The following is a 56,308-nucleotide window of genomic DNA, read 5'->3' on the forward strand; positions in this document are numbered from 1 at the left end:
GATCTGGGTATCGACATGGCGCCGCATATGCCGACCGACCCCAACAACGCCACGAACACGTTCCTTTATAACTACGAGTTCTGGGCTGACTATCGTGACGACATCGACGCCAAGTTCCAGGCGTGGCTGGCCAAATAAGGCCCCGTTGCAACGATTGATGGGTGGGCCCGGTCACCGGGCCCATCCCCCGCCCTGCCGGGGTGGCACGCCGAAAGGCGATGACGCCGATCCGCGCAGGACAAACGCCCCGACCACCATATCCGGGGCAGGGAACTTGAACGCCGCGCGGCCGACAGCGTCATCAACGTGGCGGAGGGCACAGACATGAGCGATCTCAAGAGCACCGGTCCACAGGCGGCCGCCGCACCCCCCCCCGCAGGCGAACCGGGCGGCCCGGTTCTGGCCGCTGACGGTACGCCGCTCAAACGCAGCCTCAACCGCGCCCTCAGACGGCAGAAGTTACGCGCATTGATGCTGATCGCGCCGCTGCTGCTGTTTGTGCTGCTGACCTTTATCGCGCCGATCGCCGACATGTTGTTCCGCTCGGTCGAGAACCAGATCGTCTCTGAAACGCTGCCTGAAACTGTCGTGGTGCTGCACAGCTGGGATAGCGAGAGCGGCGAAGCGCCCGCCGAACCGGTGTTTGACGCCTTCTATGTCGATCTGTTCCTCGCGCAGGAACAAAAACTGCACACCCGGCTCGGCTCCCGCCTGAACTATGAAAAGACCGGCATGTCCTCGCTGTTCCGCAAATCGGGACGCCGCGTGGGCAAGTTCGACACCGATATCTATACTGATCAGCTCATCGCGCTGGACCCAAGCTGGAAAGACCCGGCCACATGGGTCGCGATGATGGCGGACAGCGGCGACCGCGCCGCGCTGCCCTTCACCGCCCGGACCTGGGATCGCTGGGTCGCCTATCTTGCGACCGAAGGCGACGACCCCGCCAAGACCAAGATCGAGGATGTCCTCTTTACCACCCTCTATCTCGATCTGCGCGCAACCAATGGCAGCGGTGCCAGCGACGCCCGCATCACCCAGGCGGCGCAGGCCGCCGCCGGGTTCGAAACCGTCAGCCTGCGCGATCAATTCGCCGATGCCGACAAGAACTGGATGGACCCGGAGGTCTGGGGCACGATCAAGGCGTTCTCGCCGCGCTATACCCCCGGCTATTTCCTCAATTCCGTGGATATGCAGAAAACCCCGCATGGCATCGAAACCCGGCCCGAGAACCAGCAGATCTATATGATGCTGTTCAAGCGGACCATCTTCATGTCGCTGGTGATTACGCTGTCCTGCGTGATGCTGGGCTATCCGGTGGCGTGGATTCTGGCCAACCTGCCGACGCGCACCGCCAACCTGTTGATGATCCTTGTGCTGCTGCCGTTCTGGACCTCGCTCTTGGTACGGACCTCGGCGTGGAAGGTGATGCTGCAACAGCAGGGCGTGATCAACGACACGCTGGTCTGGCTGGGGATCGTCGACGATGCCGACCGGCTGGTGATGATCAACAACCAGTTCGGCACTATCGTGGCGATGACACATATCCTGCTGCCGTTCATGATCCTGCCGCTGTATTCGGTGATGCAGACGATCCAGCCAACCTATCTGCGCGCGGCGAAATCGCTGGGCGCGACCAATTGGACGGCGTTCTGGCGGGTCTATTTCCCGCAAAGCGTGCCGGGGATTGGCGCGGGCTCGATCCTCGTCTTCATCCTGTCGATCGGCTATTACATCACCCCCGAGATCGTTGGCGGCACCACCGGGACATTCATCTCGAACCGGATCGCCTATCACATCTCGTCCTCGCTCAACTGGGGGCTTGGCGCCGCGCTTGGCGCGATCCTGCTCGCCGCCGTGATGCTGCTGTACTGGGCCTATGACAAGGTCGTCGGCATCGACAACGTGAAGCTGGGATAGGGCCATGAACACCGCGAAACATAACCGTCCTCGCCCCGCCGTATCGATCGGCACCTTTGGAAAGGGAGACTGAGACGTGGCTGCACTGACCCCGATTTCCCGTACACCCGTCACCTTTTACGTGCCAGTGGTCGCCGCCGCCGGGGCCTTTGCCGGGCTCTTTGTCGGCACGGCCCAAGGCAGCGGCCTGCTTGGCATCATCGCCGGTGCGGCGCTGATGGCGGTGCTGGCGCTGGCCATGACCCGGGTGATCGAAAACGAAAAGACGATGCGCTGGGCGATCGCCGCGCTCTTTCTGGCCGGCGGCTACCTGTTGGGGGGGATCCCCGGTGCCGTCATGGGCGGCGCTTTCGGCTGGTTCTTCGGCTGGTTCACCTATTGGCTGTACGAGGGCCGCTACCGGGCCAAGCTGCCGCCCTATCTGACCCAGGGACAGGTGCTGTGGCATTTCGCGTTTCGGGTGATCTGCGGCGCGATCCTCGTGTTCCTGATCACCCCGATTCTGGTGGTGATGCCGCTCAGCTTCAACTCCCAGAACTTCTTTACCTTTACGCCCGAAATGCTGCGGTTCGACCCGGCCGGCTATTCGCTCCGGCACTACCGCGATTTCTTCACCAGCGACGACTGGCAACAGGCGCTGCGCAACTCGGTTATGATCGCGCCGGTGGCAACGCTGCTGTCGGTCAGCTTCGGCACGCTGGCCGCGATCGGGCTCAGTTCGGAACATGTGCCGTTCCGCCGTTTGATCATGGCGATCCTGATTTCGCCGATGATCGTGCCGCTGATCATCTCGGCGGCGGGGATGTATTTCTTCTATTCCCGCATCGGGTTGCAGGGCACGTATTTCGGTGTTGTCTTGGCCCATGCCGCGCTGGGCATCCCCTTTGTCATCATCACCGTGACCGCCACGCTGGTGGGCTTTGACCGCTCGCTGACCCGTGCGGCGGCCAATATGGGGGCCGACCCGGTCACCACCTTCTTCCGGGTGCAGATGCCGTTGATCCTGCCCGGTGTGGTCTCTGGCGGGTTGTTCGCCTTCATCACCTCCTTTGACGAGGTGGTGGTGGTGCTGTTCGTTGGCTCGGCCGGGCAAAAGACGCTGCCTTGGCAGATGTTCACCGGGTTGCGCGAACAGATCAGCCCGACGATTCTGGCGGTGGCAACGATCCTTGTGGGGATCTCGATCTGCCTGCTCACCGTGGTTGAAATGCTGCGCCGCCGCTCCGAACGCCTGCGCGGCATGTCGCCAGAGTGACGGGGCTGCCCCGACACTGGGGTCGCCGGACATCCGCGAGTTGAAAACGATGGGCGCCGATCCGAAGGGGACCGGCGCCCTCGCTTTTCCTTTCACCGGAAATATCCCCGCCGGAGGCCGGGGCCCGCAGGGCCTCGTCACTTTGCCACGCCCCGATCACAATCGCGCGCGAATTAACCCTTTTGCGGGGCGCAAACAGGGGCTGCGGCACCTTTTGTACATTTCGCGGTCAAACCTCCCCAATCCAGCGAAAAGCGGGCCGGGGGCAGCAGGGCAAACTGTACGAAACCGCCCCGAGACTCCCCGGTTCACGGGCGGGCAGGGGCCTGACCACGGCCCCCGACTCAGGCCATATGCCCTGGGTAAACGCGGCGCGCGTCTCTAGCGCAACCGCTTCAACAGACCGAGCGAGGCATAGCCATCCGGCAACAGTCCGTTCGCCACCTGATAGGCGCGCACCGCCGCCATGGTTTTCGGCCCGATCCGGCCGTCGACCCCGGCGGTCGGGAATCCCCTTGCCGTCAGACGCTGCTGCATCTCCTTGCGCTCGGTAAAGCTCAGCCCCCGGTCACCCTGTGGCCAGGCTGCCTGGATCGGTTCGCCGCCCGCGATACGGTCGGCCAGATGACCCACCCCGATCACATAGGCATCGGCGGCGTTGTAGCGTTCGATCACACGGAAATTGTCAAACACCATGAAGGCCGCCCCGTGCCCGCCTGCGGGCAACAAGATCGCCGCCTTGCCATGATCTGGAACCGCCCGTCCATTGACGCCGCGCACCCCCAACCGCGCCCAGTCGCCGGGGGTCTTCTTGATTTGTCGCTGCGCCAGTGCGTAATCAAAATCTTGTGGAAGTCGCACTTCGACCCCCCAGGGCTGGTCCTTGGTCCATCCGAAATGCTTGAGATAGGCAGCGGTCGAGGCCAGCGCATCGCTTGGATTGTCGGACCAGATATCGCGCCGCCCATCGCCGGTAAGATCAACCGCATGATCCAGATAAGAGGTCGGCATGAACTGGGTATGACCCATCGCACCGGCCCAGCTCCCGGTCATATTCTCGGGGGTGGTGTCGCCGCTTTGCAGGATGCGCAGCGCCGCGATCAGCTGGGCCTCGAAAAACGCCGCCCGCCGCCCCTCGAAGGCCAGCGTCGACAGCGACCGCACCACGTTGTTTCTTCCACGATAGCTGCCAAAGGCGCTTTCCATTCCCCAGATCGCGACGACGACTTCCTTGTCGACACCAAAGCGCCGTTCGATCCGGTCCAGCGTTGCGCGATGCTGCTGCAGCGCGGCGCGCCCGTTGGCGACCCGCTCGTCCGAGGCGGCGCTGTCCAGATACTCCCAGATCGGTTTGCTGAATTCCGATTGGGTGCGATCGCGCCGGATTACATCCGCATCAAAGCTCACCCCTTCAAAGGCGCGCTCCAGCACATCGGCGCGGATGCCTTGGGCAATTGCACGTTGCTTGAATGCACCAATCCAGTTCTGGAAACGGGCGTTCTCGGCGCGGGTGTCGATGGGGGGCGTAGCTGATCCAACGGTGTCGGGCCGCAGGCTGGGCCGCAGCGAAATCAAGACGGAAGACGAGGCGCGCCCCACCGTTTCGGGGGCGTCAAAGGCGCGGTGCACTGGCCGCGGCGACCGGTCAACGGCCTCTGCGATACCGGGGCCCGTCCCGATCAGGGCGAGGCCCGCCGCATATATCCAAACACGCATGTCCTGTTGTCCTGCTAGACTGCTCAAGCTGAATCTAGCGCGAAAGCGGGAATCGCGAAAGCGGGCAATCGGCGGGTGGCCCGAGACGGCGCCTTTGTGCCGGTGCGCGTCCGCTTAGCTGCGGCGCAATTTGCGCTTGGTCTTGTCAGCCTTCTTCTTGGCCCGCACCGACTTGCGCCGGGGTGGCGCACTCCGGCCCGCGCCGCCCCCACGGGTGCCGCGCGGCAGTGCCTTGTCCTCAAGTGTCAGCAACTCCAGCTCCAGCCCGCCGGTCACCGGTGCGGCCTCGACCAAACGCACGGTGACGCGTTGGCCGATGGCGATGGTCAGCCCGGTGTCAGACCCCATCAACGTGCCGGCCTCGCTGTCGAAATGGAAGTATTCGCGCCCCAACGTGCGGATCGGGATCAGCCCGTCGGCGCCGGTTTCGTCCAGTTTCACAAAGGCGCCAAAGCGCGCGATGCCGCTGATCCGTCCGGGGAATTCATTGCCCACCCGTTCGCTCAGATAAGCGGCGAGATAGCGGTCGGTGGTGTCGCGCTCGGCGATCATCGAGCGTCGCTCGGTCTCCGAGATATGCACGGCGGTTTGTTCCAGTTGCTCGATCTCGTCGGCTTTCAGCCCGTCGTCGCCCCATCCGTGCGCGGCGATCAGCGCCCGGTGCACGATCAGGTCGGCATAGCGGCGGATCGGCGAGGTGAAATGCGCGTATTGCGCCAGTGCCAGACCGAAGTGGCCGAAATTCTCGGGGCTGTAATAGGCCTGCGCCATCGAGCGTAGGGTTGAGATGTTGATCAGTTCGGCATCGTCGCTGCCCGCAGCCTGATTCAGCAGCGCGTTGAGATGGCGGGTTTGCAGCACCTGCCCCTTGGCCAACGTGTACCCGGCCGCCTGCGCGGTTTCGCGCAGCGCCTCCAGCTTTTCTGGTGCGGGTTCTTCGTGCACACGGAACAGCAGCGGCGAGCGTTTGGCGATCAAGGTCTCGGCGGCGGCCACGTTGGCCAGAACCATGAATTCCTCGATCAAACGGTGCGCATCCAGCCGGTCGCGGAAATTGACCGAACCGACCTTGCCGTCCTCGGTCAGGATGATGCGCCGTTCAGGCAGGTCGAGATCGAGCGGTTGGCGCTTTTCCCGCGCTTTGCGCAGGGCGTGGTAGGCGGCATAAAGCGGTTTGAGCACCGGCTCCAACAGCGGTTCGGTCAGCTCGTTGGGGGTGCCGTCAATGGCCTCCTGCACCTCGCCGTAATGCAAGGCGGCGATCGAGCGCATCAACCCGCGCGCAAAGCGATGGCCGATCTTCTTGCCCTCGGCGTCGATCTGCATCCGCACGGCGACACAGGCGCGCGGCACGTTTTCATGCAGCGAACACAGGTCGCCCGACAGCCGGTCGGGCAGCATCGGCACCACCCGGTCCGGGAAATAGGAGGAGTTGCCGCGCTTGCGCGCTTCGCGATCCAGCACGCTGCCGGGGCGGACAAAGGCCGCCACATCGGCAATCGCCACCCAGATCACGAATCCCCCGGGGTTCTTCGGGTCGTCGTCCAACTGGGCGAGACAGGCGTCATCGCGGTCGCGCGCATCTGCGGGGTCGATGGTGATCAGGGGCAGATCGCGCAGATCCTCGCGCCCGTTCAGCCCAACGGGTTTGCAGGCGTCGGCCTCGGCGATGACCTCGTCGGGAAAGGCATCGGGAATGCCGTGCTGGTGGATTGCGATCAGCGACACCGCCTTGGGTGCGCTGGGGTCGCCCAACCGGTCGGTGATGCGCGCACGCGGCAGGCCCATGCGGCCCTTTGGCCCCGACTGCTCGGCCTCGACCAGCTCGCCGTCCTTGGCGCCATGGCGGGCGTCCTCGGGGACGGTCCATTCGGTGCCGGTGCCCTTGTCGATGGGCACGATACGCCCGCCCTCGGCCCCTTTGCGAAAGACGCCCAGAATGCGCTTTGGATTGGTGCCGATGCGGCGGATCAGCCGCGCCTCGTAATTGTGATCTTCTTCATGCACGGCGTTCACCCGCGCCAGAATGCGGTCGCCCTCGCCCAGTGCAGGGTCAGAGGCGCGCGGCACGACCAAGACGATCGGCTCGACCCCCTCGCCATGCCATTCCAGCGGCCGCGCGAACAGGTCGCCATCGCTGTCCGGTGCCTTGACCTGCAACACGGTGACGGGCGGCAGGCTGTCGGCATCGCGATAGGTTTTCTTGCGCTTTTCCAGATGGCCTTCGGCTTCGAGCTCTTTCAGGATCCGTTTCAGGTCGATCCGGTCGGAGCCTTTGATCCCGAACGCCCTTGCGATATCGCGTTTGGACGATTGGGTGGGGTGGGCTGAAATCCAGTCAAGGATTTCCTGTTTTGAGGGAATGCGCGTCATGGGTCCGGCCTAGCACGGCGCGCGCGCCGCGTCATGACGAAAAAGCGATGCGCTCAGCCGTGGTGCAGATCGGCGGCTTGATCCACATCCCTCAGCGTATCAGCAAGCGCGATGCGCAGCCCGGGCAGGGTGGCGAGACTATCGGCAAGCGCAGTTTCGCTGGACCAGCGCGCGCCATGAAACGCCGTGCGGGGCAGGCGGTGGGGATGTCGCGCACCAACCAACCAGAAGCCGCCATCCGCCGCCGGGGCAAAGACCGCATCCTGCGTGCCCAGCAGCGCGAATGCGCGGGCGATGTGGCGGGGCGTGACATCGGGAATGTCCGACCCGATCAGGCAGGTGGGGCCGGGGCAGCTGCGCAACAGTCGCGACATCCGCGCGCCCAGATCGCCGCCGCCTTGCGGCAGGCGTGCCAAATCCCATGGCCAGACCCGTGCGCGCAGGGCCCGATCCGGCGCCACAGCCAGCACGATCTGCCATCTCGGGTCGCGCAGACGGCGCAGTAACCGCGCGCATTGATGCCGGTACCACCACGCCGCCGGCACGTGGCCGATCTCTCGCCCCAGCCGGGTTTTTACCTGGCCCGGGCGCGGCTGTTTCACCATCACGATCAAGGTGGCGCGCATGCGCCGGGCCTCAGGTGAAATAGTCTTTCAGGATGCGGGTATAGATCGCCTTGAGCTGGTGGATCTGCTCCACCGGCACGCATTCATCGACCTGGTGCATGGTCTTACCGACCAGCCCGAATTCCACCACCGGGCAGTGGTCCTTGACGAACCGGGCGTCCGAGGTGCCGCCGGTTGTCGACAGCTCCGGTGTCACGCTGGTCTCGGCCGCCACCGCCGCCGAGACCAGATCAGAGAGCGCGCCCGGTGGGGTCAGGAAGCTTTCGCCGGAGATCTTGACCTTCATCTCGACCGTGACGCCAAATTCTTCTGCCACCTGATCGGCCTCGGCCCGCAGCCAGCCAGTCAGGCCCGCGCCAGTATGGGTGTCGTTGAAGCGGATATTGACGGTGCCGTTGCAGTGCGCCGGGATTACGTTGGTGGCGGGGTTGCCGGTGTCGATGGTCACCACTGCCAGCGTCGAGGGATCGAAATGATCGGTGCCGCGATCCAGCTCATGGCCGGCCAGCCGATCCATCAGCCGCGCCATCGCAGGAAGCGGGTTTCTGGCCCGGTGCGGATAGGCCGAATGCCCCTGCTTGCCCACCACGGTAAACCACGCGGTCATTGATCCGCGCCGCCCGATCTTGATCATCTCGCCCATGGTCTCGGGGCAGGTGGGTTCGCCCACCAGACACGCCGACATCGTCTCACCCGTCTGCGTCATGTAGTCGAGCAACGCCACGGTGCCGTCGACGGCGTCGCCCTCTTCATCGCCGGTGATGGCAAGGAGAACCGCCCCGTCAGGGGGCGTGGCGGTGACAAAGTCGATGGCGGCGGCGGCAAAGGCGGCAACGCCTGATTTCATGTCGGTCGCGCCGCGCCCATACAGCACCCCATCGCGTTCCACCGCGCCAAACGGCGGCACGCTCCAGGCGGCCTCGTCCCCCACCGGCACAACATCGGTATGGCCGTTGAAGCCGAAGCTGCGCGCATGCCCCTTCTTGCCCCAGCGGGCAAAAAGGTTGGCCACCCCGCCGCGATCAACGCGGGTGCAGTCGAATCCCGCCGCGCCCAGAAGCGTTTCCAGCAGCACCAGCGCGCCGCCCTCCTCTGGCGTGACCGAGGGGCAGCGAATCAGGTCGGCAGTCAGGCGTGCGGGGTCGGTTTGAGTCATGGGTCGTGGTCCTTTGGGGGGTGGTGGCGTTGAGCCGCGTCAATTTGGGCGCAAACACAGGCGATGCCAACCCCGCCGGGCGCTTGCCGCCACGGTTGTCTTGCCGTTTGCATCGTTTCTGCGTAAGCAAAAAAGAAAAAACCGGGACAGATGAAAAGATTATTTGCTGCTTTCGCGGTGGGGTTGACGCTGTGGGTGCAATGCGCCGCCGCCCAGACCCTGACGGTGACCACGGTCACCCGCCCCCCCTTTTCGATGGTCGAGGGGGAGGACGAGAGCGGATTCTCGATGGATCTTCTGGTTGCCCTGTCCGAGGCCTTGGGCTGGGACTATCGCGTCGATCGGGTGGGTCAGTTCAGCGAGATGCTGGGGGCCGTGACCGACGGTCGGGCCGATCTGGCCATCGCCAATATCTCGATCACCGCCGCGCGCGAAAGCGTGCTGGATTTCAGCCAGCCGATCTTTGAGGCCGGGTTGCAGATGATGGTGCCCGCCGATGAGTCGTCGGGATCGTCGCTGTGGCGGACGATCCTGTCGCGCGATCTGTTGCTGGCGATCGGCGCGGCCTTTCTGCTGCTGCTTGGCGGCGGAATGCTGATGTGGGCGTTTGAGCGTCGTGCGCAGCCCTATTTCGACCGCCCTGTGCACGAGGCCTGGTTTCCCTCGTTCTGGTGGGCGCTGAATCTGGTGGTAAATGGCGGCTTTGAAGAGCGGGTGCCGCGCACCCTGCTGGGGCGGTTTCTGGGCGTGATCCTGGTGATCTCGTCGCTGTTCATCGTGTCGGTCTTTGTCGCCAAGATCACCTCGGTCATGACAGTCGAGGCGATCAGCGGATCGGTGAATTCGGTCAACGACCTTTATGGCCGGCGGGTGGCCACGATCCAGGGCTCGACGGCCGCCGGATTCCTTGACCGGCGCGAAGTGGGCTATGACGCGTTTGACGGGTTGGACCCGATGCTGCGGGCCTTTGAAGACGGCCGGGCCGATGTGGTGGTTTTCGATGCGCCGATCCTGTCGCATTACGCCAATCACGCCGGGCGCGACGTGGCCCGGCTGGCCGGGCCGATCTTTTTGCGCGAGAATTACGGCATCGCCTTTCCCACCGGCAGCCGGTTGGTCGAAGACGTCAATCAGGCGCTGCTGGCCCTGCGCGAGGACGGAACCTATGACCGGATCTATCGCAAGTGGTTCGGTGTGCGGCGCTGAGGTCTGACCGACAGCGCCGTCTTGGATCAGCAACCGCCAATCAGTGCAGGATGAAGGAGTCCGGTTCGGGGGCATCGTCGAAAAACGGCGTCATCTGCGCCACGATCACCGAATTTTCGTCCAGCGCCCGCTGCATCAGCCCGCGTTCCTCGTCGTCGATTTCGTGCCCGGCCTCAAGCCGTTCGTCCAACGTGCCATAACCCGTGACATCAAGCGGCGCGGTCTCGGCGTGTTTCAGGATCGCCACGGTTTCGCGCACCGCCTCGGCCTCGTCTACGCCAGAGGCAAAGCACATGAGCGCCGCGCCAGTCGCGCCTTTGGGCAGGCCGTCGCCGGATTTGCGGCCGATCTGAACCAGCAGCGTATAGACCTGCTGGCGGGAGGGTTTATCCTTGTGTGTCATCCTGCGGGCCTTATCCCCTTTGCCTTGGCCTGGTCAAGCGTGGCCGATCTGACGCGGTGATCCGGAAAAGTTTCTGCAAATACTGAGAAAAGTGCATATTTTCGCCCAATTCTTTATTCATACCTTGAGCATAAGAACAGGCGGCGAAAAGTTGCCACCAATTTATATTGAGGCAGAGTTATGGTTACAGCTTCTGAGCTTTCTATCGACACGTCCGCATCCGCGATGGACATGGCAGAGTCCATGTTCGGCAGCGGGATCAACATTGTCTCAGCCAGCTATACCGGTGATAGCGATGCCTCGGGCATCTATACAAACGGCGATGCGGATGCGCCGGACCTGACGCCGTCGGACACCGGTGTCATCCTGTCGACGGGTGAGGCCGAGGATGTTACGAATTCCTCCGGCGACGCGAATACCTCGACCAACACCTCGACCAACAACTACGATCCGGGGGATTCCGATCTCACCGCTCTGGCCGGGTATCAGACCTATGACGCCGCCGTGTTCGAAGCCACCTTCGTGCCCGATGGCGACACCCTGACCATGCAGGTGACGTTCTCGTCCGAAGAATATCTGGAATATGTCCATTCCGGTTTCAACGATACGGTTGGGATCTGGGTGAACGGGGTGCAGGCCGAAATGACGGTCGGGACCGGTGATATCTCGATCGACAACATCAACGACGTGGACAACGAGAACCTCTATCTCGACAACCCGCGCGATGATGACACCTACAATACCGAGATGGACGGGCTGACCGTGACGCTGACGCTCAAGGCGCCGGTCAACGCGGGCGAGGAAAACACGATCAAGATTGGCATCGCCGATGCGGGCGACGCAATCTACGACAGTAACCTGCTGATCGCGGGCGATTCGATCCAGACCGCGCTGATCGCTGGCGATGACGAGATCGAAGTGGTCGGCGAAACCGGCACGTTCGACCTGCTCGCAAACGATTCCAGTTCGGTTGGCGGAACGCTGACCATCACCCAGATCAACGGTCAGGATGTTGTGGCGGGTGATACCATCACGCTCCCTTCGGGGGAGGAGGTGCAACTGAACGCCGATGGCACCATCACCGTCTTTACCGATGACGATGCCGAAACCAATGTGTTCACCTACGAGGTCGAGGACGAGGACGGCAATACCGACACCGCCTTTGTCGAGATGAAGACGCTCCCCTGCCTGGTGGCGGGCACGATGGTGGAGACCCCGAATGGCATGGTCGCGGTCGAGGATCTGGTTCCCGGCGATCTGGTGATGACCCGCGACGACGGCCCGCAGCCGGTGCGTTGGTGCGGGAGCAGCACCCGCCGGGCAAGCGGACAGGATGCGCCGGTGGTGATTGCCGCGGGTACGCTGGGCGATCATGGCACCGCCGAGCTGTCGCAGAACCACCGCGTTCTGATGCGCTCACCGCAGGCCGAATTGCTGTTCGGCGAGGGCGAGGTTCTGGTCAAGGCCAAGGATCTGGTGAACGGCGCTACCATCCGTCTGCGCGGCGATGGGGCGCAGGTGACTTACGTGCATGTGATGTTCGACAGTCACCAGATCATTCGCGGCAACGGGCTGGACAGCGAAAGCTATCATCCGGGGCAGGAAACCATCGGCAGCTTCGATGCCGACACCCGTGACGAGATCCTGCGCCTGATGCCGGATGCCCGCGCCGCTGCCGATTTCGGCTATGGCCCTGCGGCACGCCCGTCGCTGAAAAGCTATGAAAGCCGTGCTTTGCTGGACGCCTGACGCCAGCCTTGACGGCAAAATATAAAAGGGCGGCCACCGGGGCCGCCCTTTCGCGTTTCGGATGATCCGCGAAGTCAATCGCGCAGCAACTCGTTGATGCCGGTCTTGGACCGCGTCCGCGCATCCACCCGCTTCACGATTACCGCGCAATACAGGTTGATGCCGTTCTTCGAGGGCATGGTGCCCGCGACAACGACGGAATAGGGCGGCACCTCGCCATACATCACTTCGCCGGTTTCGCGGTCGACGATCTTGGTGGACTGGCCGAGGAACACGCCCATGCCCAGCACCGAGCCTTCGCGGACGATCACGCCTTCGACCACTTCGGAGCGGGCACCGATAAAGCAATTGTCCTCGATGATCGTCGGGCCGGCCTGCATCGGTTCCAGCACGCCGCCGATCCCGACGCCGCCGGACAGGTGCACGCCCTTGCCGATCTGGGCGCAGCTGCCCACGGTGGCCCAGGTGTCGACCATGGTGCCCTCGTCCACATAGGCGCCCAGGTTCACGAACGACGGCATCAGCACCACGCCGGGCGCGATATAGGCCGATTTGCGCACCACGCAGTTGGGAACCGCGCGGAACCCGGCGGCTTGCCATTCCTTGCTACCCCAGCCTTTGAACTTGCTGTCGACCTTGTCCCACCAGCCCGAGCCTTGCGGGCCGTTGTCGTGCACTTCCATGTCCTTGATGCGGAATCCTAGAAGAACCGCCTTTTTGGCCCATTGGTTCACATGCCACGATCCGTCGGCCTGTTTCTCGGCGACGCGCAGCGTACCCGAATCCAGCGCGTTCAGCGTGTCTTCGATGGCGTCGCGGGTCTCGCCTCCGGTCGAGGGGGTAATGGTATCGCGGGTTTCCCACGCGGCTTCGATGGCGGCTTCCAGTTGGGCGTTAGACATCTTTTCTCTCCTCGTCGGATCGGGTTTCATGCCCTATAGCGGGCGCGCCGCTTGGCGACAATCCGTCAGCCCCCCTGCAAGGAGAGATACCCATGGCCAAAGCCATTCACAGCATGATCCGCGTCCTGAACGAGGCACGTTCGGTCGCCTTCTATGACATGGCCTTTGGCCTCAAGATCGCCGACCGGCTGGAGTATCCCACATTCACGCTGATCTATCTCAGCAACGACGAGACCGGGTTCGAGTTGGAACTGACGGTGAACAAGGACCGCACCGAACCCTATGATCTGGGAGACGGCTATGGCCATCTGGCGGTTTCGGTCGCGGATCTGGAGGCGGAACACGCAAGGATCAAAGCGGCCGGGCTCGCTCCGCGCGATATCGTGGCTTTTGCGCCCGCCGGTGAGGTGATCGCACAGTTCTTTTTCATCGCCGACCCGGACGGCTATCAGATCGAGGTGTTGCAGCGCGGTGGGCGGTATTTGTAACGGCTACCCCGCCTGTTTCGCCATGCCGGGCCGCGCGCTTGGCATGGCCTGTCACCCCAGCGGATCGGGCGCGACATTGCCGCCGCAGACCAGCACCGCCACCCGTTCCCCGGGCGCGGGCACATAGGCCCCCGACATCAGCGCGGCCAGTGCCGTAGCGCCCGCCGGTTCCACCAACTGTCGCCGCTCTTGCCAAAGCGCGCGCTGGGCGGTGGCGATGGCCTCGTCGCTGACCAGAACCGACTCGGCCTTGAACGTTCGCGCCAGATCGAAACAGATCTGCCCGATCCGACGCGCCCCCAAGGCATTCGCGGCGATCCCCGAGACCTCCACATCCACGGGTGCGCCGGCGCCGAGCGCGGCGTTCAGCGCGCAGGAGGTTTCAGGCTCTACCGCCACCACCTTGCGCGCGCCGCGCAGCCACGCCATCGCACCGGCGATCAGCCCGCCGCCGCCCACCGCGATCAGCACGGTCTCGGCGCGCAGCCCCTGGTCCTCCCATTCGCGCAGGCAGGTGCCCTGACCCGCCACCGTGGCGGGCGCATCATAGGCGTGAATCTGCATCGCGCCGGTCTCGGCCTCATAGGCTTGGGCGGCCTGAAGCGCATTGGCGTATTCCCCGTCGACCACATACAGGTCGGCCCCGGTTCGTTCGATCAGACCGATTTTGGCTGGCCCCGCCATTTTTGGCACGAAGATCGCCGCGCGGTGCCCCAGCGCCCGCGCCGCAAAGGCCACCGCCGCGCCGTGATTGCCGCCCGAGGCCGCGACCAGCCCAGCCTTTGGCACGGGGCCGCCCAGCATCGTGTTGAAGGCGCCACGCGCCTTGAAGCTGCCGGTATGCTGGACCTGCTCCAGCTTGAACTCGACCGACCAAGGCAGGCCAAACCCCGCGACATCCATCACCGGGGTGCGCACCACATGGGGGGCAATCCGCGCCGCCGCCGCGTCGATATCCTGACGATCCACCATAGCCTGTCCTTCCCGGTTCGCGTTTGTCCCAGATAACCGGGCTTTACCGGGCAGGGCAACGGCCCGCGACACACTCCCTTGGCGCGATACCGGACATGGTGGACAGAAGGCGATCCCTGGCGGCAAGCCCAGCTGGCCGATCGGGCGCGACGGAGTCGATTTCGCCTGATCCCGGTTTTCCCGGTCTGAAAGCCGGGGTGTCTGGCCACTGCCGGGGGAACGCGATAAGGCTGGCCTGAAGCCATTTTCGGGGTCAGTTTTATGGATGATGATCGCAATAGCGTCTTGCGCGACGCGCATTCGGACACCACCGCAGCGCGGGGGGTTCCTGACACCCCGCAAAGCCGCTCGCCCTCTTACCGGCTGGCCTTTACCGACGAAGAATTCATGTGTCGGGACGAATTGCGCCCGGTGCGGCTCCAGCTGGAATTGCTGAAACCGCAGCTGCTGCTGGACGAGCGCCAGATCGAAAGCACCATCGTGCTGTTCGGTGGCGCGCGCATCCCCGACCCGGCGCACAAGCACACGGCGCGGACAAAAACCCTGGCCGAGCTGTCCGCCTATTACGAGGTTGCGCGCGAATTTTCCCGGCTTATGACGGAAAAGTCGCTGGCCAGCGGAAATCGCGAATATGTGATCACCACCGGCGGTGGTCCGGGCGTGATGGAGGCCGGCAATCGCGGCGCGCATGAGGCGGGGGGAATTTCGCTTGGCCTGTCCATCGTGCTGCCGCATGAACAGGCGCCGAACCAGTATGTGACGCCCGAGTTGAGCTTCAACTTCCACTATTTCGCGATCCGCAAAATGCATTTCCTGATGCGCGCGCGTGCCATCGCGGTATTTCCCGGCGGTTTTGGAACAATGGATGAGATGTTCGAATCGCTGACCCTGATCCAGACCGGACGGATGGACCGGGTGCCGTTCCTGCTGTTCGGGCGCGCGTTCTGGGAGCGGGTGGTCAACTGGCAGGCACTGGCCGATGCCGGCACGATCTCGGACGAGGATCTGAACCTGTTCCGCTTTGTCGACAGCGCCGAAGAGGCGGTCGAGATCATCGAGAACTGGGAACCCGCACCGCCGCGAGACGCCATCCCCGGACGCGACTGACTCCTGAAGGCGATCAGGTCGATCCCAGCAGCGATAGCCCCTTGCCGGTCAAAGCCGTCGAGGGGAATGTGATCCGATCTGTCAGCGCGGTATTGGCCCGGCTGAGCGTGACATCCATCTGAAAGGGCTGCCCCCTTTCGCTGCCGCCGATCTCCGCTGGATCCACCTGCCCAAGGGGGTTGGCTGATCCAGCGCGGAAAGCGCCACAGGGTGCCGCTTGCGGCGTTGCGTCAGTGGATGTGCGTCAGTGGATTTGCGTCGTCAGGACACCCAGTTCGATGTTCTGCGGCAGCTTGGTCACGACCTGCGCGCCCGCTACGTCCTTGATCGCATAGCCATATCCGGCCAGCCGGAATTTCCATTCCCGCGCGCTGACCGCCATGGCGCGTTCACGCACCAGCAGATCCAGAACCGGGGTCTCAACGGGTTGCCGACAAATTACATGGGCCATCTTAAAGTCCTCCTGCACTCGTACCATTGTTTGCAGTATGGAAACTGATTGTTGACCGCGGCTTAATTGTATCTGAAATGTGATCTTTTCGGGGCAGGTCGCGCGATTGTTCGCGTTTTCGGGAACGATCGGGCGCGGTTTACCCCCCGAGCCCGGCCTCGGCCTCGATCTGTTTGCGCGACTTGCGGGCGCGTTCGGTGGCCGATTTCAACTGGCCACAGGCGGCCATGATATCCTCGCCGCGCGGGGTGCGGACCGGGCTGGCAAAACCGGCTTGGTAAAGGATGTCGGCAAAGGCCCGAATCCGGTTGTTCGACGAGCGCTTGTAGGGTGCACCGGGCCATTCGTTGAACGGGATCAGGTTGATCTTGGCCGGGATCTTGTGATCGCGAATCAGTTTGACCAGCCGGTGGGCATCTGCGTCGGTGTCGTTCACCCCGTTCAGCATCACGTATTCAAAGGTGATCCGTTCGGAATTTGACACCTTGGGATAGCTCGCCAGCGCGGCCAGCAACACCTCGATGTTCCAGCGCTTGTTGATCGGCACCAGAAAATCGCGCACCTCGTCCGTGGTGGCGTGGAAGGAAATGGCCAGTTGGCACCCGATCTCTTCAGCGGTGCGGGCGATTTCCGGCACCACGCCGGAGGTGGACAGGGTGATCCGGCGGCGTGACAGTTGGATGCCTTCGGGGTCCATCGCGATTTTCATCGCGTCGCGCACGTTGTCAAAGTTGTACAGCGGTTCGCCCATGCCCATCAGCACGACATTGGACAAAAGCCGGCTCTCGTCGTTACGCGCACCGGGCACTGGCCATTCGTCCAGATCGTCGCGCGCCATCATCACCTGGCCCACGATTTCACCGGCGGTCAGGTTGCGCACCAGTTTCTGCGTCCCGGTATGGCAAAAGGAACAGGTCAGGGTGCAGCCAACCTGGCTTGAGACGCAGAGCGTGCCGCGATCCTCTTCCGGGATATAGACAACCTCGACCTCATGGCCGCCCGCGATGCGCACCAGGTATTTCCGGGTGCCGTCGCTGCTGACCTGCTTGCTGACGACTTCGGGGATCGCGATGGTGAAATGTTCGGCCAGCAGGGCGCGATAGGGTTTGGACAGATTCGTCATCTGCGCGAAATCGCGCGCGCCCCATTGATAGATCCACTGCCAAAGCTGGTTCACGCGCATCTTGGTCTGTTTTTCGGGCGTGCCCACCGCGATCAGCGCCGCGTGCATCTGATCGCGAGTCAGCCCGACAAGGTTGATCGGCCCCTCCGGCAGCTTGCGGGGGATCGTCATGACATCCTGGGTGATTGGCGCAGAGATGGGGGCTGACATGGTCGGTGGCTTTCAAATCTATCGGACAGAGTGGCCCCTATATAGGGGTTTTCGCCAAATTCAAAAGGGATTCGGCCACGCCCGCAGGGGGCGCAGCCAGTCACAGACCCAAGTGCGACGCCTTAGTTGGCGCAGCGTTTCTCGGCATCCTCGACCGCGGCGGTGAAGCCCAGCAGCGAGAAGGTGTCCTTGGTCTGGGTGCCGCGGCTTGATCGCGCGGTCAGAATCGCAGACGAGCCGCGCTTCATCGCGGTGATGATCTTGGCGTCGTCAGCCTCGGTCGCGGGCCAAGCCCATTCGCCCTCGGAAAACAGTTCAAATTCGGTGCCGCCGATATCCAGATTCACGGTCGAACCACCGGCAAACGGATAGCCGCCGGTAAAGGTGACCTGTCCGTCAACATCCGCACCGGGGCGGTAGAACACGAACAAAAGAATATCGCCGCGCCGCACCGCCACCACGCGTCCGTCGCGGGTGTTTACGGTCTCCTTGGGTGCTGAAACGCTCCAGCACTCCTTGGGGTCGTTCTCGACAAAGACGCTCCAATCGGTCTCAGCGGCGACGCGGTTGGTGCTTTCTTCCTGTGCGAATGCGGTTGGTGCCATGGTGATTGCGGCCATTCCGGCCAGGCACAGGCCCGCCAGCGCGCGGACGTGTTTCGATGCCATCTGTCCAGCCTCCTAGACTGCCCTCTACCTCAATTTTCAGGGGCGCACGCGGCCTTTGTTTGCCGTCTGTCATCGCGCACCCGTCGCTTGCCGACATAGCCACAGTAACGTAACTTGCGCCACGGGCGAAAGAGCGATTGGCGGGATTTCGCCAAAATCCGGAGCGATTCATGACCGACCCTGTACCGATGGCCGAACTCTGGCGCAGCGATTTGCTCGAAAGCCAGCATCTTGGACATGCCGTAATCTGCGATGACAGCGGTCAGATCGTGCGCGCCTGGGGCGATCCGGAGGCGCTGATTTATCCGCGCAGCTCGTGCAAGATGATCCAGGCGCTGCCGCTGGTGACCTCGGGGGCGGCGGCGAAATACGGGCTCAGCACCGAGCAGTTGGCGCTGTCTTGCTCCTCGCACAACGGGGCTGCGATTCACACCTCTCGGGTGCGGGCCTGGCTGGGCGATCTGGGGTTGAGCGACAGCGATTTTCGCTGCGGCCCGCAGGTGCCCGATGACCATGACGAGCGCTATGCGCTGATTCGCGGCGATGAGCAGCCCTGTCAGTATCACAACAATTGTTCGGGCAAGCATTGCGGGTTCCTGACGCTGGCGCAGCATATGGGCGCGGGCCCTGACTATGTCGAGATTGACCACCCGGTGCAGCGCGCCGTGCGCGACGCCTTTGAAGAGGTCACCGGCGAGACCAGCCCCGGCTATGGCATCGATGGATGTTCGGCCCCGAATTTCCAGACCACCTTGCACGGGCTGGCCCGCGCGATGGCTTGGTTTGCCAGTGCGGGCGATCGCAGCGACCGCTCCAGTCTGGCGGCGCAGCAGCTTGTTGGCGCAATGGTCGCGCACCCCGATCTGGTCGCGGGCGAGGGCCGGGCCTGCACCGAGCTGATGCGCGCGATGGACGGCCGCGTTGCGGTCAAGACCGGGGCAGAGGGGGTGTTCGTGGCGATCATCCCCGAAAAGCGGATGGGCGTGGCGATCAAGATCACTGACGGGGCGACGCGGGGCAGCGAATGCGCCATCACCACGATTCTGAGCGGTCTGGGCGTGCTTGATGCCAACCACCCGGCAACGCTGAAACGGATGGCCCCGCCGCAGCTGAACCGCCGCAAGATCGAGGTCGGTCAGATTCGCCCGGCTTCGGCCCTGATCAACGGCTAAGCTCTTTCGCCAGCAGGTTGAACACCAGCCGGATTCGACGGTTGGTGCGCAACTCGCGGTGGCTGACCAGCCAGAATGGCACCGGGATCGGGGGAAACGCGGGCAGGATCGGGCGCGCATCGCGGATCAGGCTGGCCAGTTCCTGCGTCATTACCCCGATGGCCTCGCCGCGTCGGACCATCTCGAACAGCATCACGCCACTGGCGGACGAAAAGCGGATATTCTTGCGCGTGATGGCCAGCCCGCGCGTCTGCATTTCGCACAGGAATCGATCAACCGGTTCGTACCCGGCAAAGATTGCGCCACTCAGATCGCCCAGATCTGTCGGCTCGCCAAAGCGGTCGAGATAGGCCCCGGTGGCATAGCAGCGCGCCGCGTCGTCCTTGAGCTTGCGCGCGATCAGGTCGGGCTGGTCCGGTCGTACATGGCGAATGGCGATATCGGCCTCGCGCCGGCGCAGGTTCTGCACTTCGTTCGAGGCGACCACCTCGATCGTGATGCCGGGGGCCAGCCGCGCCAGCCGTGTCAGCGCCGGAGGCAGCAGAGAGGTGGCGACGACATCGCTCGCCGTGATCGTCACATGGCCTTCGATGGATTTGCTCTGGCCGGTGGCGATCAGCGAAAACTGTCCGGCGGCCTCGCCCATGCGGCGCACCTGTTCCAACAGATCCTGCCCGGCCGTGGTCAGTTGCAGCGCCCGCCCGGTCCGGTCGAACAGCTGCACGCCAAGCGTCTCTTCCAGCGCTGCGACCTGACGGCCCAGCGTCGGCTGGGTCATGCCCAACGCCCGCGCCGCAGCCGAGAGAGAGCCCTCTTCGGCGGTCACCAGAAAGGCGCGCGCCTGATTCCAGTCGAAACGGATGCTGCTCCAATGCATGCAAAAACGTATACGACGGATGCGGTTTCGGGCAATTCAAAAAATGCCTCCTGTCCCTATGTGCCAAGGGTATATGAGTGACAGGATTTAACGATGATTGCCCACGCCACCTTCTGGGACGGGATCGCGGCAAAATATGCCAAGCGACCCGTGCGCAACCCGACCGCCTATGCCGAAACCTTGAGCGCGACCATTGCCCTGCTGACACCGCGTGATCGGGTGCAGGAATTGGGCTGCGGCACCGGGACAACGGCGTTGCACCTCGCAGCGCATGTAAAGACCCTGACTGCCAGCGATATCTCGCCCGAGATGATCGCCATCGCCGAGGGTAAAAGACAGGCGGCGGGCATCGCCAACCTGTGCTTTGTCGCCGATGCTCTCGCGCCCCCCGCCCCAGAGGCGGTGCCCTTTGATGCGGTGCTGGCGTTCAACCTTTTGCATCTGATCGCGGATCTTGATGTGGCGCTGGAGGCGATTCACGCCCGGGTCAAACCGGGCGGGCTGTTCATTTCCAAGTCCGGCTGCATCGCCGAGATGAACTGGTTGTTCCGTCCGCTGATCCGGGTGATGCAGATGGTCGGTCGCGCGCCCTATATCAAGATCCTGTCGAAACAGGATCTTGAGGCCGCGATCACCCGCGCCGGGTTCGAACTGGAGCAGTCGCGCACCTTTACCGGGGCGCCGGAATCGCTGTTCGTGGTGGCGCGCCGGCCCGGCTAACCCGCGACGAAATCACCCTGCGCATAGCCCTGAAGGTAAAGCAGCGCGGTCAGGTCGCCGAAATTCACCCGCACGTCGCATTGCGCCGCGACCGTGGGCTTGGCGTGCAGCGCCACGCCGGTTCCGGCCAGCCCCAGCATGCCCAGATCATTGGCGCCATCGCCGACCGCGATCACATCTTCCTTGGCGATCTCCAGTCGCGCGGTGACCTGTTCCAGCGCCTCGACCTTGGCCGCGCGGCCCAGAATCGGGCGTTGCACATCGCCGGTGAGCGCGCCGTTTTCCACCAGCAGCGTGTTGGCGCGATTCTCGTGAAAGCCGAGTTTCGCCGCCACCGCCCCGGTGAAGGCGGTGAACCCGCCTGAAACCAGCAACGCATAGGCCCCGTTCGCCCGCATCGTCGCCAGCAGCACCTGCCCGCCGGGCATCAAGGTGATCCGCTCTTTCAGCACTTGTTCGATCACCGCCTCGGGCAACCCTTTGAGCAGGCCAACCCGCTCGGTCAGGGCGCCCTCAAAATCCAGTTCGCCATTCATCGCCCGTGCGGTGATGTCCTTGACCCGGTCGCCGACCCCGGCCATGTCGGCCAGCTCGTCGATGCATTCCTGCTCGATCATGGTGCTGTCCATATCGGCGATCAGCATCTGTTTCCGGCGCCCTTGGGCGGGCTGGACCACCAGATCGATTCGCATCTTTTGCAGCTCGTCCCAGACCTCCCAGCGGTTGCCGGGGATCTCGGGCACGGTGAATTCTGCCGCCCGTCCGGGGGCCAGCCAGATCACATCGCCCCCACCCCATGCATTGCGCAGCGACGACAGGAGCGCCGGGTCGATCTCGGGCCCGGTCGGGGCGGTCAGCAGGGTGGCGATATACATGGGGCGGCTCCGGTCAGAGATGCAGATTCGCGCCGGTAATAGCGCCCACAATGGGCAAAGGGCCAGCCCTGCCTGCACGCGGGGTCACGGATCGCCGGTTTGCGACATCAGAACGGCGATGAAGCGGGCGCTGGGCAGTTCGGCCAGAATGATCATCACCATGGCCGTCAACGGGATGGCCAGCAGCGCCCCCATCATCCCCCAAAGCCCGGACCAGATCGCCAGCGACAACAGCACGGTGAACGGGCTGAGGTTCACCGAATGGCCCAGGAATTTCGGTTCGATGTAATAGGCCACCACCATTTGCGGGACCATCAAGGCCACCAAGGTCAGCGCCGCGTGTCCGAACGAGGCATATTGCACCAAGCCCGTGGTCACCGGAAAGGCTACCGCGATGACCGACCCGATATAGGGGATGTAGTTCAACAGCGCGATTACGATGGCCCAGAAGACCGGAAAATCGATGCCAAGCAGCCACAGAACGCCCAGCGACACCAGCCCCAGAACCACGTTGACCAGCGTCTTTGCCGCCAGATAGCCGCCGATCTTTTCGTTGATCTGATGGACGACTTCCAGCGTGCGCTCGGCCTGTTCGCTTTGGTCTAAGGCGCGGCGCGTCTTTGCCGGAAATCCGTCCAGCTCAGCAATGATAAAGGCGGCGTAAAGCGCGGCGGCGACCACGATCGAGCCGGCATTGGTGATCGTGCTCAGCACGGTGGGCATCAGCGTCGTGATGTCCACCAGATCGAGAAGCCCTTCGGACAGCCGCGCCCAGTTGGGTAGCTCATCAACCCCCAGAATATGGAGGAACTGCGTTTGCAGCACGTCGAAGTTCTGGGCATAGCGCGGGATCGCGGCCGAGATCGCGGTGGCGTTCGAGGTGACGAAGGCGGCCAGGATCAACACGCCAGTAACCATCCCGGCCAGCACGATCAGCCGCCGCCAGCGCCGCTGCAACCGACCAAGCACCGGCAGCCGCGCCATCGAGTCGGCAGCTGTGGTCAGGATATAGACCACGATGATCGCCACCAGCACCGGCAGCAGAATCGACTGCCCCGCCTTGAGCAGCCAGCCGATCATCAGCAGCAAGGCAACGGAACAGGTCACCGCCAGCAATCTGTTGAGGCCCCGTGTTTGCATATGCCGTTCCCCTGTTGCGCCCGGTTTCACAGCTGCCAGAAAATCAGTCCGGGGCGCTGGCGGCAATGGTGCTGTTGTTTCACCGGGCTTTTGCCAAAGGTTTCCGATAGGCGGCAGGAATGTCGTGTTTGTTTGCTCAAGTGGCGCTCTAGCGTCATTTTTGCGCTTGTGGAACCCAAGGCATCTGCTTAATCCGGCCAGTGGGACACCCCTCCCCAACGAGGGGCATTTATCTGGAAGGGTAGCTTAAATGGCTATGACCAAACCGGCATCGCGGCCGACGAATCCGCGTTTTTCTTCTGGCCCCTGCGCCAAGATCCCCCATTTTTCCCTTGATATGCTTGCTGACGCCGCACTCGGTCGGTCGCACCGTGCCGCTGTCGGCAAGGACAAGCTGAAGGCGGCCATCGAGGGCACGCGCGAGATTCTCGGGATCCCCGCCGACTATAAAATCGGCATCGTGCCCGCCTCGGACACCGGCGCTGTCGAAATGGCGCTGTGGTCCATGCTGGGCGCCCGCAAGGCCGAGATGCTGGCATGGGAAAGCTTTGGCTCTGGCTGGGTCACCGATGTGGTGAAACAGCTCAAGATCGACGCCGAGGTGAAAACCGCCGACTATGGCCAGATCGTTGATCTTGCGACGGTCGATTTCGACAATGACGTCGTCTTTACCTGGAACGGCACCACCTCGGGTGTGCGGGTTCCCAATGGCGATGCGATCCCGGCCAACCGCGCTGGCCTGACCATCTGCGACGCCACCTCTGCCGCTTTTGCCCAGGACCTGCCTTGGGATAAGCTGGATGTGACCACCTTCTCCTGGCAGAAGGTGATGGGCGGCGAAGCGGCTCATGGTATGCTGATCCTGTCGCCGCGCGCGGTGGAACGGCTGGAAAGCTATACCCCCGCATGGCCGCTGCCCAAGATCTTTCGTCTGACCAAGGGCGGCAAGCTGATCGACGGCATCTTTACCGGTGCCACGATCAACACACCCTCCATGCTCGCGGTCGAGGATTATCTCGTCGCGCTGGACTGGGCCCGCAAGATCGGCGGCCTGCCCGAACTGATGAAGCGCGCGGATACCAACGCCAAGGTGCTGTGGGATTTCTGTGACCGCAACGACTGGATCGCCAATCTGGCCGAAGATCCGGCAACGCGGTCGAACACCAGCGTTTGCCTGAAGTTCACCGATGATCGGATCACCGATCCGGCGGGTTTTGCCAAGGCGGTTGCCAAAAAGCTGGAAACCTATGACGCGGCCTATGACGTCGGCGCCTATCGTGACGCCCCGGCAGGTCTGCGCATCTGGTGTGGTGCGACGATCGAGTCGGCGGATGTCGAAAAGCTGACGCTCTGGCTCAAATGGGCCTTCCAGGAAGCGCTCGCCGCTCAGGCGTAACCGCGCCCCCGCGTTTCCCAGATCCCAGCCGCCCCGGAACCGATCCGGGGTGCGCGTTCCCCATATTCATATGCAAAGGACCAGACAGATGGCCCCCAAAGTTCTCATCTCCGACAAGCTTTCTCCCGCCGCTGTGCAGATCTTCAAAGATCGCGGCATCGAGGTGGATTTCCAGCCCGACCTGGGCAAGGACAAAGATAAACTGGCCGAAATCATCGGTCAGTATGACGGCCTTGCGATCCGCTCGGCGACCAAGGTGACTGAAAAGATCCTTGAGAACGCCACCAACCTCAAGGTGATCGGCCGGGCCGGGATCGGCACCGACAATGTCGACAAGGAAGCCGCGTCGAAAAAGGGCGTGATCGTGATGAACACGCCGTTCGGCAACATGATCACCACCGCCGAACATGCGATTGCGATGATGTTCGCCGTCGCCCGCCAGATCCCCGAAGCCAGCGCCTCCACCCAGGCCGGCAAATGGGAAAAGTCGAAATTCATGGGCTCCGAGCTGACCGGCAAGACGCTGGGCGTAATCGGGGCTGGCAATATCGGCGGGATCGTCTGCGACCGCGCCCGCGGGCTGAAGATGAAGGTCATCGCCTATGATCCCTTCCTCGGCGAGGAAAAGGCCGACAAGATGGGTGTCGAAAAGATCGAGGATCTGGACGAGCTGCTCAAACGCGCCGATTTCATCACCCTGCACGTGCCGCTGACCGACCAGACCCGCAACATTCTGGGCAAGGAAAACCTAGCCAAGACCAAGAAGGGCGTGCGCATCATCAACTGTGCCCGTGGCGGTCTGGTCGACGAAGAGGCGCTGGCCGAACTGCTGAAATCGGGTCATGTCGCGGGTGCGGGTTTTGACGTGTTCTCCAAGGAACCGGCGACCGAGAACCCGCTGTTCGGTCTGCCCAACGTGGTCTGCACCCCGCACCTGGGCGCCGCCACCACCGAGGCACAGGAAAACGTCGCCCTGCAGGTGGCGGAACAAATGTCCGACTATCTGCTGACCGGGGCCGTGCAGAACGCGCTCAACATGCCGTCGGTGACCGCCGAAGAGGCCAAGGTGATGGGCCCCTGGATCAAGCTGGCCGGCCATCTCGGGGCCTTTATCGGCCAGATGACCGACGAGCCGATCAAGGCGATCAACATCCTGTATGACGGTGTTGCCGCCGAGATGAACCTCGACGCGCTGAACTGCGCGACCGTGGCCGGCATCATGAAAAGCGTGAACCCCGAGGTGAACATGGTCAGCGCGCCGGTGATCGCCAAGGAACGCGGCATCAAGATCAGCACCACCAATCAGGATAAAACGGGCACTTTTGATGGCTATATCAAGCTGACAATCGCGACCGAAACCCGCGAACGTTCGATTGCGGGCACCGTGTTCAGCGACGGCAAGCCGCGCTTTATCCAGATCAAGGGCATCAATATCGACGCCGAGATCGGCTCGCATATGATCTATACCACCAATGAGGACGTGCCGGGCATCATCGGCACCTTGGGCAAAACTCTGGGCGAGAGCGGCGTCAACATCGCCAACTTCACCCTTGGCCGCAAACAGGCCGGCGGTGAGGCGATTGCGCTGCTTTACGTCGACGCAGAACTGCCCGACGCGGTGGCGGCCAAGCTCAAGGACACCGGTCTGTTCCGGCAGGTGCGCCCGCTGGCCTTCGACGTGGCCTGATCGCTACCCGTCTGCATTGATCCGGGCGTCGCATCACAAGGTGCGGCGCCCGTTTTCGTTTTTACACCGAGGCTCGTGCGGGCTTGGCGGCTCAGATCGCGCCGCCCGGTGTCGATTTCGCTGCACTGCGCCAGACCACAAGGGCAAAGAGCATCATTGAAAACAGCGTCAGCAGCGATCCAATCTGGGCCAGCGTCTCGCCTTTCCGGGTGAGCACCATTGCGATTCCCGGGATCATCAGCACAACGCCGGACACTGCCAATGCAAGGTGCAGCTTTGGCAACAGACCCGAGGCCGCCGCCGGCACCAGGTGGTAGTAAAACGCGAAAATCGCGAAGGTCACCCATCCCACCAGATTCAAATGTGCATGCGCCGGCGCCAGCGTGTGATCGTGCGTGGCCGCCATCTGAAGGCCCCAGACCATCCCGAGGATGACCCAAATCAGCGCCAGCAACATGAAATAGCGTGCAATTCCCTTCATTGTTGTTCCTTCCCGTTGATCAGCCGTCTACCTGCGGCCCTGTGAATTTCGGATGATACCATATTGCGCCCGTCAATATGTGGTCGACGTCCTGCAGGCTGGCGTGGCCCCCGGATCGGCTGGCAGGATGGCGGCTACGAATTCCAACTCCGCAACCCCGTCATGGGCTGCGCGACAGGGTTGCGGCCCTTCGCCCCTTTTCCTCAGGGGGCGCATAGGGCATCAAGCGGGCGAAAGGACTCTCCCGATGACCGATCCGATCTATGCCGTGGGCGATATCCACGGCCATCTCGACCAACTTGACCGCGCGCTCTCCCTCATCGAGGCCGATGGCGGGTCCGGTGCGCAGATCGTCTTTCTCGGCGATCTGGTGGATCGCGGCCCTGATAGTCGCGGTGTGATCGAGCGTTTGATGCAGGGGCAGGCGGCGGGACGGTCGTGGCAGGTGCTGCGCGGCAATCACGACGACATGTTCCGCCGGGTTCTGTCCGAAGGGGCGGTGCATAACGCGCGGATCAAATCCGGGCTGCTCTGGCCGCATCCGCGCATTGGCGGGCTGGCGACGCTGGCCTCCTATGGTGTCACGGTCGAGGAGGGGGCAGCTGCCGCTGATCTCTGCGCCGCCGCCCGGGCGGCTGTGCCGTCAGAGCATTTGGCCTTTCTCGACGGGTTGCCGCGCCGGATCGAACGGGAGGAACTGCTTTTTGTCCATGCCGGCATCCGCCCCGGTGTCCCGCTCAAGGCGCAGGACGCCGAAGATCTGATCTGGATCCGCGATCCTTTTCTCACGGATCCGCGCCCGCATCCTTGGCTGGTGGTGCATGGCCATACCGCGCTGGAGCATCCGCAGCATTTCGGCAACCGCGTCGATCTGGATGGCGGTGGCGGCTATGGCCGCCCGGTGCATCCGGCGGTGTTCGAGGGGCGCGACTGCTGGCTGCTCACCGACACGGGGCGGGTGCCGCTGACCCCCTAAGGCCAGAGGTCGGTCGATAGGTACTTCAACCCGCTGTCGCAGATGATCACGCCGATTACGCCGCCCTTTTCCGGCCCCGCCAGCAACTCCAGCGCGGCGGCCACGTTGGCACCGCCGGAGAACCCGCCAAAGATCCCCTCTTCACGGGCCAGCACGCGGGCGGTGTCCCGCGCGGCTTCTCCGCTGATGGCGAGATAGCCATCCACAGGCGCGCCGGACAGTTGCACAAGGCGCTCCATCCCGTAGCCACCGCCCTGAATCGGATGCCCCGGCTGGCGCAGCGTCTGCCCCGCCAGCACCGCCGCCCCCTCAGGCTCCAACAGATAGCCGCGCAGATCCGGGTTGCGTGCCTTTAGCGCCCGGATCGTGCCGCCATAGGTGCCACCCGAGCCGGCGAAATCGGCAAAGGCGGTCAGCGTGCCGTCCGAATCGGCCCAAAGCTCGGGCCCGGTGCCATCCTCATGCGCCGCCGCATTGCCCGGATGGCCGAACTGATCGGCGCGAAAGGCCCCGCGCGCCTGCGTTATGCGCTGCGCCTCTGTCTCGACCTGCGCCAGATCAATGCCCGAAACCTCGCCCGGCACCGATCCGGGGGCCTGATCGACCAGCACCACCTCGGCCCCCAGCGCCGCCATCATCCGCGCGCGTTCGGGCGAATTGCCCCGGCTCATCACCGCAACGAAAGGATAGCCCTTGATCGCGCAGACGATGGCCAGCCCGGTGCCCATGTTGCCGCTGGTCAGTTCCACGACCACCTGCCCCGGCACCAGCGCACCGCTGGCTTCAGCGGCCTCGATGATGCCCATCGCCGCGCGGTCTTTCTTGGAAAAGCCGGGGTTGAGGTACTCCAGCTTGGCCAAGATGCGTCCCTCCAACCCGCGTGCCGCAACCATCCGGTCAAGCCACACCGCCGGTGTATTCCCGATGGCCCCAAGGATCGACGTCAATGCCATGTCTCGGATCTTCCTTTCACTCAAAATATCCCGGGGAGTCTCCGCAGGAGACGGGGCAGCGCCCCCTTACCCGGTCCAGTCCAGCACCACCTTGCCGCTCTGGCCCGAGCGCATGGCCTCGAACCCGGCCTCGAACGCGTCCGCCGCAAAACGATGCGTGATGATGCGCGAGATATCCAGCCCGTCCTCCAGCATGGCGATCATCTTGTACCATGTCTCAAAGATCTCGCGCCCATAGACGCCTTTGATCGTCAGCGCCTTGAACACGATGCGCCGCCAGTCGACCTGCGATTTGCCCGGTGGCAGCCCCAGCATGGCGATGCGACCGCCCATCACCAGTGCTTCGACCATCTGTTCCAGCGCGATCTGGTTGCCCGACATCTCCAAACCGACATCAAAACCCTGTTTCATCCCCAGATCCGAGATCACGTCGCGCAGATCGGTCTCGGCCGTGTTCACGGCGATCACATCGGTGACCGTTTCCGCCAGCGCCAAGCGATAGGGATTCACATCCGTGATCACCACATGGCGCGCGCCCACATGCTGGGCCACGGCGGCGGCCATGATGCCGATAGGACCGGCGCCGGTGATCAGCACATCCTCGCCCACCAGATCGAAGCTCAGCGCGGTGTGCACGGCGTTGCCGAGCGGATCGAGGATCGCGCCGATCTCGTCGGGGATTGCATCGGGCAGGGGAACGACGTTGAAGGCTGGCAGTTTCAGGTATTGCGCGAAACAGCCCTGTTCGTTCACCCCGATGCCGCGCGTTTCCGGGTCCAGATGGAACCGCCCGGAGCGGGCCTGCCGAGAATGGTGGCCGATCAGATGCCCTTCGCCGGAACAGCGCTGGCCGATCTCCAGGTCGTCCACATTGCGCCCAAGCTCGACAATCTCGCCGGCGAACTCGTGCCCGGTGATCAGCGGCACCGGCACCGTGCGCTGGGCCCAGTCGTCCCAATTCCAGATATGCACATCGGTGCCGCAGATGCCGGTCTTGTGCACCTTGATCAGCACGTCATCCGGGCCGATCTCGGGCACGGGGGCTTTGATCATCCACAGCCCTTCGCGCGGGTGGGATTTCTCCAGCGCTTTCATGCTCCGGGGGTTCATCGGATCACACCGCAGGCCTTGCCCGCCGTCGCAAAGGCGCCCAGCGCGCGGTCCAGTTCCGCGCGCGTCAGGGCGGCGTTCATCTGGGTGCGGATGCGCGCCTGTCCCTCGGGCACCACCGGATAGAAAAAGCCCGAGACATAGACCCCCTCATCAAACAGCCGCGCTGCCATCTCTTGCGCCAGCTTTGCCTCGCCCAGCATCACCGGCACGATCGGGTGCTCGCCCGGCAGCAGGTCAAACCCCAGCCGGTCCAGCCCGGCGCGCCAATAGGCGGCGTTACCGTGCAGTTGGCGGCGCAGCGTGGCGCCCTGTTCGATCAGCCCGATTGCTTCGATCCCGGCGGCGACCACGGCAGGGGGTAGCGAATTGGAAAACAGGTAGGGGCGCGAGCGTTGTCGCAGCAGGTCGATCACCGGTTGCGGCCCGGCGGTATAGCCGCCGATCGCGCCCCCCAGCGCCTTGCCCAGCGTGCCGGTCAAGATGTCCACACTGGTGCCGAAGTGATCCGGCGTGCCAGCCCCGTTCGGCCCCATGAAGCCGGTGGCGTGGCAATCATCCACCATCATCACCGCGCCGTATTGATCCGCCAGCGTGCGGATCTCGGGCAGCCGCGCCAGATAGCCGTCCATGCTGAACACCCCGTCGGTGGCGATCATGATATGGCGCGCGCCCGCAGCCCGTGCCGCTTGCAACTGCCGCTCCAGATCCGCCATGTCGGAATTGGCATAGCGATAGCGTTTCGCCTTGCACAGCCGGACACCGTCGATGATCGAGGCATGGTTCAGCGCATCCGAGATGATCGCATCCTCTGGTCCCAGCAGCGGTTCGAACAGCCCGCCATTGGCGTCGAAACAGGCGGCGTAAAGGATCGCATCCTCCATCCCGAGGAAGGCGGCCAGCCGTTCCTCCAACGCGCGGTGGATGTCCTGCGTGCCACAGATGAACCGCACGCTGGCCATCCCGAATCCCTTGTCGTCCAGCGCCTGTTTGGCCGCCGCGATCAGGGCCGGGTGATCGGCAAGGCCAAGGTAGTTGTTGGCGCACAGGTTGATCACATGGGCGCCGCCCACATCGATTTCGCCGCCTTGGGCCGAGATTATCAACCGCTCCCGCTTGTACAGCCCGTCGCGGTCAATTTGGGCCAGGGTTGCAGAGATCTCTTCTAGGAATCGGTCTGACATGGCGCTCTCCTTGCTAACCAAAAGACTGGCACAGCAATGGGAATGCGTCAAAGAAAAAATACAATATAACGGACGTATGTCCGATTTACAGGATTAGGATGCCGCCTAACTCAAGCATCCTTGACGATCAGAAACACCCGGGCCGGGCCACCTTCGGCCATGATGGCATGGGCCGTATCGGCGGCATATCGGGCGGTGTCACCTTCCTCCAGCACATCCTCCGCCGCGCCAGAGGTCACGCGCACGCGCCCCTTCAACACGGTCAACGCCTCTTGCGCGCCACGCTGGTGCGGCTGGCTCACCAGTTTGCCGTCGCGATCAAATCGGATGTCATAAACCTCATGCTGCCCTGCCTCTTCCGGCGGCGACAGAATGCGGATGTGGCAGCCAGCCCCCATATTGTTGATCTGGGGCACCGCACCGGCGCGCAGCACGGTGATCTGCTCGGCGCTGCGGTCTTGGTCGAGCAGGCCGGCGAAATCCACCTGCAAGGCACGGGTCAGATTCCACAGGGTGGCGATGGTGGGGCTGGATTCGCCGCGCTCGATCTGGCTGACCATTGAACGCGATACGCCTGAAAGCCGCGCCACCGCCTCCAGCGAAAGGCCTTTGTCACGCCGGGCCTGTTTCAGGCGGGCGGGCAGGCGGGACAGGATATCGGCAGCGGTTTCCGTCATGGTGGAATTTGTGACCGGACAGGGTGCGTCTGTCAATCCTCCTCCGGTGCTGCCGCTATGCCGCCTCTTATGCTGCCCCCTGCGTTGCCCTCGGTGCCACACCCGGTGCCGCCGTGTGCTGCCGTGTGACCACCCGGCGCATGGGCTTCATCGCGGCGTTTCGTTACGGAACGTTTCGGCAGACAGCAGCATTCCAGGGCTGCATACTGCGCCAAATTCGAAGACTTGGGAGAGATACATGAGCGACATCGTAATTCTGGACGGTGCCCGCACCGCCATCGGCACTTTTGGCGGCGCGCTGGTCGGCACCCCGCCGATCGAGCTTGGCACCGTGGCGGCCAAGGCAGCGCTGGAACGCTCTGGCGTTGAAGGCGCACAGATCGGTCATGTGGTGTTCGGCCATGTGATCAACACCGAGCCGCGCGACATGTACTTGTCGCGGGTGGTCGCGATGCAGGCGGGCGTTCCCAGCGGCACGCCGGCGATGAACGTCAACCGCCTTTGCGGATCTGGCGCGCAAGCCATTGTCTCCGCCGTTCAATCCCTGATGCTGGGCGATGCGGAATTTGCGCTGGCCGGCGGTGCCGAATGCATGTCGCGCAGCCCCTTCATCATGCCGCAGGCGCGCTGGGGTGCGAAAATGGGCGATGTGAAATCGCTCGACATGATGCTGGGCACGCTGAACTGCCCGTTCGGCAACGGTCATATGGGCGTCACCGCCGAGAACGTCGCCGAAGAGCATGGCATCAGCCGCGAAGCACAGGACGCCTTTGCGCTGGAAAGCCAGCTTCGCGCCGCCCGCGCCATCGAGGCCGGATATTTTGACGCCGAGATCGTGCCGGTTGAAGTCAAGGTCAAGCGCGACATGGTCGAATTCAAGGTGGACGAGCACCTGAAACAGACCACGGCCGAGGCATTGGCGGGGCTGCGTCCGGTGTTCAAGAAGGACGGCACCGTCACCGCCGGCAATGCCAGCGGCATCAACGATGGTGGCTCGGCGGTGGTGCTGGCCACGGCTGCAGCAGCCGAACATGCCGGGCTGAAGCCCAAGGCGCGCGTGTTGGGTTATGCCCATGCCGGTGTTCGCCCCGAGGTGATGGGCGTTGGCCCGATCCCGGCTGTGCGCAACCTGTTGGCGCGGACCGGGCTTTCGGTCAGCGACTTTGACGTGATCGAAAGCAACGAAGCCTTCGCCGCCCAAGCGCTGGCAGTCGGCAACGAGCTTGGCTTTGACCCGGCCAAGGTGAACCCCAATGGCGGCGCCATCGCGCTGGGCCATCCGGTTGGCGCCACTGGCTCGCTGCTCACCGTCAAGGCGATGTACGAGTTGGAACGCACCGGCGGCAAACGCGCATTGATCACCATGTGCATCGGCGGCGGTCAGGGCATCGCGCTGGCAATCGAGCGGATCTGATTGCTTCGGGGGGAGCGATGGGTGTTATGCCCAACGCTCCCCCCGAAGACATTTACAGTCTGAACAGCGGCTGAAAAGAGACTGGGCGCGACGCAACATCTGCGGCGCGCCTTTTCATTGGGAAGTGGTCTTAGACTAGTAGAAGGACCGCAACCGTCGCCGCCGCTGCGCCCAGCACCAGACCCAGAAATCCAGCCCCAAGGATCGCGCCGCGATTGCTTTTGGGGCGTTGATCGCCGTCATGGGTCTGGGCGATCAGCGCGGATTCGACCAGACCGGGCAGGCGGGGACCAAAGCGCGACAACACCCGCGCGGTCTTGAACAGGTCGGACAGAACCGCGCGCGGGCCGATCGACTGCTTGATGTAATCCTCGACCACCGGGCGGGCGGCCTGCCAGATATTGATCTGCGGGTCGAGCGAGCGCGAAACCCCCTCGACCACCACCATGGTGCGTTGCAGCAGGATCAGCTCGGTCCGGGTTTCCATGCCAAAGCGTTCGGTCACCTCGAACAGATAGGACAGCAGCCGCCCCATGGAGATATGGGTGGCGTCCATGCCGAAGATCGGCTCGCCCACCGCGCGCAGCGCCCGGGCAAATTCCTCGACATCGCGGTCGGCAGGGACATAGCCTGCCTCGAAATGCACCTCGGCCACGCGTTTATAGTCGCGCTGGATGAAGCCATAAAGAATCTCGGCATAGACCCGGCGGGTATATTCGTCGATATGGCCCATGATCCCGAAGTCATAGGCGATGATGTCACCATCGGTCGCGACCTTAAGATTGCCCTGATGCATGTCGGCGTGAAAGAAGCCGTCGCGCAGCGCATGTTTCAGGAACAGTTGCAGCACCCGCTCGGCAAGCTCGGCGCGATCAAGTCCGGCCGCGTCGATGGCGTCATTGTCGCCCAGTGGCATGCCGTCGGCCCAGTCCAGCGTCATCACGCGGCGCGCGGAATAGTTCCACAGGATCGCGGGCAGGCGAAAGCCGGCATCCTCGCCGGTATTGGCGGCGAATTCAGACGCCGCAGAGCTTTCCAGCCGCAGGTCCAGCTCGCCGCGCACGACACCGTCGAAATGGGTGATGACCTCCATCGGGCGCAACCGCCGCGCGCCCGGTGCGAACAGATCGACAATGCGGGCGGCAAAGTAAAAGGCGTCGATGTCGCGACGGAAGGCGCGCTCGATCCCCGGGCGCAGCACCTTGACCGCCACGTCTTGCCCGGTCTCGGCCAGCCGCGCCCGATGCACCTGCGCGATAGAGGCGGCGGCGATCGGTTCGGAGAATTCGGAAAAGATCTCTTCGACCGGGCGCCCCAGCTCACGCTCGACCTCGGCCTTGGCCACATCGCGAGAGAACGGCGGCAGCTTGTCCTGCAGCACGCGAAGCTGTTGCGCCAGATCGCCGCCCACCACGTCGGGACGGGTCGAGAGCACCTGGCCGAACTTGATATAGGCGGGGCCAAGTGCGGTCAGCGCGCGGGTCGCCGGTGGCATCGCGGGATCGCCCTTGTAGCCCAGCCACATGAAGGGCTTGCCCAGACCATGGGCGAGGATGCGCAGCGCGCGCGGGGCCTCGAATGCGTCGAGCACCACGCCCATGGCGCCGGTCCGCTCCAGCGTCGCGCCGGTGCGAATCAGCCGCCAGATGTTGTGCGGCCCCCTCACAGTTTCCAGCCCGAATGCAGCGCCGCGATGCCCAGCGACAGGTTGCGGTATTTCGCGTTGTCAAAGCCGGCGGCACGGATCATCGCCAGGAACGTCTCCTGATCGGGGAATTTGCGGATCGATTCGACCAGATACTGATAGCTGTCGTGGTCATTGGCGATCAGTTTGCCCATCCGCGGAATCACGTTGAAGCTGTAAAGGTCGTAAAGCTTTTGCATCCCGGCGTTGGGAAGCTGGCTGAACTCCAGCACCATCAGCCGGCCACCGGGTTTCAGCACGCGATAGGCTTCGGCCAGCGCATCGGCGGGGCGGGTCACGTTGCGGATGCCAAAGCTGATCGTATAGACATCGAAGGTATTGTCGGCAAAGGGCAGCGCCATGGCGTCCCCCACCACCCAATCAAGGCTTTCGACCATCTGGTCGGCCTCGGCCCGCTTGCGCCCCTCGACCAGCATCGGTTCGGTCAGATCCAGAACGGTGGCATGGCCGTGGCCCGCGCGTTTGAGAAAGCGGAACGAGATGTCGCCGGTGCCCCCGGCCACGTCCAGCAGGGTCTGCCCCGGACGCGGTGCCAGCCAATCCATCATCGCGTCCTTCCAGACGCGGTGGATGCCCATGCTCATCACATCGTTCATAATGTCGTATTTCGAGGCGACCGAATTGAACACGCCTTGCACGCGCCCGGCCTTTTCGTCCTCGGGTACGGTCTGAAATCCGAAATGGGTGGTCTTGTCCGTCTGGTCTGCCATGGGGTCTTGCCGTTCCTTGCGATCCGCCCTTGTTATAGGGCGCACACGGGCAGGCACAATGCGGCCCGGTGATTGAGGAGCGCCAAGATGCCCGAATTGCCCGAGGTTGAGACAGTCCGTCGCGGGCTGGCCCCCGCGATGGAGGGGCAGGTGATCGCCAAGGCCGAGGTCAACCGCCCCGATTTGCGCTGGCCGTTCCCGGACCGGATGGCCGAGCGGCTGACCGGGTGCCGGGTGCTGCAGCTTCGGCGGCGGGCGAAATACCTGCTTTGCGATCTCGACAGTGGGGAAACGCTGCTGATCCATCTGGGCATGTCGGGGCGGATGACGGTGTCAGGCGATCCCTTGGGCCGGTTCGTGCATGACCACCCGGCGCGCCAGAAACACGATCACGTCATCTTTCACATGGGCAACGGTGCGCGCGTTACCTTCAATGACCCACGCCGGTTCGGGGCGATGGATCTGATGCCCACGACCGGGGCCGAGGCGCATAAGTTGCTCAGCGCCCTGGGGCCAGAGCCGCTGGGCAATGAATTCGACGAGGCCTATCTGGTCGCCGCCTTGCGGGGAAAGAACACGCCGGTGAAATCCGCGCTCTTGGATCAGGGAATCATTGCCGGTCTGGGCAATATCTATGTCTGCGAGGCCTTGTTTCACAGCAAAATATCGCCCTTGCGCAAGGCGGGCCAGATTGCCGCGCCGCGCGTCGCAACACTGGTTCCGGCGATCCGAAACGTGCTGGAACGGGCGATTGCGGCGGGCGGGTCATCGCTCAAGGATTTCCGCCAAGCTGATGGAGAGCTTGGGTATTTTCAGCACTCCTTTGACGTCTACGGGCGCGAGGGGGACCCGTGTCGAACCCCGGGATGCACCGCGACGATCCACCGCAAGGTGCAGGCCGGGCGGTCGACCTTCTATTGCCCGACCTGCCAAAGATAGCTTGAACCGGCGCGCGCGCATGGTAAGGAATCGCACCTGACAGCAACTAGCGAAAGCGGAATGCCCATGGCCTTCGAGACGATCAACGTCGAAGTGGACGACCACGTCGCCCTAATTAAGCTGAACCGCCCCGAGGCTTTGAACGCCCTGAACAACCAGCTCTTGGGAGAGCTGTGCACCGCGCTGGAAGAGGCGGACGCCAACGACAAGGTGCGCTGCATCGTCATTACCGGCTCGGAAAAGGCGTTTGCCGCCGGTGCCGACATCAAGGAGATGTCGGAGAAAAGCTTTGTCGACGTCTTTAGCGAAAACCTGTTCGCCGGCGCGATTGACTGCCTGGCGGGCACCCGCAAGCCGATCATCGCCGCCGTCGCGGGCTATGCACTGGGCGGCGGCTGCGAAGTGGCGATGGCCTGCGATTTCATCATCGCCGCCGAGACCGCCAAGTTCGGCCAGCCCGAAATCAATCTGGGTGTGATCGCCGGTATGGGCGGTACCCAGCGTCTGACCCGTGCGGTGGGCAAGTCCAAGGCGATGGACATGAACCTGACCGGGCGTTTCATGGATGCCGAAGAGGCCGAGCGCGCCGGTCTGGTGAGTCGCGTCGTTCCAGCCAAGAAACTGCTGGAAGAGGCGATGGGCGCGGCGCAGAAGATCGCCGAGAAATCCCGGCCTTCGACACTGGCCGCGAAAGAGGCGGTGAACCGCAGTTATGAGCTGACCCTCTCCGAAGGGCTGTTGTTCGAGCGTCGCGTGTTCCACTCGATGTTCGCCACCGAGGACCAAAAGGAAGGCATGGGTGCCTTCCTCGAAAAACGGCAGCCACAGTTCCGCGACAAATAAGGTCGCGCCCGGCGCCGGCCTGTGTCCTGTCGGGGCGCAGGGCGGCGCGTGTAATGCGACAACGACAAAGGGCGTGCCGAAATGGCGCGCCCTTTGGTGCAATGGCCCCGGCGCGCATTTTCCGGTTGGCAAAGCCCGCCAACTTGGATAGTGAGCGCCGCTATACATGCGCGTGCGGCCCGCTCAGGCCAGAATCACATCCCCGGCAAGATTTGGGGGATGTCGGGGCTGGGTCCGGCTGTGCGCTTTTCGACATAAACCGAATCCGAAAGAGGTCAGACCCAAATGGCAAATTCGCCCCAAGCCAAGAAACGCGCCCGCCAGAACGAGAATCGCTTTGCCATCAACAAGGCACGCCGGTCGCGGATTCGCACCTATCTGCGCGCTGTCGAAGAGGCGATCGCCTCGGGTGACAAAGATGCCGCACAATCCGCCCTGCGCGCGGCTCAGCCCGAATTGATGCGCGGCGTTACCAAAGGCGTGTTCCACAAGAACACCGCTGCCCGGAAAATATCCCGCCTGTCGTCCCGCGTTAAAGCGCTGGGCTGAAGCGAGCGACCAACAACCTAAAATTGTTTGCTGTTAAGGCGTTGCGGTTCGCAACGCCTTTTCGCGTTCTGGCAAGGGGCTGAGTCTTTCCGCAGGTGCGAGAGATTCTTTGTCAGGAAACTCCGAGTCAACATCAGAGTTTCATTGCCGCTCGGCGCCGCCTCTTGCTATCTCTACCCATGCGATTCACTCGCTTGGGGGGACAGGCGGCTTTCGGATCGGACCGATGGGATCGGGACGTTTCGGAGCATTTCCGGGGGAATGGGGAACCATTCCTGACGGACTGCTGTGTGACAGCTTTTTGCTGCGCGGCCCTGTCATGACAAAGAGTGCATAGCGGCGCTGAGGCGGTAGCCCGTCTTATGGTAAGTTGGTTCTGGTTTTTATTGCGCTGCGATGCTGCCCCGTTTGGGGTGGCGCCTGTCGGATGGGCGACAGGCGCACGATGGTCTTGTGTGTGAATCTCGCCGGGGAAACCCGGTCAATGAAAAGGAACAGGCCGTAAGGCCGCGGACACGGGACATGACGCTGGATGACGCAAGACAAATGGGGACAGCTCAGACAACGTCTTCTGAAGACGGTTGGACAGAACAATTTCAAGACTTGGATCGAGCCGCTGGAATTCGCCGAGCTTCAGGATGGAGTCGCGGTATTCAACGTGCCGACGACCTTCGTGGGAAATTACGTCAACCAGAACTTTTCTGACCTGATTCTGTACGAGCTGAGCTCCTCGGGCGAAACGGTGCAGCGGGTGACCTTTCGGGTTGCTGCAAATTCCGGCACGCGCCCGGCGCGCAAGCCGGTCGCCGTCAATGCCACAGCCAAGACCGCGACCAAGACCGCTGCCAAGGTCCCTGCCGGCACGACGAGTTCTGCTCAGGGTCGGACCGGTTCGGCTTCGGCTCCCGCCAGTGACGATGCGAATGGCCTGACCGAGGCGCTTCAGGCGGCGCCGCTGGATGCGCGGTTCACCTTTGATGCCTTCGTCGTCGGCAAGCCGAACGAGCTGGCCCATGCCGCCGCGCGCCGCGTCAGCGAAGGCGGCCCGGTCACCTTCAATCCGCTGGTGCTGTATGGCGGCGTCGGTCTGGGTAAAACCCACCTGATGCACGCCATCGCTTGGGAATTGCGCGCCAGACGGCCTGAATTGAACGTGCTCTACCTCTCTGCCGAACAGTTCATGTACCGCTTTGTGCAGGCGCTGCGCGAACGCAAGATGATGGATTTCAAGCACCTGTTCCGCTCGGTCGATGTGCTGATGGTCGATGACGTGCAGTTCATCGCTGGCAAGGATTCCACACAAGAGGAATTCTTTCATACCTTCAATGCGTTGGTGGACCAGAACAAGCAGATTATCATCTCTGCCGACCGCGCCCCGGGCGAAATCAAGGATCTTGAGGATCGCGTGAGATCGCGCCTGCAATGCGGCTTGGTGGTGGATCTTCACCCCACCGATTACGAGCTGCGACTGGGCATTCTGCAAAGCAAGCAGCAGCAGTATCGCCACACCTATCCCGATCTGCAGATCGCCGACGGGGTGCTGGAATTTCTTGCCCACCGGATCAGCACCAACGTGCGCGTGCTGGAAGGGGCGCTGACCCGTCTGTTCGCCTTCGCCTCGCTTGTCGGGCGCGAAATCGACATGGAGCTGACGCAGGATTGTCTGGCCGATGTTCTGCGGGCCTCCGAGCGCAAGATTTCCATCGAGGAGATTCAGCGCCGGGTTTCGGATTACTACAATATCCGCTTCAGCGATATTATCGGGCCCAAGCGGGTGCGCTCCTATGCCCGGCCACGTCAGGTGGCGATGTACCTGTGCAAGCAGCTTACCAGCCGCTCGCTGCCCGAAATCGGGCGCCGTTTTGGCGGGCGCGACCACACCACGGTCATGCATGGGGTGCGCCGCATTGAAGAGCTGAAGGTGACCGACGGACAGATCGCCGAGGATGTGGAGATGCTGCGCCGCGCGCTTGAAGCGTGAGGCGGCGTGGCAGCCAGAGCAGATCCGGTGCGCAGGGCCGCGCCGGAATGCCGGGCAAAGGGGTGACGTTTGCGTTCGGATGCTGACTGAGCGGCCCTTGGGGCCTTGACGTCCCGCGCATTCCGGCAGAAAAATCCATAAAAAACTTGTGCAGCAGGGGCAAACAGCTAGTGTGCCCTTCCCGGCAGTTGCGGAGGGTTAGGGACATGAAGATCAGCATCGAACGTGGTGCACTCCTGAAGGCAGTGGCTCAGGCCCAGTCCGTGGTGGAGCGTCGCAACACGATTCCGATCCTTGCCAACGTGCTGATCGAGGCAGAGGGCGATCAGGTTCAGTTCCGCGCCACCGATCTGGATGTGGAGGTGGTGGACAAGGCCGCCGCCCAGGTCGAACGCGCAGGCGCGACCACGGTTTCGGCCACCACATTGCACGAAATCGTCCGCAAACTCCCCGATGGGGCGTTGGTGACGCTGACCGCCGACAGTGCCGCAGGGCGGCTGACGGTCGAGGCCGGGCGCTCGAACTTTTCGCTTGCGACGCTGCCCAAGGAAGATTTCCCGGTCATGGCCTCGTCGGAATATCAGTCGAACTTTGCGGCCCCCGCTGCGATGCTGCGTCGGCTGTTCGACAAATCGAAATTTGCCATCTCGACCGAAGAGACCCGTTATTACCTCAACGGGGTCTATATGCATGTGGCCGACGGCGAGGGCGGCAAGGTGCTGCGCTGTGTGGCCACCGATGGTCATCGCCTGGCCCGGATCGACGCCGATCTGCCGGCGGGCGCCGAAGACATGCCCGGCGTGATCGTGCCGCGCAAGACCGTGGGCGAGCTTCGCAAGCTACTGGACGACGACGAGATGCAAATCGCGGTATCGGTAAGCGAAACCAAGGTGCGGTTTGCCACCCCCGAAATCACCCTGACCTCCAAGGTGATTGACGGCACATTCCCCGACTATTCCCGCGTGATTCCGCAGAACAACACCCGCCGGATGGAAGTGGACGCCGCCGATTTCGCACGGGCGGTTGATCGCGTTGCCACGGTCAGTTCGGAACGCTCGCGCGCGGTGAAGCTGCAGCTTGAGGAAGATCGGCTGATCCTGTCGGTCAACGCCCCAGATAGCGGTGCCGCCGAAGAAGAGCTGGCCGTCGCCTATAACGACGAGCGGCTGGAAATCGGGTTCAACGCGAAATACCTGCTGGAGATCGCCAGTCAGGTGGATCGCGAGAACGCGGTCTTCATGTTTAATTCGTCCGGTGATCCGACCCTGATGCGTGAAGGCAACGACCTGAGCGCGGTCTATGTGGTCATGCCGATGCGCGTCTGACCCGCGCTGCCGGGCACCGCCCTGCGGTGTTAGTCCTGAACGAGAAAAAGGGGCCGCCATGTCCCTGGCCCTGATCGAACTGACCCTGTCGCATTTCCGGTCGCACCGGCACGCGCGCATCGCGGGCGACGGGCGGCCGGTTGCCATTTACGGGCTCAACGGTGCCGGCAAGACCAATATCCTTGAGGCGGTTTCTCTGTTCTCGCCCGGGCGTGGTCTGCGCCGGGCCAGCGCGGAAGAGATGGCACGCCGCCCCGAAAGTCTGGGCTGGAAACTGACCGGGCACATGCGCGCGGGGGATCGAACGCATGAGGTTGAAACCTGGTCCGAGAGCGGTGCGGCGCGGCAGGTGCGGATCGACGGCAAATCGGCGACGCAGCTTGATCTGGGGCGCCTCTCACAGGTGGTCTGGCTGATCCCGGCGATGGACCGGCTGTGGACTGAAGGGGCGGATGGCAGGCGGCGGTTTCTCGACCGGATGGTGATGAGCTTTGACCCCGCCCATGCAGAGGCCTCGCTCATCTACGAAAAGGCGATGCGGGAACGCAACCGGCTGCTGAAGGACCAGGTGCGGGACGCCCATTGGTATGCGGCGCTAGAAGGGCAGATGGCCGAGGCCGGGCACCGAATCGATCAGGCGCGGCGGGCAGCCTTGAGCAATCTGATCGCGGCGCAGGCCGGGGCCGAGACCGCCTTTCCCACCGCAGACCTGACCCTGATGCAGGCCGAGGGCGAGATGGCGCAGACACAGGCAGAGCTGCGCGCAGCACTGGCCGAGAGCCGCCCGCGCGATCTGAGCGCGGGGCGAACGCTGGTCGGGCCGCACCGCGCCGATCTACAGGCGGTCTATGCTGCCAAGGGTGTGCCGGCCAAGGCGTGCTCGACCGGGGAACAAAAGGCGCTGCTGATCTCGCTGATCCTTGCCAATGCACGCGCGCTGGCGGCTCGTGACGGCTCTGCGCCGATCCTGCTGCTGGACGAGGTGGCGGCGCATCTGGACGCCGGACGCCGTGCGGCGCTGTTCGATGAGATCTGCGCGCTGGGCACCCAGGCCTGGATGACCGGGACGGGCCCCGAGATGTTTGCCGACCTGGGTGAGCGGGCGCAACATCTTGAGGTGAGTGAACGGGACGGCGTTTCGGAGGTCATCGCGCGATGACCCTCTCGCCGGTTGATCTGCTGCTTTATGCGGGCGCGCTATTCGTCCTGTTCCTGACACCGGGGCCGGTCTGGCTGGCGGTGATGGCACGGGCGATTTCCGGCGGCTTCGCCTCGGCCTGGCCGCTGGCCGTTGGCGTGGCGGCGGGCGATATGGTCTGGCCGTTCGTTGCCATCCTCGGGGTCAGCTGGGTGGTGACGGAGTATGACGGCGTTCTGACCGTGATGCGCTGGCTGGCCTGCGCGGTATTTCTGTATATGGGATGGTCCACGATCCGCCGCGCCGATGCGGTGATCGCGGCAGACCGGCGATTGACCCGTCCGGGGCGCTGGGCCGGATTTCTGGCGGGGGTCGCCGCGATTTTGGGGAACCCCAAGGCGATCCTGTTCTATATGGGCGTGCTGCCTGGCTTTTTCGATCTGGGCCGTGTCACCGGTGCGGACATCGCAGCGATCGTCAGTCTGTCGGCTGTGGTGCCGTTCGTGGGCAACCTTTGCTTTGCCCTTGTCGTGGACCGGATGCGGCGGGTTCTCGCCGCCCCGGCGGCGCTGCGTCGGCTTAATCTGGCCGCTGGCGGGCTGATGATTTTCGTGGGTCTGATCCTGCCCTTCGCCTGACACAAAATATGGGGCTGGGACGTGACATTCCCCCCCAGAAATCGTATAAAATGACAAAAATATAAAGGAACTTCCCGATGGCCGAAGGCAATCAGGCGCCAGCCGAATATGGCGCCGAATCCATCAAGGTTCTCAAGGGGTTGGATGCTGTCCGCAAGCGCCCCGGCATGTATATCGGTGATACCGACGATGGCTCGGGTCTGCACCATATGGTCTATGAGGTTGTCGACAACGGGATTGACGAGGCATTGGCGGGTCACGCCGACCATGTGTCGGTCAAGATCCACGCCGATTCCAGCGTTTCGGTGTCCGACAACGGCCGCGGCATCCCGGTGGATATCCACCGCGAAGAGGGGGTCTCGGCGGCCGAGGTGATCATGACCCAGCTGCACGCGGGCGGCAAGTTCGACAGCAATTCCTACAAGGTGTCGGGCGGTCTGCACGGGGTTGGCGTGTCGGTGGTGAACGCGCTGTCGGTCTGGCTGGAACTGCGCGTCTGGCGCAAGGGCAAGGAGCATTTCGCGCGCTTTGAGCATGGCGAATGCACCGAGCATCTGAGGGTCGTGGGCGATTGCGGTGATCGTACCGGGACCGAGGTGCGCTTTCTCGCCTCGACCGAGACGTTTTCCAATCTCGAGTATTCCTTTGAGACGCTGGAAAAACGCCTGCGCGAACTGGCGTTTCTGAATTCCGGTGTGCGGATCCTGCTTGAGGACGAGCGCCCGGCGGAACCGCTGAAAAGCGAGCTGTTCTATGAGGGTGGGGTCAAGGAATTCGTCAAATACCTCGACCGATCCAAGTCGTCGATCATGGCAGATCCGATCTATGTCATCGGGGAGCGGGACGATATCGGGATCGAAGTCGCGATGTGGTGGAACGACAGCTATCACGAGAATGTTCTGCCCTTTACCAACAACATTCCGCAACGCGACGGTGGCAGCCATATGGCGGGCTTTCGTGGTGCGCTGACCCGGACGCTGACCAAATACGCGCAGGAAAGCGGCATCGCCAAACGGGAAAAGATCAACTTTACCGGTGATGATGCCCGCGAGGGGCTGACCTGTGTGTTGTCGGTCAAGGTGCCGGATCCGAAATTCTCTAGCCAGACCAAGGACAAGCTGGTCAGCTCCGAAGTGCGCCCGGCGGTGGAAAACCTGGTGAGCGAAAAGCTGTCGGAATGGCTGGGCGAGCATCCGAACGAAGCCAAGGTGATCGTCGGCAAGATCGTCGAGGCGGCGGTGGCGCGCGAGGCGGCGCGCAAGGCGCGCGATCTGACCCGGCGCAAGACGGCAATGGATGTGAACTTCCTTGCGGGCAAGCTCAAGGATTGCTCCGAAAAGGATCCGTCCAAGACCGAAGTGTTCCTCGTCGAAGGGGACAGCGCCGGCGGCTCGGCGCAGACCGGACGCGACCGGCGTACCCAGGCGATCCTGCCGCTGCGGGGCAAGATCCTGAACGTGGAGCGGGCGCGGTTTGACAAGATGCTGTCGAGCCAGGAAATCGGTAACCTGGTGATGGCGCTGGGCACCGGCATTGGGCGCGACGAGTTCAACATTGCCAAGCTGCGCTACCACAAGATTGTCATCATGACCGACGCCGACGTCGACGGTGCGCATATCCGGACGCTGCTGCTGACCTTTTTCTTCCGGCAGATGCCGGAGCTGATCGAAGGCGGATTTTTGTACATTGCGCAGCCGCCTTTGTACAAAGTCGCGCGCGGCAAGTCCGAGGTCTATCTCAAGGATCAGGCGGCGCTGGACGAATACCTGATCGAGATGGGGATCGACGGCGCGGTCCTGCGTCTGGGCAACGGCGAAGAGATCGTGGGCCATGATCTCAAACGCGTGGTGGAAGAGGCGCGCCAGTTGCGCCGGGTGATCGATGTATTCCCGACACACTATCCGCGTCACATTCTGGAACAGGCGGCGATCGCCGGGGCCTTTGTGCCCGGCGCGGTGGATAGCGACCTGCAGGGCGTGGCGGATCGGGTGGCGGCGCGGCTTGATCTGATCGCGCTGGAATATGAGCGCGGCTGGCAAGGCCGGATCACCCAGGACAAGGGTGTGCGTCTGGCACGTATCCTGCGCGGGGTCGAAGAGGTGCGCACGCTTGATGGCAAGATGCTGCGCTCGGGCGAGGCGCGCCGCACCGGCACCCTGACCCAGTCGCTGCAAGAGATCTATGGCAGCGCCGCGCAATTGGTGCGCAAGGACCGCTCGCAGGTCATCTACGGCCCGCTGGGCCTGTTGAAGGCGATCCTGGACGAGGGCGAAAAGGGGCTGACGCTGCAGCGCTACAAAGGCTTGGGTGAGATGAACCCCGAGCAGCTGTGGGAAACCACGCTGGACCCGGATGCGCGCACGCTGTTGCAGGTCAAGGTCGATGATATGGCCGAGGCCGACGACATCTTTACCAAGCTGATGGGCGACGTGGTGGAACCGCGCCGCGAGTTCATCCAGCAAAATGCGCTGAACGTGGAAAATCTGGATTTCTAAGGTTTTGTAGGATCGCGTGTAATCATGCGCGGTCCCCATAAGTTTGCGCGAATTGCCCAAAGGTTTGCGGGTTGGAGATCGGGCAGTATCTTCGGACCGAGCAGCAATAGCCGCTGTCAGGGGTAAGCCTGCCGTGGAGGATGCTGACGGTCATTGGATCGGGAGAGCGAGTCTCGTTGGTAAGGGTCGAACTGGAGTAGCCAGCCTGATGTGCTACCCGGCGTGATCTCGGTCAGGGCCGGATTTTCCGCGCCTCGATCATGCCGACGGGCTGGATGCGCCTGCTGATTTCATCAGTGCCGCCGGGACGTTGTTCCCGATGGCGCTGTAAAATCGGATAAACTCAAACATCAGCAATGGACGCCTACGACCATATCCAGTGTGTCGTTTTCCGGTCGTTATCGTCAGAATCCGGTTTAGTGTCGGGGTGGCCGAGCCAAGCCAACTGGCGCAGCCGACCCAGAGCCGCCATCCGGTTTTCTCGGGCGGCCTCCAGCACCCCGCCATCGGGGCTTGCTGCGGCACGACCAGTGCGACATTGTCCGCGGATCCCACCGCAACGAATTCCGGCGCCTTACTATGTCAAAGAAAACCCTGAACCAGGCCAACCTTGAAAAGCTCGGCGCGAAGACACTCGCCGCGCTGGTCATGGACCTGGTCCAGGGGAGCGCGGCCCTTCAGCGCCGCGCGAGGATGGAGCTCAGCGCCGCCCAGGGGCCCAAGGAGGTGGCTGCCGATCTCCGCAAACGCTTCGCCTCGCTGCGCCGTGCGACCAGCTTCGTCGATTGGCGCAAGCAAAAGGCGCTGGTCAAGGATCTCGCAGGGCTCTTGGGCATGATCGAAAACACCATCGCCCCCCATGACGCGGATGAGGCCTTCGAACTGCTCTGGTCGTTCCTGCAACTGGCCCCCTCGATCCACGAACGCACCGATGACAGCAACGGCGCGGTTGGTGCTGTCTTGAGCGACGCGGTGGAGTTGATCGCGAAACTATCGCCCGCCGTTTCCCAGGACCCCGCCGCCCTGGCGGAACGTGTTCTCGACGCTGTCGCAGATGCCGGCTACGGAGAGTTCGACGGGATCATCCCAGCGACGGCCGAGGCGCTGGGGCAAGAGGGGCTGGAGCATCTCAAGCAGATCACGCAAGCTTGGGCGGAGGCCCCGCCGACCGAGCACGACCTCGAGCAATACCGGGGCTACGGCCTCAGGTCTTCTCCCGAGGACAGCGTGCGGCGCAACAAGCAGGTGACGCGGTCGATCATCCTTGCGGATGTGGCGGACGGCCAGGGGGATGTCGATGCCTACATGGCCCGCTATTCCGAGGAACAGCTGACCTATGGCACCATCGCCCCGGACGTCGCGCGCAGGTTGCTGGATGCAGGGCGCGTTCACGAGGCGTTCGACATCGTCACCCGAGCCCGCGCCGCCGAGGACGGTAAGTCAATCCGGATGTTCCGCTATGATCTCGACGCGGTCTATGAGGAATGCCTCGAAAAGCAGGACAAGACGGAAGAGTTGATGGCGCATCTGCGGAGCACCTTCGAGCAGACCCTCAGCGCACCCTGTCTCCGAAAGTACCTAAAACTGCTTCCAGATTTCGAAGACATCGAGGCGGAAGAGGCCGCCCTGGACTTTGCGGAGGCCTATCCGCACCTGGGGGCGGCGATCAGTTTCCTGGTGAACTGGTCCGCTCACGACCGCGCAGCGCGGGTCGTGGGGACCCGGGCCGATGAGCTGAACGGGGATTCCTATCACACCCTCACCAGCGCGGCAGACGCGCTCGAGGCCGAGCATCCGCTCGCCGCCACGCTGATGCGCCGCGCCATGGTGCTGGACACCTTGAACGGCGCAAAGTCCAAGCGCTACCGCCACGCAGCGCGCCATCTTGCCGAGTGTCGGTCCTGCGATGCCGCCATCGAGGAGTATGGCGACCACCCCACCCACGCGCAGTTCCTTGAGAGGCTCAAGCAAGCCCACGGGCGAAAATACGGGTTCTGGCGCTTGGTCGAATCGTAGGTCCGGCCCAGGCCGGCCGCTCATCGAAAATGTGTCTAATGCCAGCTCCGCAGCCCTTGGTGGACATTCGCGCGGTGCGCAGCATCGGGTGCTGCGCCGGCGCGTGGGGCGGAAAGCGGCTTTCGCTCAAAACCCGATTCGCGCATCAAAGCCGTAGCAATTCGTTCATGCGATGTTTCCGTTCAGCGTTGGGGCCAGCAACAAATGGCAGTGGTCGATTTGCTCGGCAATCTCTGGCGGTGCGCCATCGGTGACCAGAACATCGACCTCTGACCAGTCACAAACATGAATCAGGCCAGATTTGCTGAACTTGCTGGAATCCATCATCAGGATTGTTTCATCCGCGCGCGCGATCATGGCGCGTTTGAACTCGACCTCGAAGAGATCGAAATCCTGACATCCGCCAGACGCCCCCGCCACGACGGACATGACGAAATAGCTGGGTGAGAAGCTTGAGAGATAGCTGATCGTGCCCGCCCCGGTCAGGGTCCGGTCGGCTTTGCGCAACTCTCCGCCCGGCAGGATGATGCGATGCGGGCTGGCGCCGGAATTCAGGATTTGCGCGATTTCCAGCGAAATGGTCAGGATCGTCATCGGTTCGCGCCGGGCCAACTCCCTTGCGAGGAAACAGGCGGTTGTCGAATTGTCCAACAGCAGCGTTGCCCCTTCCCGGATGTGGCGGGCGGTACGCGCCGCAATGGCGGCCTTGGCGGCGGAATTTTCCGACAAGCGCCGGTCAAAGGGCGCCTCGGCGCGCGGCATGGGCAGGCGGACACCGCCGTGAAATTTCTCAACCAGCCCCTCTAACGAGAGGGCCTTCAGATCACGCCGGATGGTCTCGTCCGAAACTTCGAATTCTTCAGCCAAGAAAGAGATCGTCGCCCTTCCCTGCGTCGTGAGCCGCGCAAGGATCTGTTCCTTTCTGCGAGTGCGTGCCATGTCTCCTCCTTGTCCGGCCCGGGTCAGGCCCAGTTCACGATAGCCTGACCGCTGCCGGTATCGAAGAGCCTCAGTCGATCAAGGTCGAAATTCAACCCAACCTCGTCCCCGACAGAGGGGGCGCCCAAAACAGGGCTTTTGACAACCATCCGATCCGCGCCAAGGGCGACCTCGACCAAGGCTTCGGCACCGATCAGTTCGGTCCGCTCGACCCGTGCGCGGGCCATGCCATCGCTCGAGAGGGTTACCTCTTCAGGGCGCAGGCCGATCAGCACATCCGGCGGGAGGTTGAGGCCCAGAGCCAATTCACCCATGAAGCTGGCATGCCCGACCTTGCCGTTTGCGGCCCGGCACGGAATCAGCGCCATTTCCGGGCTGCCGATGAAGGTGGCAACAAAGGTATTGGCGGGCTTCATATAGATGTCCATCGGGGCCCCGACCTGTTGCAGTTTCCCGTTTGACATCATGGCCACGCGGGTGCCCAGCGTCATCGCTTCGATCTGGTCATGGGTGACGTAGATCACCGTCAGCCCCAACTCCTGATGAAGCCGCTTCAACTCGGCGCGCATCCGGTTGCGCAGCTTTGCGTCCAGGTTCGACAGCGGTTCGTCGAACAGAAAGACCTTGGGTTGACGCACCAATGCACGCCCGATGGCGACGCGTTGGCGCTCGCCACCCGACAATTCCTTTGGCCGGCGATCCAGCAGGTCGCCAATGCGCAGGATCTCGGCCGCATCGCGGATGCGGGTGTCGATCTCGGCCTTTGACAGCCGAGTGGTCTTCATCAGGCCGAACGCCATGTTCCGATAGGCGGTCATATGCGGGTAAAGCGCATAGCTTTGGAACACCATCGCGATGTCGCGCTTCTGGGGCTGGGCGTCGGTGACATCTTGCCCGTCGATCAGAAGCTGGCCGCCGGTGATCTCCTCCAGCCCCGCGATCATGCGCAGCGTGGTGGATTTGCCGCAGCCCGAGGGGCCGACCATGACCATGAACTCGCGGTCCTCGATGGTCAGGTTGATGTCATGCACGGTTTTGCGCTCGCCATAGGATTTGCAAATGTTGTTCAGTTGAACAGTCGCCATTTTGGGTCTCCGGTATCGGGCGTCACTTGACGCCGGTATGCATGAAGCTGTCGATGAAGCGGCGCTGGAAGATCACGAAGAGCAGCAGCAGCGGCGAAACGACGATGGTCGTGCCCGCCATCAAACGCGGCCAGTCGGCCCCGCTGTCGGCCTTGGCCAAAAGCCCCAAGCCGATGGGGAGGGTGCGGATGCCTTCGGAATTCGTCACCAGCAGCGGCCACATGTAATCGTTCCAGTGGGTCACGACCGAGATGATGCCAAAGGCAATCAGCGTCGGTTTCACCAGCGGCAGGAAAACGTGCCACAGGATTTCCAGATGGTTGCAGCCGTCCAGCCGGGCTGCGTCCGAAAGCTCGGACGGCACTTGGCGAAAGCTCTGTCTCAGCATGAAGGTGCCATAACCCGAGGCGATGAAAGGCACGATCATGGCCAGGATCGTGTTCACCAGCCCCATTTCCCGCAGGGTGATGAAGTTGGTCAGAAAGATCGCATAGATCGGGAACATCACCTGCAGCAGGAACAGCGTGAACAGAAGGTTTTTGCCCGGAAACGTCAGCCGCGCAAAGGCATAGGCCGCCAAGGTGATCGTGATCATCTGGCCGGTCAGGATCGAACTTGTGACGATCACGGAGTTGACCAGATAGGTTCCGAACGGCGCAACCGACAGGGTGCTGGGGTAGTTCGAGAAATTCAGGCTTTGCGGCCAGAACCCTGCCGCCTGATCGAACACCTCGACGTTTGTCTTGAGCGAGGTCACGAGAATCCAGACCAACGGGCTGAGCCAGAGCAGTGCCAGCGGCGCCATGATCAGATGCAGCCAATTCGCCCGCAGGTGCCGCTGCCAGTGGGCCCGTCTGCGCGATGTTGAAAGCTTTGCTTGGGTCACGTCGCTCATCAGCGTTCTCCGAGATAGTGGACCTTGCGGCCCAATGTCACCGCGACGAGGCCGATCAGGCCCAGAACAAAGACCAGCAGCGCATTGGCCAGCGCCGAAGCATAGCCGATGTCCTGATACTGAAAGCCGTTCTGGTAGATATAATAGGTCAGCACGTTCGTGCTGTCGGCCGGGCCGCCCTGAGTCATCACATAGACGTAGTCAAAGATCTGGTAGCTGTGCAGCGTGCCGATGATGATGACGAAATAGAGCGTGGGCGAGATCAGCGGAATGGTAATGTGCAGCAACCGATGCCGGGCGCTGACGCCGTCAAGGCGCGCCGCCTCGTACAGATCCGAGGGCACGAGTTTCAGTGCCGCCAACAGGATCAGCATGAAATAGCCCGAGTATTTCCAGATGCTCATGATCACGATGGCGGGCAAGGCCCATTTGCTGTCGTAAAGCCAATCCAGCCGCGGCAGGCCCAAGCTTGTCAGCGCCTCATTGATCGGCCCGTAGCCCGGGGCGTAGAGGAACACCCAGAGCATGCCCGCGGCAACCGAGGGGATCATGACCGGATAGAAAAACGCCGAGCGATAGATCGCCATGCCGCGCAGCTTGCTGTCCAGCGCGACGGCCAACAACAAGGCGGCGGCAATCGAAAGCGGGATCGTCGTCAATGTATAGAAGGCGGTATTGCCAAGCACCTTCCAGAACAGCCGATCCTCGAGCAGTCGTAGGTAGTTTTCGGCCCCGAGCCAGTAGATGTCGGGATCGCCCAGAAGCACATCATGCAGGCTGAACCAGACCGAGCGAAGGATCGGCCAATAGGTGAAGATGGCAAGAAAGACGAGCGATGGAAGCAGCAGCGCATAGGCCAGCAGCATCTCGTTTCGGCGCGCGCGGGCGAAAGCATGGGACATGAGGGGATCCTCGTGAAAACGGAAAAGGACGCGGGCAAAAACCCGCGTCCCTCAGGAGAAGGTGTGTTCAGCCCTTCTGGCGGCGCAGAACGCGGGTGATCTCGCGGTTCACCTCGGCCGTGGCATCGGTGAGCGCGGCTGCGGGGGCGATTTCGCCCGCCAACGTCCGGTCAATCGCGCTTTTCAGCGAGTCGCGGGCGCGGGAATAGGCCGGAACCTGAAGGAAGGCACCGGAATATTGCGCCTGTTTCATCGCGACCTCGGCCTGTGGAACCTCGGCGAGATACTGCTGCATCTCGGGTTGTTCCCACGAGGATTTGCGAACGGCGAGATAGCCGGTCGCCCGGCTCCATGCGGCTTGGTTCTCGGTGTTGGTCATCCAGCGCGCAAAGGTCCATGCGGCCTCTTTCTTGGCGTCCGACTGCTTCTTGGCGATCATGATGGGGCCGCCACCTTGGGACGCGCCCCATTGCTTTTTCTTCGGCATGAAGGCGACACCGACTTCAAAAGGCGAAGATTTGCGCAGGTTGGTCAGCGAGCCGGTCGAGTGGTACAGCATCGCGGTGGACCCCGCCATGAAGTCGTTGGCAGACCCTTGCCAGGTCGAGGCCGGCGCCATGCAGCCCGCATCCACCATGGTTTTCCAAAAGCTCAGCGCCTCGATCGCTTCGGGGCGATCCCACAGCACCTTGTCTTTTTCCCACGGCACCAGACCGTTTTGGCGGCAATAGCCCTCGAACATCCAGTCATGCCAGCCGCCGCCGATGGTCAGCCCCCAGCGTTTCAGCTCGTCGCCATCCCGGATGGTTAGCGCTTTGGCGGTTTCAAACAGCTCGTCCCAGGTTTCCGGCGCCTTGGCGATACCAAGGGCCCCAAAGGCATCCTTGTTGTAGTACAGCACCGGGGTCGAGGGCTGATAGGACAACCCGTAAAGGCGATCATCAGAGACGGCGGTGTTCAGGAAGCCACCGATGAAGTCGTCATAGATGTCATCGGATTTGGCCTGTTCTGTGATGTCCTCGAGCGCGTCGAGCCCCAGAAAGGTCTGAAGCGAAGAGTTGATCGGAAGCCACAGGGCGGGCGGTTCGCCGACACCAAGTGCGGTGATCACCTTTTGCTCGGTATTGTCGTAGGAGCCGGCGTAGATCGCCTCGACCTCGATCCCGTCATGGGTCGCGTTGAAGTCCGAGATCATGCCCGAAATAATGGTGTTGATGTCACCAGACACCCCCACCGGGTACATGAACTGAAGCTTTACGGTTTCGTTTGCGCGGGCCGGGGTCAGGACGCCCGGCATCATGCTGACGAAGGGGGCGGCCAGACCAGAGGCCAGCAGTCGCCGACGCGTCAGGTTGGATTTTGTGGATTTCATATTCTTACATCTTCCAAATGTGGATTCGCTAGGGCGTTCCGTATGTTTGGACCCCAGTCATGCAGCGGCGCCCAAACCACATTTTTCCTCATATCTTTGGTAAATCACAAAAATATGAAGGTTTGGCGCTGTCTCTGCCGAACGCTTGAGGTGGGGCATCCAAGGCGATGGCTGGTATTTTTGTGGTTATGGCTTCCGAAAAATCACACAAACCGACGGCGGGAGTGGATTTGACGTAAAAAGTTCACAAATTTCTCGGCAGGTTTCAGCTATCCAGAGCAGGAGGCGAGGCGAAACCTCGCATTCCATCAGGAGGCCCAAAGATGTTGATTGCGCAAATCAGTGATTCCCACGTTCTGTCTGGCGGTCGCAAGCTCGCCGGGCGGTTTGACACTGGCGCGGCCTTTGATCGTCTTGTTGCAAGCCTTGCGCGCCAGCCGGTGCGTCCCGATCTGATCCTGTTTTCCGGCGATCTGGGCGAGGATGCGACAGGAGAAGAATATGATCATGTCGGGGAGGGGTTGCGTCGTCTCCGCATTCCCGTGCTTGCCGTGCCCGGCAATCATGACGCGCGGGCGCCGATGTTCGCGGCATTGCCGGACATGCTGAACAAAACGGACAGCGGGCACCTGTGCCTTTGCGATACGCGGTTCGATCTTGCCGTGATCGGCCTTGATACCTTGGTTGAGGGGGCCCCGCATGGAGAGCTTTGCGCCGACCGGTTGTCATGGCTGGAGGCGGCGCTGCGGCGCTGCAAGGACCAGGATGTGGTGATCTTCATGCATCACCCGCCCCTGACCACCGGCTTGCAGGATATGGATTCGATGGGCTTTCTTGCCGGGAGAGAAGCATTCGCCCAACTCGTCTCACATCACGGCAGGGTTCAGGGAATCCTCTGCGGCCATATGCACCGGGCCATTCAGGGGGCGTGCGGCGGTGCTCCGGTTCGCGTGGCCCCCTCCGCCTCGCATCAGATTGCGTTCGACCTGCGCGCTGACGTGCCATTCGCCTTCTCCGATGAGCCTGCGCAATACATGATGCATATCGCGCGCCCCGGAGAGCCACTTGTCAGCCATGTCGTCTCGGTCGAAGCGGCGGCGCAGGATATGGATTGAAATTGCTGCATTGCAGCAAAAATCGACGCAACAAGCGGCGACTGTGGGTCGGTCGCGTCCCTTCTACCATGCTCAACGACCCGAACCTTGCAAAGCCCGCTCCCCTGCGCATCGCTGACGTTCGTGTTGGCCGCAGCGAATGACCGGAAGCCGCCGGACGTGTCGAAGTACACGAACGGCCCGCAGCTGACCTTAGGAGCCGACGAAACGTGTGCCTCAAAGCTGCCATTTCTGTATTTTGCAGCACGCTGATACTACGAATGCCCTAAGTGTAGATTTCCATGCGGAAGTGACCCAGGTAGCGGTAAAATTTCCATTGAGAATTGACCCATGTGACCCTTCCCCCAGCGCCATGCGCAGCGGGGGACATTGGAGTGATACACATGGGACTTTTGAACATCATCAGACATATGGCTTTACGAGAGAAGTTGCCTCTCCGCGAGATTGCGCGGCGCACTGGTTTGTCGCGCAATACCATTACAAAATATCTGAATGCGGGCACGATCGAGCCGCAGTTCACGACACCGGAGCGCCATAGCAAGCTCGATCCGTTCGCCGCCAAGCTGACCGGGTGGCTGAAGACGGAGGCCGGCAAGTCGCGCAAGCAGCGGCGCACGCTGAAGCAATTGCATGCCGATCTGGTGGTTCTCGGATTTACCGGGTCCTACGGCCGGGTCGCGGCTTTTGCGCGTGACTGGCACATCGAGCGGCAGAGAGAACAGCAGACGACAGGACGCGGCACCTTTGTGCCCCTGTCGTTTCGCCCGGGGGAAGCCTTCCAGTTCGACTGGAGCGAGGATTTTGCCGTTCTGGGCGGTGAGCGCACAAAGCTACAAGTCGCCCACATCAAGCTGTCGCACAGCCGGGCCTTTCTGGTCCGGGCGTATCTGCTGCAAACCCACGTCCCTCTCGTGACATTTCCTGCGGAAATGCACTGCCGGTCAATGGATGCTGTTCGATGCCCATTGGCACGGGTTCCGAGTCTTCGGCGGTATCCCCGAGCGCGGGATTTACGACAGTGAGGCTGGGCCGCCATGGGTCCGAGGCCAAGCCGAACGCGCACCGCAGTTGACCGCGTGGGTCGCGGTAAGGTGCGACAGGTCAACATGCGTTTCCTTGCGATGGCCAACCACTACGTGTTCGAGCCAGCGTTTTGCAATCCGGCCGCCGGCTGGGGCAAGCCATTGTTGCGCCATTGGTCCGAGCGACAATGGCGGCGGTCAGATCGAGAAGAATGTGCAGGATTCCCGACATCACGCTAAAAGCGTGCCTCCGGTACGACGTCTGTGGCAGCCCATGCCGGACTTCCCCGATTTCGCGGCCCTGAACGACTGGCTGGAACAGCGCTGTGTCGCATTGTGGAGCGAGATCCCGCACGCAGCATTGCCCGGGAGCGTTGCTGACGTCTGGGCTGCTGAGCGGGTCGCTCTGATGCCGCTGCCCCCCGCCTTCGATGGCTTTGTCGAGCATAGCAAGAGGGTGTCGCCGACCTGCCTGATCAGCTTCGAGCGCAACCGCTACAGCGTTCCGGCGTCATTTGCGAACCGCCCCGTCAGTCTCCGCGTTTATCCGGACAAGCTGGTGGTGGCCGCCGAGGGTCAGATCCTGTGCGAGCATGCGCGAGTGATCCAGCGCAGCCATCACCTCCCACCGCAGACAATCTACGATTGGCGCCATTACCTGGCCGTCCTCCAGCGCAAGCCGGGTGCATTGCGTAACGGAGCGCCCTTTGCCGAATTCCCTCCGGCCTTCAAACAGCTGCAAGACATCATGTTGCGCCGTCTTGGCGGCGATCGGGACCCTCTCGGGACATTGCTTCGCAATGCCCTGCCGGGCAGTGAATGGTCGATATCCTGGCGCTGGTCCTGCATCACGACGAACAGGCTGTGCTGGTCGCCGTGGAAATGGCCCTGGCCGAGGGGGGCGCGACCAAGACCCATGTGCTGAACCTTCTGCACCGTCTGATCGACGGAAAGACGATCGGTGGACCGGACATCCACTGCCCGGCAGTGGAATGTTTGCATGCATGAGAGGGGATACGCCACAGGCACTGATCCTTCAGCGCGAACCAGAAGCCAATGTCGAACGCTATGATGGCCTGCGGGCCCGGACCGTCGGAGGCCGCCATGCGTCATGATCCCGCCAGCGGTGCCATCATCATCATGCTGCGCAGTTTGCAGATGCACGGCATGGCGGTCGTGCCGAAGGCACGCCTCTGGCGTGACCCGTCACCGAACCTCATGGAGCAAGGCGCGCCGGCCTTTGATGCCGCTGTGCCGATGCTCGCCCAGTTGCTAAAGGCTGAGGTCGCAGAACGGGAGGTGCGCTCCATTGCCTACCACATGAAGGCCGCACGCTTCCCGGCCTACAAAGACCTCTCTGGCTTCGACTTTACGGCCAGTGAGATCAACGAGGCCACCGTTAGGCAGCTACACCGCTGCGAGTTCATGGACGGTGCCCAGAACGTCGTGCTGATCGGGGGCCCCGGCACCGGCAAAACTCATGTCGCGACAGCCCTTGGTGTGCTGGCCGTCGAACATCATCGCCGCAAGGTTGTGAACAGGCATGCAAAATTGACCCCGTAGCGGGGTGATCGGCGTCCAAAAATGACCCCCTTACACTGATGTGGATAATGCCCCCGAGGCTATCGGGGAGCACAGTGTGGGATGTTGGT

At 62.8% G+C, this 56,308-nt stretch carries 49 protein-coding genes and 2 pseudogenes (1 of these 51 running past the window's edge); 25 read left to right on the top strand and 26 right to left on the bottom strand.

The genetic code is table 11. The features are described from left to right. The 3 genes from E1B25_RS13500 to E1B25_RS13510 form a co-directional block, all read left to right on the top strand. On the top strand, positions 1-138 hold the end of the coding sequence (locus tag E1B25_RS13500) for an extracellular solute-binding protein (protein ID WP_132830042.1). The gene continues 969 nt to the left of window position 1, outside the view; 138 of the gene's 1,107 nt are visible here — the last part of the coding sequence; its start codon lies off the left edge, out of view; it ends in the stop codon at positions 136-138. 186 nt (positions 139-324) lie between these two features. Next, on the top strand, positions 325-1,920 hold the full coding sequence (locus E1B25_RS13505) for an ABC transporter permease (protein ID WP_132830043.1): 1,596 nt from the start codon (positions 325-327) through the stop codon (positions 1,918-1,920). 76 nt (positions 1,921-1,996) lie between these two features. Next, positions 1,997-3,175 carry an ABC transporter permease gene (locus E1B25_RS13510; protein ID WP_132830044.1) on the top strand — a complete coding sequence of 393 codons (1,179 nt, stop codon included), beginning with the start codon at positions 1,997-1,999 and terminating at the stop codon, positions 3,173-3,175. A 381-nt stretch (positions 3,176-3,556) separates the two neighbouring features. Here E1B25_RS13510 and E1B25_RS13515 read toward each other — a convergent pair whose 3' ends face one another. From E1B25_RS13515 to dapE, 4 genes are all read right to left on the bottom strand, one after another. Beyond that, positions 3,557-4,891, bottom strand: a complete 1,335-nt coding sequence (locus tag E1B25_RS13515) for a lytic murein transglycosylase (protein ID WP_132830045.1) — start codon at positions 4,889-4,891, stop codon at positions 3,557-3,559. A 114-nt stretch (positions 4,892-5,005) separates the two neighbouring features. Further along, a complete protein-coding gene (rnr, locus tag E1B25_RS13520; protein WP_132830046.1) occupies positions 5,006-7,264 on the bottom strand; it encodes a ribonuclease R in 2,259 nt (752 codons plus the stop codon). A gap of 53 nt (positions 7,265-7,317) precedes the next feature. Then, complete coding sequence (locus tag E1B25_RS13525) at positions 7,318-7,890, bottom strand: TIGR04282 family arsenosugar biosynthesis glycosyltransferase (RefSeq protein WP_132830047.1); 573 nt, start codon at positions 7,888-7,890, stop codon at positions 7,318-7,320. 10 nt (positions 7,891-7,900) lie between these two features. Continuing rightward, positions 7,901-9,046, bottom strand: coding sequence for a succinyl-diaminopimelate desuccinylase (gene dapE / locus E1B25_RS13530; RefSeq protein WP_132830048.1), 1,146 nt, complete (start codon positions 9,044-9,046; stop codon positions 7,901-7,903). Positions 9,047-9,196: 150 nt separating this feature from the next. Between dapE and E1B25_RS13535 the strand changes: the two genes are divergently transcribed. Continuing rightward, positions 9,197-10,252, top strand: a complete 1,056-nt coding sequence (locus E1B25_RS13535) for a transporter substrate-binding domain-containing protein (RefSeq protein WP_132830049.1) — start codon at positions 9,197-9,199, stop codon at positions 10,250-10,252. 40 nt (positions 10,253-10,292) lie between these two features. Here E1B25_RS13535 and E1B25_RS13540 read toward each other — a convergent pair whose 3' ends face one another. Continuing rightward, positions 10,293-10,655: a hypothetical protein gene (locus E1B25_RS13540; RefSeq protein ID WP_132830050.1), complete on the bottom strand. Its 363-nt coding sequence runs from the start codon at positions 10,653-10,655 to the stop codon at positions 10,293-10,295. 180 nt (positions 10,656-10,835) lie between these two features. On the opposite strand from E1B25_RS13540, the gene E1B25_RS13545 reads away from it, so the two are divergent. Beyond that, positions 10,836-12,404 (top strand): choice-of-anchor L domain-containing protein, encoded by a 1,569-nt coding sequence (locus E1B25_RS13545; protein ID WP_132830051.1) that lies wholly within the window; start codon positions 10,836-10,838, stop codon positions 12,402-12,404. A gap of 74 nt (positions 12,405-12,478) precedes the next feature. On the opposite strand, the gene dapD is transcribed toward E1B25_RS13545, so the two are convergent. Further along, a complete protein-coding gene (gene dapD, locus E1B25_RS13550; RefSeq protein ID WP_132830052.1) occupies positions 12,479-13,306 on the bottom strand; it encodes a 2,3,4,5-tetrahydropyridine-2,6-dicarboxylate N-succinyltransferase in 828 nt (275 codons plus the stop codon). Between the two features lie 92 nt (positions 13,307-13,398). Here dapD and E1B25_RS13555 point away from each other — a divergent pair, with 92 nt between their 5' ends. Then, positions 13,399-13,794: a VOC family protein gene (locus tag E1B25_RS13555; protein ID WP_132830053.1), complete on the top strand. Its 396-nt coding sequence runs from the start codon at positions 13,399-13,401 to the stop codon at positions 13,792-13,794. Positions 13,795-13,845: 51 nt separating this feature from the next. On the opposite strand, the gene E1B25_RS13560 is transcribed toward E1B25_RS13555, so the two are convergent. Beyond that, positions 13,846-14,766 carry a threonine/serine dehydratase gene (locus tag E1B25_RS13560; RefSeq protein WP_132830054.1) on the bottom strand — a complete coding sequence of 307 codons (921 nt, stop codon included), beginning with the start codon at positions 14,764-14,766 and terminating at the stop codon, positions 13,846-13,848. A gap of 261 nt (positions 14,767-15,027) precedes the next feature. On the opposite strand from E1B25_RS13560, the gene E1B25_RS13565 reads away from it, so the two are divergent. Continuing rightward, on the top strand, positions 15,028-15,873 hold the full coding sequence (locus E1B25_RS13565) for an LOG family protein (RefSeq protein WP_132830055.1): 846 nt from the start codon (positions 15,028-15,030) through the stop codon (positions 15,871-15,873). A 13-nt stretch (positions 15,874-15,886) separates the two neighbouring features. Here E1B25_RS13565 and E1B25_RS22150 read toward each other — a convergent pair whose 3' ends face one another. The 4 genes from E1B25_RS22150 to E1B25_RS13580 form a co-directional block, all read right to left on the bottom strand. Next, complete coding sequence (locus tag E1B25_RS22150; RefSeq protein ID WP_165937616.1) at positions 15,887-16,039, bottom strand: hypothetical protein; 153 nt, start codon at positions 16,037-16,039, stop codon at positions 15,887-15,889. A 78-nt stretch (positions 16,040-16,117) separates the two neighbouring features. After that, positions 16,118-16,324 (bottom strand): hypothetical protein, encoded by a 207-nt coding sequence (locus tag E1B25_RS13570; protein ID WP_132830056.1) that lies wholly within the window; start codon positions 16,322-16,324, stop codon positions 16,118-16,120. A gap of 139 nt (positions 16,325-16,463) precedes the next feature. Next, the gene (gene rlmN / locus E1B25_RS13575; RefSeq protein WP_132830057.1) at positions 16,464-17,657 is read right to left on the bottom strand and encodes a dual-specificity RNA methyltransferase RlmN; all 1,194 of its coding nucleotides are present in this window, start codon (positions 17,655-17,657) and stop codon (positions 16,464-16,466) included. Positions 17,658-17,779: 122 nt separating this feature from the next. Next, a complete protein-coding gene (locus E1B25_RS13580; protein ID WP_132830058.1) occupies positions 17,780-18,325 on the bottom strand; it encodes an invasion associated locus B family protein in 546 nt (181 codons plus the stop codon). Between the two features lie 170 nt (positions 18,326-18,495). Between E1B25_RS13580 and E1B25_RS13585 the strand changes: the two genes are divergently transcribed. Then, positions 18,496-19,497 (top strand): asparaginase, encoded by a 1,002-nt coding sequence (locus tag E1B25_RS13585; protein ID WP_132830059.1) that lies wholly within the window; start codon positions 18,496-18,498, stop codon positions 19,495-19,497. Here the strand turns inward: E1B25_RS13585 and E1B25_RS13590 are convergent. Further along, positions 19,487-20,374, bottom strand: coding sequence for a LysR family transcriptional regulator (locus E1B25_RS13590; RefSeq protein WP_206338547.1), 888 nt, complete (start codon positions 20,372-20,374; stop codon positions 19,487-19,489). The genes E1B25_RS13585 and E1B25_RS13590 overlap by 11 nt on opposite strands. A 93-nt stretch (positions 20,375-20,467) precedes the next feature. On the opposite strand from E1B25_RS13590, the gene E1B25_RS13595 reads away from it, so the two are divergent. Then, positions 20,468-21,094, top strand: coding sequence for a class I SAM-dependent methyltransferase (locus tag E1B25_RS13595; protein ID WP_132830061.1), 627 nt, complete (start codon positions 20,468-20,470; stop codon positions 21,092-21,094). Here the strand turns inward: E1B25_RS13595 and serB are convergent. Beyond that, positions 21,091-21,969, bottom strand: a complete 879-nt coding sequence (gene serB, locus E1B25_RS13600; protein ID WP_132830062.1) for a phosphoserine phosphatase SerB — start codon at positions 21,967-21,969, stop codon at positions 21,091-21,093. The genes E1B25_RS13595 and serB overlap by 4 nt on opposite strands. An 84-nt stretch (positions 21,970-22,053) precedes the next feature. Next, positions 22,054-23,109, bottom strand: a complete 1,056-nt coding sequence (locus tag E1B25_RS13605; protein ID WP_132830063.1) for an AI-2E family transporter — start codon at positions 23,107-23,109, stop codon at positions 22,054-22,056. 250 nt (positions 23,110-23,359) lie between these two features. Between E1B25_RS13605 and E1B25_RS13610 the strand changes: the two genes are divergently transcribed. Both E1B25_RS13610 and serA read left to right on the top strand, forming a co-directional pair. Further along, on the top strand, positions 23,360-24,505 hold the full coding sequence (locus tag E1B25_RS13610) for a phosphoserine transaminase (protein WP_132830064.1): 1,146 nt from the start codon (positions 23,360-23,362) through the stop codon (positions 24,503-24,505). 88 nt (positions 24,506-24,593) lie between these two features. Then, entirely contained in the window at positions 24,594-26,192 is a 1,599-nt protein-coding gene (gene serA, locus E1B25_RS13615; RefSeq protein WP_132830065.1) for a phosphoglycerate dehydrogenase, read from the top strand. 91 nt (positions 26,193-26,283) lie between these two features. Here serA and E1B25_RS13620 read toward each other — a convergent pair whose 3' ends face one another. Next, positions 26,284-26,649 carry a cbb3-type cytochrome c oxidase subunit I gene (locus E1B25_RS13620; protein ID WP_245510714.1) on the bottom strand — a complete coding sequence of 122 codons (366 nt, stop codon included), beginning with the start codon at positions 26,647-26,649 and terminating at the stop codon, positions 26,284-26,286. A 271-nt stretch (positions 26,650-26,920) separates the two neighbouring features. Between E1B25_RS13620 and E1B25_RS13625 the strand changes: the two genes are divergently transcribed. Further along, positions 26,921-27,649 (top strand): metallophosphoesterase family protein, encoded by a 729-nt coding sequence (locus E1B25_RS13625; protein WP_132830067.1) that lies wholly within the window; start codon positions 26,921-26,923, stop codon positions 27,647-27,649. On the opposite strand, the gene E1B25_RS13630 is transcribed toward E1B25_RS13625, so the two are convergent. The 4 genes from E1B25_RS13630 to E1B25_RS13645 form a co-directional block, all read right to left on the bottom strand. Continuing rightward, a complete protein-coding gene (locus tag E1B25_RS13630; RefSeq protein WP_132830068.1) occupies positions 27,646-28,602 on the bottom strand; it encodes a PLP-dependent cysteine synthase family protein in 957 nt (318 codons plus the stop codon). The two genes, E1B25_RS13625 and E1B25_RS13630, sit on opposite strands and share 4 nt — an antisense overlap. A 66-nt stretch (positions 28,603-28,668) precedes the next feature. After that, on the bottom strand, positions 28,669-29,712 hold the full coding sequence (tdh, locus tag E1B25_RS13635; RefSeq protein WP_132830069.1) for an L-threonine 3-dehydrogenase: 1,044 nt from the start codon (positions 29,710-29,712) through the stop codon (positions 28,669-28,671). Then, positions 29,709-30,896 (bottom strand): glycine C-acetyltransferase, encoded by a 1,188-nt coding sequence (locus E1B25_RS13640; RefSeq protein WP_132830070.1) that lies wholly within the window; start codon positions 30,894-30,896, stop codon positions 29,709-29,711. The genes tdh and E1B25_RS13640 overlap by 4 nt, the downstream gene beginning before the upstream one ends. A 110-nt stretch (positions 30,897-31,006) precedes the next feature. Beyond that, the gene (locus E1B25_RS13645; protein WP_132830071.1) at positions 31,007-31,573 is read right to left on the bottom strand and encodes a helix-turn-helix domain-containing protein; all 567 of its coding nucleotides are present in this window, start codon (positions 31,571-31,573) and stop codon (positions 31,007-31,009) included. 238 nt (positions 31,574-31,811) lie between these two features. Here E1B25_RS13645 and E1B25_RS13650 point away from each other — a divergent pair, with 238 nt between their 5' ends. Further along, positions 31,812-32,987, top strand: a complete 1,176-nt coding sequence (locus E1B25_RS13650) for an acetyl-CoA C-acyltransferase family protein (protein WP_132830072.1) — start codon at positions 31,812-31,814, stop codon at positions 32,985-32,987. Positions 32,988-33,117: 130 nt separating this feature from the next. Here the strand turns inward: E1B25_RS13650 and ubiB are convergent, their stop codons facing one another. Both ubiB and ubiE read right to left on the bottom strand, forming a co-directional pair. Then, the gene (ubiB, locus tag E1B25_RS13655; RefSeq protein WP_132830073.1) at positions 33,118-34,653 is read right to left on the bottom strand and encodes a 2-polyprenylphenol 6-hydroxylase; all 1,536 of its coding nucleotides are present in this window, start codon (positions 34,651-34,653) and stop codon (positions 33,118-33,120) included. Then, the gene (gene ubiE / locus E1B25_RS13660; protein ID WP_132830074.1) at positions 34,650-35,402 is read right to left on the bottom strand and encodes a bifunctional demethylmenaquinone methyltransferase/2-methoxy-6-polyprenyl-1,4-benzoquinol methylase UbiE; all 753 of its coding nucleotides are present in this window, start codon (positions 35,400-35,402) and stop codon (positions 34,650-34,652) included. The genes ubiB and ubiE overlap by 4 nt, the downstream gene beginning before the upstream one ends. Positions 35,403-35,489: 87 nt before the next feature. Here ubiE and mutM point away from each other — a divergent pair, with 87 nt between their 5' ends. The 9 genes from mutM to E1B25_RS13705 all read left to right on the top strand — a co-directional run bounded on the left by mutM (position 35,490) and on the right by E1B25_RS13705 (position 47,326). Next, positions 35,490-36,341, top strand: coding sequence for a bifunctional DNA-formamidopyrimidine glycosylase/DNA-(apurinic or apyrimidinic site) lyase (mutM, locus tag E1B25_RS13665; RefSeq protein WP_132830075.1), 852 nt, complete (start codon positions 35,490-35,492; stop codon positions 36,339-36,341). A 66-nt stretch (positions 36,342-36,407) separates the two neighbouring features. Further along, the gene (locus E1B25_RS13670) at positions 36,408-37,184 is read left to right on the top strand and encodes an enoyl-CoA hydratase (RefSeq protein WP_132830076.1); all 777 of its coding nucleotides are present in this window, start codon (positions 36,408-36,410) and stop codon (positions 37,182-37,184) included. A 285-nt stretch (positions 37,185-37,469) separates the two neighbouring features. Next, a complete protein-coding gene (gene rpsT, locus E1B25_RS13675) occupies positions 37,470-37,733 on the top strand; it encodes a 30S ribosomal protein S20 (protein ID WP_132830077.1) in 264 nt (87 codons plus the stop codon). Positions 37,734-38,265: 532 nt separating this feature from the next. Further along, positions 38,266-39,714 (top strand): chromosomal replication initiator protein DnaA, encoded by a 1,449-nt coding sequence (gene dnaA / locus E1B25_RS13680; RefSeq protein WP_132830078.1) that lies wholly within the window; start codon positions 38,266-38,268, stop codon positions 39,712-39,714. Positions 39,715-39,920: 206 nt separating this feature from the next. Further along, positions 39,921-41,039 (top strand): DNA polymerase III subunit beta, encoded by a 1,119-nt coding sequence (gene dnaN, locus E1B25_RS13685; RefSeq protein ID WP_132830079.1) that lies wholly within the window; start codon positions 39,921-39,923, stop codon positions 41,037-41,039. Between the two features lie 58 nt (positions 41,040-41,097). After that, positions 41,098-42,198, top strand: a complete 1,101-nt coding sequence (recF, locus tag E1B25_RS13690; RefSeq protein WP_132830080.1) for a DNA replication/repair protein RecF — start codon at positions 41,098-41,100, stop codon at positions 42,196-42,198. Next, positions 42,195-42,815: a LysE family translocator gene (locus E1B25_RS13695; RefSeq protein WP_132830081.1), complete on the top strand. Its 621-nt coding sequence runs from the start codon at positions 42,195-42,197 to the stop codon at positions 42,813-42,815. Before recF ends, E1B25_RS13695 begins: the two co-directional genes overlap by 4 nt. A 77-nt stretch (positions 42,816-42,892) precedes the next feature. Then, a complete protein-coding gene (gene gyrB / locus E1B25_RS13700) occupies positions 42,893-45,310 on the top strand; it encodes a DNA topoisomerase (ATP-hydrolyzing) subunit B (RefSeq protein ID WP_132830082.1) in 2,418 nt (805 codons plus the stop codon). Positions 45,311-45,889: 579 nt separating this feature from the next. Next, the gene (locus tag E1B25_RS13705; protein ID WP_132830083.1) at positions 45,890-47,326 is read left to right on the top strand and encodes a DUF6880 family protein; all 1,437 of its coding nucleotides are present in this window, start codon (positions 45,890-45,892) and stop codon (positions 47,324-47,326) included. A gap of 165 nt (positions 47,327-47,491) precedes the next feature. On the opposite strand, the gene E1B25_RS13710 is transcribed toward E1B25_RS13705, so the two are convergent. The 5 genes from E1B25_RS13710 to E1B25_RS13730 form a co-directional block, all read right to left on the bottom strand. Further along, positions 47,492-48,265, bottom strand: coding sequence for a DeoR/GlpR family DNA-binding transcription regulator (locus E1B25_RS13710; RefSeq protein ID WP_132830084.1), 774 nt, complete (start codon positions 48,263-48,265; stop codon positions 47,492-47,494). Between the two features lie 23 nt (positions 48,266-48,288). Further along, a complete protein-coding gene (locus tag E1B25_RS13715) occupies positions 48,289-49,350 on the bottom strand; it encodes an ABC transporter ATP-binding protein (RefSeq protein ID WP_132830085.1) in 1,062 nt (353 codons plus the stop codon). Positions 49,351-49,372: 22 nt separating this feature from the next. Further along, positions 49,373-50,245 (bottom strand): carbohydrate ABC transporter permease, encoded by an 873-nt coding sequence (locus tag E1B25_RS13720; RefSeq protein ID WP_132830086.1) that lies wholly within the window; start codon positions 50,243-50,245, stop codon positions 49,373-49,375. Next, positions 50,245-51,147, bottom strand: a complete 903-nt coding sequence (locus tag E1B25_RS13725) for a carbohydrate ABC transporter permease (protein WP_132830087.1) — start codon at positions 51,145-51,147, stop codon at positions 50,245-50,247. Before E1B25_RS13725 ends, E1B25_RS13720 begins: the two co-directional genes overlap by 1 nt. Before the next feature lie 67 nt (positions 51,148-51,214). Next, positions 51,215-52,519, bottom strand: coding sequence for an ABC transporter substrate-binding protein (locus tag E1B25_RS13730; RefSeq protein WP_132830088.1), 1,305 nt, complete (start codon positions 52,517-52,519; stop codon positions 51,215-51,217). A gap of 323 nt (positions 52,520-52,842) precedes the next feature. On the opposite strand from E1B25_RS13730, the gene E1B25_RS13735 reads away from it, so the two are divergent. The 3 genes and pseudogenes from E1B25_RS13735 to E1B25_RS13745 form a co-directional block, all read left to right on the top strand. Then, positions 52,843-53,634 carry a phosphodiesterase gene (locus tag E1B25_RS13735; protein WP_132830089.1) on the top strand — a complete coding sequence of 264 codons (792 nt, stop codon included), beginning with the start codon at positions 52,843-52,845 and terminating at the stop codon, positions 53,632-53,634. 383 nt (positions 53,635-54,017) lie between these two features. Beyond that, positions 54,018-55,771, top strand: a pseudogene (istA, locus tag E1B25_RS13740) (IS21 family transposase). Continuing rightward, positions 55,761-56,189 (top strand): annotated as a pseudogene (locus E1B25_RS13745) (ATP-binding protein); the annotation flags it as partial. The pseudogenes istA and E1B25_RS13745, both read left to right, overlap by 11 nt. Positions 56,190-56,308: the final 119 nt, after the last annotated feature.

It is taken from the genome of Antarcticimicrobium sediminis (assembly GCF_004348975.1).
GTDB lineage: Bacteria > Pseudomonadota > Alphaproteobacteria > Rhodobacterales > Rhodobacteraceae > Antarcticimicrobium > Antarcticimicrobium sediminis.

Coding starts and splice junctions, on each gene's coding strand:
- E1B25_RS13590 (WP_206338547.1), bottom strand. CDS start 20,374: ATGCATTGGAGCAGCATCCGTTTCGACTGGAATCAGGCGCGCGCCTTT.
- E1B25_RS13535 (WP_132830049.1), top strand. CDS start 9,197: ATGAAAAGATTATTTGCTGCTTTCGCGGTGGGGTTGACGCTGTGGGTG.
- E1B25_RS13605 (WP_132830063.1), bottom strand. CDS start 23,109: ATGCAAACACGGGGCCTCAACAGATTGCTGGCGGTGACCTGTTCCGTT.
- E1B25_RS13505 (WP_132830043.1), top strand. CDS start 325: ATGAGCGATCTCAAGAGCACCGGTCCACAGGCGGCCGCCGCACCCCCC.
- E1B25_RS13625 (WP_132830067.1), top strand. CDS start 26,921: ATGACCGATCCGATCTATGCCGTGGGCGATATCCACGGCCATCTCGAC.
- E1B25_RS13670 (WP_132830076.1), top strand. CDS start 36,408: ATGGCCTTCGAGACGATCAACGTCGAAGTGGACGACCACGTCGCCCTA.
- E1B25_RS13720 (WP_132830086.1), bottom strand. CDS start 50,245: ATGAGCGACGTGACCCAAGCAAAGCTTTCAACATCGCGCAGACGGGCC.
- E1B25_RS13540 (WP_132830050.1), bottom strand. CDS start 10,655: ATGACACACAAGGATAAACCCTCCCGCCAGCAGGTCTATACGCTGCTG.
- E1B25_RS13710 (WP_132830084.1), bottom strand. CDS start 48,265: ATGGCACGCACTCGCAGAAAGGAACAGATCCTTGCGCGGCTCACGACG.
- E1B25_RS13705 (WP_132830083.1), top strand. CDS start 45,890: ATGTCAAAGAAAACCCTGAACCAGGCCAACCTTGAAAAGCTCGGCGCG.
- E1B25_RS13560 (WP_132830054.1), bottom strand. CDS start 14,766: ATGGTGGATCGTCAGGATATCGACGCGGCGGCGGCGCGGATTGCCCCC.
- recF (WP_132830080.1), top strand. CDS start 41,098: ATGTCCCTGGCCCTGATCGAACTGACCCTGTCGCATTTCCGGTCGCAC.
- E1B25_RS13620 (WP_245510714.1), bottom strand. CDS start 26,649: ATGTTGCTGGCGCTGATTTGGGTCATCCTCGGGATGGTCTGGGGCCTT.
- E1B25_RS13630 (WP_132830068.1), bottom strand. CDS start 28,602: ATGGCATTGACGTCGATCCTTGGGGCCATCGGGAATACACCGGCGGTG.
- E1B25_RS13610 (WP_132830064.1), top strand. CDS start 23,360: ATGGCTATGACCAAACCGGCATCGCGGCCGACGAATCCGCGTTTTTCT.
- E1B25_RS13570 (WP_132830056.1), bottom strand. CDS start 16,324: ATGGCCCATGTAATTTGTCGGCAACCCGTTGAGACCCCGGTTCTGGAT.
- E1B25_RS13640 (WP_132830070.1), bottom strand. CDS start 30,896: ATGTCAGACCGATTCCTAGAAGAGATCTCTGCAACCCTGGCCCAAATT.
- E1B25_RS13730 (WP_132830088.1), bottom strand. CDS start 52,519: ATGAAATCCACAAAATCCAACCTGACGCGTCGGCGACTGCTGGCCTCT.
- E1B25_RS13695 (WP_132830081.1), top strand. CDS start 42,195: ATGACCCTCTCGCCGGTTGATCTGCTGCTTTATGCGGGCGCGCTATTC.
- E1B25_RS13585 (WP_132830059.1), top strand. CDS start 18,496: ATGACCGACCCTGTACCGATGGCCGAACTCTGGCGCAGCGATTTGCTC.
- dnaA (WP_132830078.1), top strand. CDS start 38,266: ATGACGCAAGACAAATGGGGACAGCTCAGACAACGTCTTCTGAAGACG.
- gyrB (WP_132830082.1), top strand. CDS start 42,893: ATGGCCGAAGGCAATCAGGCGCCAGCCGAATATGGCGCCGAATCCATC.
- E1B25_RS13525 (WP_132830047.1), bottom strand. CDS start 7,890: ATGCGCGCCACCTTGATCGTGATGGTGAAACAGCCGCGCCCGGGCCAG.
- mutM (WP_132830075.1), top strand. CDS start 35,490: ATGCCCGAATTGCCCGAGGTTGAGACAGTCCGTCGCGGGCTGGCCCCC.
- serB (WP_132830062.1), bottom strand. CDS start 21,969: ATGTATATCGCCACCCTGCTGACCGCCCCGACCGGGCCCGAGATCGAC.
- E1B25_RS13580 (WP_132830058.1), bottom strand. CDS start 18,325: ATGGCATCGAAACACGTCCGCGCGCTGGCGGGCCTGTGCCTGGCCGGA.
- E1B25_RS13735 (WP_132830089.1), top strand. CDS start 52,843: ATGTTGATTGCGCAAATCAGTGATTCCCACGTTCTGTCTGGCGGTCGC.
- ubiE (WP_132830074.1), bottom strand. CDS start 35,402: ATGGCAGACCAGACGGACAAGACCACCCATTTCGGATTTCAGACCGTA.
- E1B25_RS13645 (WP_132830071.1), bottom strand. CDS start 31,573: ATGACGGAAACCGCTGCCGATATCCTGTCCCGCCTGCCCGCCCGCCTG.
- E1B25_RS13595 (WP_132830061.1), top strand. CDS start 20,468: ATGATTGCCCACGCCACCTTCTGGGACGGGATCGCGGCAAAATATGCC.
- E1B25_RS13545 (WP_132830051.1), top strand. CDS start 10,836: ATGGTTACAGCTTCTGAGCTTTCTATCGACACGTCCGCATCCGCGATG.
- E1B25_RS13565 (WP_132830055.1), top strand. CDS start 15,028: ATGGATGATGATCGCAATAGCGTCTTGCGCGACGCGCATTCGGACACC.
- rlmN (WP_132830057.1), bottom strand. CDS start 17,657: ATGTCAGCCCCCATCTCTGCGCCAATCACCCAGGATGTCATGACGATC.
- E1B25_RS13725 (WP_132830087.1), bottom strand. CDS start 51,147: ATGTCCCATGCTTTCGCCCGCGCGCGCCGAAACGAGATGCTGCTGGCC.
- dapD (WP_132830052.1), bottom strand. CDS start 13,306: ATGTCTAACGCCCAACTGGAAGCCGCCATCGAAGCCGCGTGGGAAACC.
- dnaN (WP_132830079.1), top strand. CDS start 39,921: ATGAAGATCAGCATCGAACGTGGTGCACTCCTGAAGGCAGTGGCTCAG.
- rpsT (WP_132830077.1), top strand. CDS start 37,470: ATGGCAAATTCGCCCCAAGCCAAGAAACGCGCCCGCCAGAACGAGAAT.
- serA (WP_132830065.1), top strand. CDS start 24,594: ATGGCCCCCAAAGTTCTCATCTCCGACAAGCTTTCTCCCGCCGCTGTG.
- E1B25_RS13555 (WP_132830053.1), top strand. CDS start 13,399: ATGGCCAAAGCCATTCACAGCATGATCCGCGTCCTGAACGAGGCACGT.
- dapE (WP_132830048.1), bottom strand. CDS start 9,046: ATGACTCAAACCGACCCCGCACGCCTGACTGCCGACCTGATTCGCTGC.
- E1B25_RS13715 (WP_132830085.1), bottom strand. CDS start 49,350: ATGGCGACTGTTCAACTGAACAACATTTGCAAATCCTATGGCGAGCGC.
- E1B25_RS13650 (WP_132830072.1), top strand. CDS start 31,812: ATGAGCGACATCGTAATTCTGGACGGTGCCCGCACCGCCATCGGCACT.
- E1B25_RS13515 (WP_132830045.1), bottom strand. CDS start 4,891: ATGCGTGTTTGGATATATGCGGCGGGCCTCGCCCTGATCGGGACGGGC.
- rnr (WP_132830046.1), bottom strand. CDS start 7,264: ATGACGCGCATTCCCTCAAAACAGGAAATCCTTGACTGGATTTCAGCC.
- tdh (WP_132830069.1), bottom strand. CDS start 29,712: ATGAACCCCCGGAGCATGAAAGCGCTGGAGAAATCCCACCCGCGCGAA.